The 53,979-nt window shown below is 59.3% G+C and carries 67 protein-coding genes and 1 tRNA gene (2 of these 68 only partly in view); 15 read left to right on the top strand and 53 right to left on the bottom strand.

Annotated elements, in window-relative coordinates; all coding sequences use genetic code 11:
* The 5 genes from ribE to nrdR form a co-directional block, all read right to left on the bottom strand.
* Positions 1–74 carry the 5' portion of a 6,7-dimethyl-8-ribityllumazine synthase gene (ribE, locus tag C6382_RS12445; RefSeq protein WP_107024773.1) on the bottom strand. Its footprint begins 403 nt before the window's first position, so the window shows 74 of its 477 coding nt (coding positions 1–74); its start codon is at positions 72–74; the stop codon falls past the left edge of the window.
* 88 nt (positions 75–162) lie between these two features.
* Positions 163–1,254 carry a bifunctional 3,4-dihydroxy-2-butanone-4-phosphate synthase/GTP cyclohydrolase II gene (gene ribBA / locus C6382_RS12450; protein WP_038606268.1) on the bottom strand — a complete coding sequence of 364 codons (1,092 nt, stop codon included), beginning with the start codon at positions 1,252–1,254 and terminating at the stop codon, positions 163–165.
* Between the two features lie 18 nt (positions 1,255–1,272).
* Positions 1,273–1,938, bottom strand: a complete 666-nt coding sequence (locus tag C6382_RS12455; RefSeq protein WP_107024774.1) for a riboflavin synthase — start codon at positions 1,936–1,938, stop codon at positions 1,273–1,275.
* 42 nt (positions 1,939–1,980) lie between these two features.
* A complete protein-coding gene (ribD, locus tag C6382_RS12460; RefSeq protein ID WP_107024775.1) occupies positions 1,981–3,111 on the bottom strand; it encodes a bifunctional diaminohydroxyphosphoribosylaminopyrimidine deaminase/5-amino-6-(5-phosphoribosylamino)uracil reductase RibD in 1,131 nt (376 codons plus the stop codon).
* Positions 3,112–3,113: 2 nt separating this feature from the next.
* Complete coding sequence (gene nrdR, locus C6382_RS12465; RefSeq protein ID WP_038606259.1) at positions 3,114–3,578, bottom strand: transcriptional regulator NrdR; 465 nt, start codon at positions 3,576–3,578, stop codon at positions 3,114–3,116.
* 107 nt (positions 3,579–3,685) lie between these two features.
* On the opposite strand from nrdR, the gene C6382_RS12470 reads away from it, so the two are divergent.
* Genes C6382_RS12470 through trxA form a run of 3 tightly spaced genes read left to right on the top strand, consistent with a single transcriptional unit; the run spans position 3,686 to position 5,695 of the window.
* The gene (locus C6382_RS12470) at positions 3,686–4,132 is read left to right on the top strand and encodes a YbaY family lipoprotein (protein WP_107024776.1); all 447 of its coding nucleotides are present in this window, start codon (positions 3,686–3,688) and stop codon (positions 4,130–4,132) included.
* The gene (locus tag C6382_RS12475; protein WP_107024777.1) at positions 4,132–4,791 is read left to right on the top strand and encodes a methyltransferase; all 660 of its coding nucleotides are present in this window, start codon (positions 4,132–4,134) and stop codon (positions 4,789–4,791) included. Before C6382_RS12470 ends, C6382_RS12475 begins: the two co-directional genes overlap by 1 nt.
* Before the next feature lie 31 nt (positions 4,792–4,822).
* The gene (gene trxA, locus C6382_RS12480) at positions 4,823–5,695 is read left to right on the top strand and encodes a thioredoxin (RefSeq protein ID WP_107024778.1); all 873 of its coding nucleotides are present in this window, start codon (positions 4,823–4,825) and stop codon (positions 5,693–5,695) included.
* A gap of 82 nt (positions 5,696–5,777) precedes the next feature.
* Here trxA and C6382_RS12485 read toward each other — a convergent pair whose 3' ends face one another.
* Positions 5,778–6,125 (bottom strand): hypothetical protein, encoded by a 348-nt coding sequence (locus C6382_RS12485; RefSeq protein WP_107024779.1) that lies wholly within the window; start codon positions 6,123–6,125, stop codon positions 5,778–5,780.
* Between the two features lie 132 nt (positions 6,126–6,257).
* Between C6382_RS12485 and C6382_RS12490 the strand changes: the two genes are divergently transcribed.
* From C6382_RS12490 to C6382_RS12510, 5 genes are all read left to right on the top strand, one after another.
* Entirely contained in the window at positions 6,258–6,824 is a 567-nt protein-coding gene (locus C6382_RS12490; protein WP_107024780.1) for a DUF2796 domain-containing protein, read from the top strand.
* A gap of 45 nt (positions 6,825–6,869) precedes the next feature.
* The gene (locus tag C6382_RS12495; protein WP_107024781.1) at positions 6,870–7,589 is read left to right on the top strand and encodes an ABC transporter ATP-binding protein; all 720 of its coding nucleotides are present in this window, start codon (positions 6,870–6,872) and stop codon (positions 7,587–7,589) included.
* Positions 7,589–8,854: an ABC transporter permease gene (locus C6382_RS12500; protein WP_107024782.1), complete on the top strand. Its 1,266-nt coding sequence runs from the start codon at positions 7,589–7,591 to the stop codon at positions 8,852–8,854. Before C6382_RS12495 ends, C6382_RS12500 begins: the two co-directional genes overlap by 1 nt.
* A gap of 8 nt (positions 8,855–8,862) precedes the next feature.
* Positions 8,863–9,378: a DUF3299 domain-containing protein gene (locus C6382_RS12505; protein ID WP_107024783.1), complete on the top strand. Its 516-nt coding sequence runs from the start codon at positions 8,863–8,865 to the stop codon at positions 9,376–9,378.
* Positions 9,379–9,486: 108 nt separating this feature from the next.
* Positions 9,487–10,170: an OmpW family protein gene (locus C6382_RS12510; protein ID WP_107024784.1), complete on the top strand. Its 684-nt coding sequence runs from the start codon at positions 9,487–9,489 to the stop codon at positions 10,168–10,170.
* Between the two features lie 91 nt (positions 10,171–10,261).
* On the opposite strand, the gene C6382_RS12515 is transcribed toward C6382_RS12510, so the two are convergent.
* Together C6382_RS12515 and C6382_RS12520 are read right to left on the bottom strand one after the other, a co-directional pair.
* Positions 10,262–11,191, bottom strand: a complete 930-nt coding sequence (locus C6382_RS12515) for an NAD-dependent epimerase/dehydratase family protein (protein WP_107024785.1) — start codon at positions 11,189–11,191, stop codon at positions 10,262–10,264.
* A complete protein-coding gene (locus C6382_RS12520) occupies positions 11,184–12,068 on the bottom strand; it encodes a sugar nucleotide-binding protein (RefSeq protein WP_107024786.1) in 885 nt (294 codons plus the stop codon). The genes C6382_RS12515 and C6382_RS12520 overlap by 8 nt, the downstream gene beginning before the upstream one ends.
* 163 nt (positions 12,069–12,231) lie before the next feature.
* Between C6382_RS12520 and C6382_RS12525 the strand changes: the two genes are divergently transcribed.
* Positions 12,232–13,077: an alpha/beta hydrolase gene (locus C6382_RS12525; protein ID WP_107024787.1), complete on the top strand. Its 846-nt coding sequence runs from the start codon at positions 12,232–12,234 to the stop codon at positions 13,075–13,077.
* Here the strand turns inward: C6382_RS12525 and C6382_RS12530 are convergent, their stop codons facing one another.
* Entirely contained in the window at positions 13,078–13,896 is an 819-nt protein-coding gene (locus C6382_RS12530; RefSeq protein WP_107024788.1) for a helix-turn-helix transcriptional regulator, read from the bottom strand.
* 175 nt (positions 13,897–14,071) lie between these two features.
* On the opposite strand from C6382_RS12530, the gene C6382_RS12535 reads away from it, so the two are divergent.
* Together C6382_RS12535 and C6382_RS12540 are read left to right on the top strand one after the other, a co-directional pair.
* Positions 14,072–15,514, top strand: a complete 1,443-nt coding sequence (locus C6382_RS12535) for a sodium:alanine symporter family protein (RefSeq protein WP_107024789.1) — start codon at positions 14,072–14,074, stop codon at positions 15,512–15,514.
* Position 15,515: 1 nt separating this feature from the next.
* Entirely contained in the window at positions 15,516–16,508 is a 993-nt protein-coding gene (locus tag C6382_RS12540) for an asparaginase (RefSeq protein ID WP_107024790.1), read from the top strand.
* A gap of 4 nt (positions 16,509–16,512) precedes the next feature.
* Here the strand turns inward: C6382_RS12540 and C6382_RS12545 are convergent.
* The 7 genes from C6382_RS12545 to fdnG all read right to left on the bottom strand — a co-directional run bounded on the left by C6382_RS12545 (position 16,513) and on the right by fdnG (position 25,627).
* Positions 16,513–16,608: transfer RNA gene (locus C6382_RS12545), tRNA-Sec, on the bottom strand.
* A gap of 6 nt (positions 16,609–16,614) precedes the next feature.
* Positions 16,615–18,534 (bottom strand): selenocysteine-specific translation elongation factor, encoded by a 1,920-nt coding sequence (selB, locus tag C6382_RS12550; protein ID WP_107024791.1) that lies wholly within the window; start codon positions 18,532–18,534, stop codon positions 16,615–16,617.
* A complete protein-coding gene (gene selA, locus C6382_RS12555) occupies positions 18,531–19,961 on the bottom strand; it encodes an L-seryl-tRNA(Sec) selenium transferase (protein WP_107024792.1) in 1,431 nt (476 codons plus the stop codon). Before selA ends, selB begins: the two co-directional genes overlap by 4 nt.
* 69 nt (positions 19,962–20,030) lie before the next feature.
* Positions 20,031–20,957: a formate dehydrogenase accessory protein FdhE gene (fdhE, locus tag C6382_RS12560; protein WP_107024793.1), complete on the bottom strand. Its 927-nt coding sequence runs from the start codon at positions 20,955–20,957 to the stop codon at positions 20,031–20,033.
* Between the two features lie 4 nt (positions 20,958–20,961).
* Entirely contained in the window at positions 20,962–21,615 is a 654-nt protein-coding gene (locus tag C6382_RS12565) for a formate dehydrogenase subunit gamma (protein WP_107024794.1), read from the bottom strand.
* On the bottom strand, positions 21,612–22,562 hold the full coding sequence (gene fdxH, locus C6382_RS12570; RefSeq protein WP_107024795.1) for a formate dehydrogenase subunit beta: 951 nt from the start codon (positions 22,560–22,562) through the stop codon (positions 21,612–21,614). The genes C6382_RS12565 and fdxH overlap by 4 nt, the downstream gene beginning before the upstream one ends.
* On the bottom strand, positions 22,562–25,627 hold the full coding sequence (gene fdnG / locus C6382_RS12575; RefSeq protein WP_146146910.1) for a formate dehydrogenase-N subunit alpha: 3,066 nt from the start codon (positions 25,625–25,627) through the stop codon (positions 22,562–22,564). Before fdnG ends, fdxH begins: the two co-directional genes overlap by 1 nt.
* Positions 25,628–25,924: 297 nt before the next feature.
* On the opposite strand from fdnG, the gene C6382_RS12585 reads away from it, so the two are divergent.
* Both C6382_RS12585 and C6382_RS12590 read left to right on the top strand, forming a co-directional pair.
* A complete protein-coding gene (locus C6382_RS12585) occupies positions 25,925–26,908 on the top strand; it encodes a hypothetical protein (protein WP_107024798.1) in 984 nt (327 codons plus the stop codon).
* 81 nt (positions 26,909–26,989) lie between these two features.
* A complete protein-coding gene (locus C6382_RS12590) occupies positions 26,990–27,517 on the top strand; it encodes a heme-binding protein (protein ID WP_256589086.1) in 528 nt (175 codons plus the stop codon).
* A gap of 36 nt (positions 27,518–27,553) precedes the next feature.
* Here C6382_RS12590 and C6382_RS12595 read toward each other — a convergent pair whose 3' ends face one another.
* The 3 genes from C6382_RS12595 to C6382_RS12605 are packed head-to-tail and all read right to left on the bottom strand — an operon-like array spanning position 27,554 to position 29,349.
* Positions 27,554–28,306 (bottom strand): SDR family NAD(P)-dependent oxidoreductase, encoded by a 753-nt coding sequence (locus tag C6382_RS12595; protein WP_107024799.1) that lies wholly within the window; start codon positions 28,304–28,306, stop codon positions 27,554–27,556.
* A gap of 23 nt (positions 28,307–28,329) precedes the next feature.
* A complete protein-coding gene (locus C6382_RS12600) occupies positions 28,330–29,115 on the bottom strand; it encodes a TSUP family transporter (protein WP_107024800.1) in 786 nt (261 codons plus the stop codon).
* 27 nt (positions 29,116–29,142) lie between these two features.
* Positions 29,143–29,349 carry a hypothetical protein gene (locus tag C6382_RS12605; RefSeq protein ID WP_107024801.1) on the bottom strand — a complete coding sequence of 69 codons (207 nt, stop codon included), beginning with the start codon at positions 29,347–29,349 and terminating at the stop codon, positions 29,143–29,145.
* Between the two features lie 418 nt (positions 29,350–29,767).
* On the opposite strand from C6382_RS12605, the gene C6382_RS12610 reads away from it, so the two are divergent.
* Entirely contained in the window at positions 29,768–31,150 is a 1,383-nt protein-coding gene (locus C6382_RS12610; protein ID WP_107024802.1) for a PLP-dependent aminotransferase family protein, read from the top strand.
* 85 nt (positions 31,151–31,235) lie between these two features.
* Here C6382_RS12610 and C6382_RS12615 read toward each other — a convergent pair whose 3' ends face one another.
* Both C6382_RS12615 and C6382_RS12620 read right to left on the bottom strand, forming a co-directional pair.
* Positions 31,236–31,751, bottom strand: coding sequence for a single-stranded DNA-binding protein (locus tag C6382_RS12615; protein WP_107024803.1), 516 nt, complete (start codon positions 31,749–31,751; stop codon positions 31,236–31,238).
* A gap of 9 nt (positions 31,752–31,760) precedes the next feature.
* On the bottom strand, positions 31,761–33,155 hold the full coding sequence (locus tag C6382_RS12620; RefSeq protein WP_107024804.1) for an MFS transporter: 1,395 nt from the start codon (positions 33,153–33,155) through the stop codon (positions 31,761–31,763).
* 129 nt (positions 33,156–33,284) lie between these two features.
* On the opposite strand from C6382_RS12620, the gene uvrA reads away from it, so the two are divergent.
* Complete coding sequence (gene uvrA, locus C6382_RS12625; RefSeq protein WP_107024805.1) at positions 33,285–36,119, top strand: excinuclease ABC subunit UvrA; 2,835 nt, start codon at positions 33,285–33,287, stop codon at positions 36,117–36,119.
* Between the two features lie 66 nt (positions 36,120–36,185).
* Here the strand turns inward: uvrA and bfr are convergent, their stop codons facing one another.
* The 32 genes from bfr to fusA form a co-directional block, all read right to left on the bottom strand.
* Positions 36,186–36,650, bottom strand: coding sequence for a bacterioferritin (bfr, locus tag C6382_RS12630; RefSeq protein ID WP_107024806.1), 465 nt, complete (start codon positions 36,648–36,650; stop codon positions 36,186–36,188).
* A 155-nt stretch (positions 36,651–36,805) separates the two neighbouring features.
* Positions 36,806–38,254 (bottom strand): catalase, encoded by a 1,449-nt coding sequence (locus C6382_RS12635; RefSeq protein ID WP_107024807.1) that lies wholly within the window; start codon positions 38,252–38,254, stop codon positions 36,806–36,808.
* A 188-nt stretch (positions 38,255–38,442) separates the two neighbouring features.
* Complete coding sequence (gene rplQ / locus C6382_RS12640; RefSeq protein WP_002555463.1) at positions 38,443–38,829, bottom strand: 50S ribosomal protein L17; 387 nt, start codon at positions 38,827–38,829, stop codon at positions 38,443–38,445.
* A 42-nt stretch (positions 38,830–38,871) separates the two neighbouring features.
* Positions 38,872–39,873: a DNA-directed RNA polymerase subunit alpha gene (gene rpoA, locus C6382_RS12645; RefSeq protein WP_003186012.1), complete on the bottom strand. Its 1,002-nt coding sequence runs from the start codon at positions 39,871–39,873 to the stop codon at positions 38,872–38,874.
* A gap of 22 nt (positions 39,874–39,895) precedes the next feature.
* The gene (rpsD, locus tag C6382_RS12650; protein ID WP_038606186.1) at positions 39,896–40,516 is read right to left on the bottom strand and encodes a 30S ribosomal protein S4; all 621 of its coding nucleotides are present in this window, start codon (positions 40,514–40,516) and stop codon (positions 39,896–39,898) included.
* Positions 40,517–40,531: 15 nt separating this feature from the next.
* Entirely contained in the window at positions 40,532–40,921 is a 390-nt protein-coding gene (rpsK, locus tag C6382_RS12655) for a 30S ribosomal protein S11 (RefSeq protein WP_002555466.1), read from the bottom strand.
* A 30-nt stretch (positions 40,922–40,951) separates the two neighbouring features.
* Positions 40,952–41,308, bottom strand: a complete 357-nt coding sequence (rpsM, locus tag C6382_RS12660) for a 30S ribosomal protein S13 (protein WP_028944477.1) — start codon at positions 41,306–41,308, stop codon at positions 40,952–40,954.
* Positions 41,309–41,439: 131 nt separating this feature from the next.
* Positions 41,440–41,556 (bottom strand): 50S ribosomal protein L36, encoded by a 117-nt coding sequence (gene rpmJ, locus C6382_RS12665; RefSeq protein WP_002555468.1) that lies wholly within the window; start codon positions 41,554–41,556, stop codon positions 41,440–41,442.
* Positions 41,557–41,584: 28 nt separating this feature from the next.
* Complete coding sequence (gene secY, locus C6382_RS12670) at positions 41,585–42,916, bottom strand: preprotein translocase subunit SecY (RefSeq protein WP_010220319.1); 1,332 nt, start codon at positions 42,914–42,916, stop codon at positions 41,585–41,587.
* A complete protein-coding gene (rplO, locus tag C6382_RS12675) occupies positions 42,917–43,351 on the bottom strand; it encodes a 50S ribosomal protein L15 (RefSeq protein ID WP_010220318.1) in 435 nt (144 codons plus the stop codon).
* Positions 43,352–43,354: 3 nt separating this feature from the next.
* A complete protein-coding gene (gene rpmD, locus C6382_RS12680; RefSeq protein WP_010220317.1) occupies positions 43,355–43,531 on the bottom strand; it encodes a 50S ribosomal protein L30 in 177 nt (58 codons plus the stop codon).
* 2 nt (positions 43,532–43,533) lie between these two features.
* The gene (rpsE, locus tag C6382_RS12685) at positions 43,534–44,034 is read right to left on the bottom strand and encodes a 30S ribosomal protein S5 (RefSeq protein WP_010220316.1); all 501 of its coding nucleotides are present in this window, start codon (positions 44,032–44,034) and stop codon (positions 43,534–43,536) included.
* 3 nt (positions 44,035–44,037) lie between these two features.
* On the bottom strand, positions 44,038–44,388 hold the full coding sequence (gene rplR / locus C6382_RS12690) for a 50S ribosomal protein L18 (RefSeq protein ID WP_107024808.1): 351 nt from the start codon (positions 44,386–44,388) through the stop codon (positions 44,038–44,040).
* Between the two features lie 10 nt (positions 44,389–44,398).
* Positions 44,399–44,932 (bottom strand): 50S ribosomal protein L6, encoded by a 534-nt coding sequence (gene rplF / locus C6382_RS12695; protein ID WP_107024809.1) that lies wholly within the window; start codon positions 44,930–44,932, stop codon positions 44,399–44,401.
* A gap of 12 nt (positions 44,933–44,944) precedes the next feature.
* Positions 44,945–45,337, bottom strand: coding sequence for a 30S ribosomal protein S8 (gene rpsH, locus C6382_RS12700; RefSeq protein WP_010220313.1), 393 nt, complete (start codon positions 45,335–45,337; stop codon positions 44,945–44,947).
* A 208-nt stretch (positions 45,338–45,545) separates the two neighbouring features.
* Positions 45,546–45,851: a 30S ribosomal protein S14 gene (gene rpsN, locus C6382_RS12705; protein WP_107024810.1), complete on the bottom strand. Its 306-nt coding sequence runs from the start codon at positions 45,849–45,851 to the stop codon at positions 45,546–45,548.
* A 13-nt stretch (positions 45,852–45,864) separates the two neighbouring features.
* Positions 45,865–46,404: a 50S ribosomal protein L5 gene (gene rplE / locus C6382_RS12710; RefSeq protein WP_028944480.1), complete on the bottom strand. Its 540-nt coding sequence runs from the start codon at positions 46,402–46,404 to the stop codon at positions 45,865–45,867.
* A gap of 20 nt (positions 46,405–46,424) precedes the next feature.
* Positions 46,425–46,739, bottom strand: a complete 315-nt coding sequence (rplX, locus tag C6382_RS12715; RefSeq protein WP_009397501.1) for a 50S ribosomal protein L24 — start codon at positions 46,737–46,739, stop codon at positions 46,425–46,427.
* Between the two features lie 11 nt (positions 46,740–46,750).
* On the bottom strand, positions 46,751–47,119 hold the full coding sequence (gene rplN / locus C6382_RS12720; protein WP_002555479.1) for a 50S ribosomal protein L14: 369 nt from the start codon (positions 47,117–47,119) through the stop codon (positions 46,751–46,753).
* 23 nt (positions 47,120–47,142) lie between these two features.
* Positions 47,143–47,409, bottom strand: coding sequence for a 30S ribosomal protein S17 (gene rpsQ, locus C6382_RS12725; protein WP_028944481.1), 267 nt, complete (start codon positions 47,407–47,409; stop codon positions 47,143–47,145).
* Positions 47,410–47,411: 2 nt separating this feature from the next.
* The gene (rpmC, locus tag C6382_RS12730; RefSeq protein ID WP_002555481.1) at positions 47,412–47,603 is read right to left on the bottom strand and encodes a 50S ribosomal protein L29; all 192 of its coding nucleotides are present in this window, start codon (positions 47,601–47,603) and stop codon (positions 47,412–47,414) included.
* Positions 47,603–48,016, bottom strand: coding sequence for a 50S ribosomal protein L16 (gene rplP, locus C6382_RS12735; protein ID WP_003255479.1), 414 nt, complete (start codon positions 48,014–48,016; stop codon positions 47,603–47,605). Before rplP ends, rpmC begins: the two co-directional genes overlap by 1 nt.
* A 12-nt stretch (positions 48,017–48,028) precedes the next feature.
* Entirely contained in the window at positions 48,029–48,715 is a 687-nt protein-coding gene (gene rpsC, locus C6382_RS12740) for a 30S ribosomal protein S3 (RefSeq protein ID WP_010220308.1), read from the bottom strand.
* Between the two features lie 13 nt (positions 48,716–48,728).
* Positions 48,729–49,061, bottom strand: a complete 333-nt coding sequence (gene rplV / locus C6382_RS12745) for a 50S ribosomal protein L22 (protein ID WP_003103908.1) — start codon at positions 49,059–49,061, stop codon at positions 48,729–48,731.
* Positions 49,062–49,072: 11 nt separating this feature from the next.
* Positions 49,073–49,348, bottom strand: a complete 276-nt coding sequence (gene rpsS, locus C6382_RS12750) for a 30S ribosomal protein S19 (protein WP_002555486.1) — start codon at positions 49,346–49,348, stop codon at positions 49,073–49,075.
* Positions 49,349–49,364: 16 nt separating this feature from the next.
* Positions 49,365–50,189 carry a 50S ribosomal protein L2 gene (rplB, locus tag C6382_RS12755; protein WP_107024811.1) on the bottom strand — a complete coding sequence of 275 codons (825 nt, stop codon included), beginning with the start codon at positions 50,187–50,189 and terminating at the stop codon, positions 49,365–49,367.
* A gap of 14 nt (positions 50,190–50,203) precedes the next feature.
* Positions 50,204–50,503, bottom strand: coding sequence for a 50S ribosomal protein L23 (gene rplW, locus C6382_RS12760; protein ID WP_010220306.1), 300 nt, complete (start codon positions 50,501–50,503; stop codon positions 50,204–50,206).
* Positions 50,500–51,102, bottom strand: coding sequence for a 50S ribosomal protein L4 (gene rplD / locus C6382_RS12765; RefSeq protein ID WP_010220305.1), 603 nt, complete (start codon positions 51,100–51,102; stop codon positions 50,500–50,502). Before rplD ends, rplW begins: the two co-directional genes overlap by 4 nt.
* A 12-nt stretch (positions 51,103–51,114) precedes the next feature.
* Positions 51,115–51,750, bottom strand: a complete 636-nt coding sequence (rplC, locus tag C6382_RS12770) for a 50S ribosomal protein L3 (RefSeq protein ID WP_028944484.1) — start codon at positions 51,748–51,750, stop codon at positions 51,115–51,117.
* Between the two features lie 80 nt (positions 51,751–51,830).
* Positions 51,831–52,142: a 30S ribosomal protein S10 gene (rpsJ, locus tag C6382_RS12775; RefSeq protein ID WP_003186070.1), complete on the bottom strand. Its 312-nt coding sequence runs from the start codon at positions 52,140–52,142 to the stop codon at positions 51,831–51,833.
* 143 nt (positions 52,143–52,285) lie between these two features.
* Positions 52,286–53,479 (bottom strand): elongation factor Tu, encoded by a 1,194-nt coding sequence (gene tuf / locus C6382_RS12780; protein WP_010220303.1) that lies wholly within the window; start codon positions 53,477–53,479, stop codon positions 52,286–52,288.
* A 30-nt stretch (positions 53,480–53,509) separates the two neighbouring features.
* Positions 53,510–53,979 carry the 3' end of an elongation factor G gene (fusA, locus tag C6382_RS12785; RefSeq protein ID WP_107024812.1) on the bottom strand. The gene runs 1,678 nt beyond the window's last position, so only the last 470 of its 2,148 coding nucleotides appear in the window; the start codon falls outside the window, past its right edge; the stop codon is at positions 53,510–53,512.

The raw sequence follows: 53,979 nt of genomic DNA on the forward strand, positions 1-53,979 counted from the left end.
TTAAAGCGGCCAACCACCAAAGCATAGCGACCTTTGGGGGCAATGAAGGTACCTTCGATGGTCTTCAGGGTCATTGCACAGTTCTCATCTTAAAGAGCCAGGCCGCAAAGGGCGGCCTGTGAGGGTTTGGGACACGAATGGCAGCGCGACAAACCGCCTGCTTTATTCGGAGGGCACGTATTCTACAACTTCCAGATCGAATCCGGATATCGCATTGAACTTCATTGGCGAACTCATCAGGCGCATTTTGCGTACGCCCAGGTCGCGCAGGATCTGCGAACCGGCACCGACGGTGCTGTAAGTGGTCGGGGTTTTCGCCGGCGCGGCGTCGGCGCTTTCGCGGATGTGCGCCAGCAGCACGTCGCCTTCCAGCGGGTGCCCAAGCAGCAGCACGACACCGCTGCCGGCCTCGGCAACCGCGCTCATGGCGGCGCGCAGGCTCCAGCGCCCCGGTTGCTTGACCATCAGCAGGTCGCGCAGCGGGTCCATGTTGTGCACGCGCACCAGGGTCGGTTCTTCAGCACAGATGTTGCCCAGGGTCAGGGCCATGTGCACGTCACCTTCAACCGAATCGCGGTAGGTCACCAGGTTGAAACTGCCCAGTTCGCTGTCCAGCGGCTGCTCGGAAATCCGCTGAATGGTACGTTCGTGGATCATCCGGTAGTGGATCAGGTCGGCGATGGTGCCGATCTTGATGCCATGCTCGGCGGCAAATACTTCCAGTTCCGGGCGACGCGACATGGTGCCGTCGTCGTTCATCACTTCGCAGATCACCCCGCTCGGCTCGAACCCGGCCATGCGCGCTAGGTCGCAGGCAGCTTCGGTATGGCCGGCACGGGCCAGAGTGCCACCAGGCTGCGCCATCAACGGGAAGATGTGGCCGGGGCTGACGATATCTTCAGCCTTGGCATCACGGGCCGCAGCCGCTTGCACGGTGCGCGCGCGGTCAGCGGCGGAGATACCGGTGGTCACGCCTTCGGCGGCTTCGATCGATACGGTGAACTTGGTACCGAAACCCGAACCGTTGCGCGGTGCCATCAGTGGCAGCTTGAGCGTTTCGCAGCGCTCGCGCGACATCGGCATGCAGATCAGGCCACGGGCGTGCTTGGCCATGAAGTTGATGTGTTCGGCCTTGCAGCACTCGGCGGCCATGATCAGGTCGCCTTCGTTCTCGCGGTCTTCGTCATCCATGAGGATGACCATTTTGCCCTGGCGGATGTCTTCAACCAGTTCTTCGATGCTGTTGAGCGCCACGCGGCACCCCCTTTCAGATCAGGATTTCAGGTAGCCGTTGGCGGCCAGGAAACTTTCGGTAATGCCGCTGCCGGCGCTCGGCTCGGCGGCTTTGTCACCCAGCAGCAGACGCTCCAGGTAACGGGCCAGCAGGTCGACCTCAAGGTTGACCCGACGACCGGGACGGTAGTCGGCCATGATGGTTTCGGCCAGGGTATGCGGGACGATGGTCAACTCGAACTCGGCGCCATCGACGACGTTCACCGTCAGGCTGGTGCCATCGACGGTGATCGAGCCCTTGTGGGCAATGTACTTGGCCAGCTCCTTGGGTGCACGAATGCGGAACTGGATGGCACGGGCGTTATCGCTGCGCGACACCACTTCGCCGACACCGTCGACGTGACCGCTGACCAGGTGACCGCCGAGGCGGGTGGTCGGCGTCAGGGCCTTTTCCAGGTTGACCCGGCTGCCGCTCTTGAGGTCGTCAAAGGCGGTGCAGTCCAGCGTTTCACGGCTGACGTCAGCCCAGAAGCCATCGCCAGGCAGCTCGACCGCGGTCAGGCACACACCATTGACGGCGATGCTGTCGCCCAGTTTGACGTCGCCCAGGTCGAGCTTGCCGGTTTCGACATAAACCCGCACATCGCCACCTTTGGGCGTCAGCGAGCGGATACTGCCGATGGATTCGATGATGCCAGTGAACATGAGTCCTCCTCGAGAACAAGGCTGCGCGTGGCTAGCCTGGAATTATACGCCGGGTGCCGGCACAGGGATGGCAGTGACTCGCCAGTCATCGCCTACCGCGCGCATTTCAGTGATTTTCAGTTGCACCGCCTCATTCATGTGATTCAGCGGCCAGTCCAGCAACGGACGGGCGCTGGAACCCAGGAACTTGCCGGCAACAAAGATCTGGTACTCATCGATCAGGCCAAGCTGGGCAAAGGCGCCGACCAGGCCGGCACCGGCCTCAAGCAGCACTTCGCTGGCACCACGCTGCGCCAGTTCGCGCATCAGCGCAGACAGGTCGACCCGGCCGCCCTCGCCCGGCAGTCTCAGCAACTCATGACCAGCTTCGGCATAACGCGGGTCGTCGCTGGCGGCAGTGACCACCAGCGCCGGGCCGGCCTGGAAGAACGGCGCATCCAGCGGCAGGCGCAAGCGGCCATCGACCAACACCCGCAAAGGTGGGCGCGCCAGGGCCAGGGCTGTGGTTTGCGGATCGAGGCCCAGCTCGTCAGCGCGCACCGTCATCCGTGCCTTGTCGGCCAGGACGCTCTCGGCGCTGGTCAGCACCACGCTGGAACGCGCACGCAGGCGCTGTACCGCAGAACGTGCGGCCGGCCCGGTGATCCACTGGCTTTCACCATTGGCCATGGCCGTGCGGCCGTCCAGGCTCATCGCCAGCTTGGCCCGTACCAATGGCAGGCCGGCTTCCATGCGCTTGAGGAAGCCCGGGTTGAGCGCGCGCGCCTCGGCTTCGAGCACGCCGCTGGTGACTTCGATGCCGACTTCGGCCAAACGCTTGAGGCCTTGACCTGCGACTTGCGGATTGGGGTCCTGCATGGCGGCGACCACCCGCGCCACGCCAGCCTTGACCAGCGCCTCGGCACACGGCGGCGTGCGCCCGTGGTGGCTGCACGGTTCAAGGGTGACGTAGGCGCAGGCGCCACGAGCCAGCTCGCCGGCCTGACGCAGCGCGTGCACTTCGGCATGCGGCTCACCGGCACGCACATGCCAGCCTTCGCCGACAACCTGGCCGTCGCGAACAATCACACAGCCGACGCGCGGATTCGGATGGGTCGAATACAGACCCTTGCGGGCCAGTTCCAGGGCCCGGGCCATGTAGTGGGCGTCAAGTACCGCGCGTTCGTTGGACATGCTCACTCTTTAGCCGGCTCACGGGCCAGGCGGTCAATTTCTTCGCGAAACTCGTTGAGGTCCTGGAAACGCCGGTAGACCGAAGCGAAACGGATATAGGCGACTTCATCGAGCTTCTGCAGCTCGTTCATCACCAGCTCACCGACCACCAGCGATTTGACCTCACGTTCGCCGGTCGCCCGCAGCTTGTGCTTGATGTGTGCCAGCGCCGCTTCCAGCCGCTCGACGCTGACCGGGCGTTTTTCCAGGGCGCGCTGCATGCCAGCGCGCAGTTTTTCTTCGTCGAAGGGTTGGCGACTGCCGTCCTGTTTGATCAGGCGCGGCAAAACCAGCTCGGCGGTTTCGAAGGTGGTGAAACGCTCACCGCAGGCAACGCATTCGCGCCGGCGGCGCACTTGCTCGCCCTCGGCAACCAGTCGCGAGTCGATGACCTTGGTGTCGTTGGCACCGCAGAAGGGACAGTGCATGGTGGCAGGCAACAAAAAAAGGGAGGGCCATGGTAGCGCATCCCACTGGCAAGACAAGCCAAAGGGGTTACCATCCACTGAGGAAATATGCCGCGAAGGAATTCCCCATGCCATTTCGAACGCTCGTTGTGCTCAGTTTTGCCGCCTTGCTGGCCGCCTGCAGCAGCGATCAACCGCAGCCTGCGCCGGCGCCAAAAGCACCGATAGCGAGTAAAACGGCGAAAACCCTCGGACCGTTGCCGGCCTATCAGCGTGAATTGAGCGGGACCTTGCTCAACATTCCGGCCGGAGCCGAAGTCGAACTGGCCCTGTTGGTCATCGATGAGCGCGGCCGTCCGAAAAATCTGCTGGCCAGCAGCACCCTCAGCAGCAACGGCCTGGACTTGCCGTACCAACTGCGCTTCAACCCCGAAGCCTTCCCTGCCAGCGCGCGGGTCGAGTTGCGTGGTCGCGCGAGCAAATCCGGGCAGCTGATCCTGCACCTGCCGCCTGTACGGATTTTCCAGGCGCAAACCCAGGCCACCGGCCCGTTGCGTTTCGAAAAAGCACCATGATGGCACCTGCGCCTTTGCAACAAGCCTTGGGCGAGCTGCTCGGCGATGCCCGACTGGTGATCAGCGACCTGCCCGAGTGCGCACTCAAGCTGTGGCTGATCGATGCCCAGAACATGGACCGCGAATTCAGCCCGGAAGAAACCCGGCGCATCCTCCACGAGCCGCCGTACTGGAGTTTCTGCTGGGCCAGCGGCCTGGCCATGGCTCGTTACCTGGATCAGCACCGCCACTGGGTAGAAGGCAAGCGCGTGCTGGACTTTGGCGCTGGCTCCGGGATCGCCGGGATCGCTGCCGCCCGCGCGGGTGCCCTTGAAGTAGTGGCTTGTGACCTTGATCCATTGGCCCTGCAAGCCTGCCAGGCCAATGCCGCGCTCAATGGCGTGGAACTGGGCTACTCCGAGGACTTTTTCCGGGAAGCCGACCGCTTCGACCTGATTCTGGTGGCCGACGTGCTCTACGACCGGGCCAACCTGCCATTGCTCGACGCGTTTCTCAGCCGCGCTCAGCAGGCCCTGGTGGCTGACTCGCGTGTGCGCGACTTCAGTCATCCGCTGTACCAGCCGCTGGGCGCGCTGGAGGCCCTGACCCTCCCGGATCTGGCCGAGCCCCACGAATTCCGCCGGGTCAGCCTGTACCACGCCAGCCGCCAGCCTTTATAGTGATGCCATTCACGGATTTTCGAGAGTCGCGATGAGCCAAGACACACCCTATGTTTTCGACACCAGCGCTGCTGATTTCGATCAGCTGGTAATCGCCAACTCCCACCACAAACCGGTACTGGTGGACTTCTGGGCCGAGTGGTGCGCGCCGTGCAAGGCGATGATGCCGTTGCTCGCGCAAATCACCGAGAGTTACCAGGGCGAGCTGTTGCTGGCCAAGGTCAACTGCGATATCGAACAGGACATCGTCGCCCGCTTCGGCATTCGCAGCCTGCCTACCGTGGTGCTATTCAAAGATGGCCAGCCGGTAGACGGCTTTGCCGGTGCCCAGCCGGAATCGGCGATCCGTGCCTTGCTTGAACCCCACGTAAAAATGCCACCGCCGGCGGCCGCAAACCCGCTGGAACTGGCCCAGACGCTGTTTGCCGAAGGTCGTTTCAGCGAAGCCGAAGCCACCCTCAAGGCCCTGCTGACTGAAGACAACAGCAATGCTGCGGCGTTGATCCTGTATGCCCGCTGCCTGGCTGAGCGCGGTGAATTGGCTGAAGCCCAGACTGTGCTTGATGCGGTCAAGAGCGATGAGCACAAAGCCGCCCTGGCTGGCGCCAAGGCTCAGCTGACCTTCCTGCGCCAGGCCGCGAGCCTGCCGGAAGTCGCCGACCTCAAGGCGCGTCTGGCGCAGAACAGCGAGGACGATGAAGCGGCTTATCAGCTGTGCATCCAGCAGCTCTCGCGCCAGCAGTACGAAGCAGCGCTGGAGGGCATGCTCAAGCTGTTCATGCGTAATCGCGGTTATGAAGGCGGTTTGCCACACAAGACCTTGCTGCAGGTGTTCGATCTGCTGGGCAACGACCATCCGCTGGTAGGGACTTACCGGCGCAAGCTGTTTGCTGCTTTGTACTGATTAGAACTTTTCGCGGGGCAAGCCCGCTCCCACAGGGGTGGACTTACCGCCCTGTGGGAGCGGGCTTGCCCCGCGATAGCATTCACCCAAGCCAATGATAAACCGGCGCATCCGCCCCGCTTTCGACCTTCACCTCGGCACTGTGGCGCAAGCGCACCAGCAGGCGCTTACCCGCAGCGGTACTGCCCGCCAGCCCTTCCAGATGCTCAAGCAACTCCGGCCCATTGAGCTGCCCAGCGTTGCGCAGCACCTCACGCGCCGCCTGCCAGAGAGCGTCATCCGGCCGGGCATTGGCCACCGATGCCACTGCAGCAGCCGTCGCAACCGGCACTACAGTCGCTAAATGCCCCCCCAGATGCGCCCATTCCCCTGGATCCAGTTCCAGGGTCAAATCCACCGGCCAGTCGCCGATATGTCCACGAATACGCACGGTCGCTTCCTCTACTCAGTGACGGGCTCCATGCTCCCACGCCGACGATCCTTCGCCAAGCGCACTGGCACCGGCAGAACAAGTTGTTATAACATAACCAAACAAACCCTGTGCCCTCGTGGAGTTCTGCCCATGCGTCGCCTGTTCCTTGCCTTGCCGTTCGCCTTGCTGCCCCTGGCCGTTGCTCACGCCCATGAGGACCACGACCACGATCATGACCACGCTCATGGCAGCCTCGCCGCCCATGAACACGGTGCTGCCCGTCTCAACGTGGTGCTTGATGGCAAGGCGCTGGAACTGGAACTGCAAAGCCCGGCGATGAACCTGGTCGGTTTCGAACACGAGGCCAGCAGTGATGCCGACAAAGCCAAGGTCGCCACCGTGCGCGCCCAGCTGGAAAAGCCACGGGCGCTGTTCACCCTGGCCAAGGCTGCCGACTGCAGCGAAAGTGCCCAGGAACTTGAGAGCCCATTGTTCGGCGACAACCCGGCAGCTCAAGAGGCTGACAAGCATGATCACAGTGAAATTCACGCTCACTATAAATTTGATTGCGCCAAGCCCGAGCAGCTCACTGGCCTGGATCTGAGCCCACTGTTCAAGGCCTTCCCCGCCACGCAGAAAATTCAGCTACAACTGATCGGACCTAACGGCCAACAGGGTGTCGAAGCCACTGCGGCTAACGCCTCAATCCCATTCTGAAAGCCCTTTGCAGCGAAACGCCCAGGGTAACCTGGGCGTTCATTTATGAGCCAGGCACTGATTGAACTGACCGACCTGGGCTTTGCCTGGCCGGGCCAAGCCCCTTTGCTGGATATCCCCGCCTTGCGTCTTGAGGCCGGCGAATCGCTGTTTCTCAAAGGCCCCAGCGGCAGTGGCAAAACCACCCTGCTCGGCCTGCTCGGCGGTGTGCAGATGCCCGACCGCGGCAGCATCCGCCTGCTCGGCCAGGACTTGAGCGAGCTGAAACAAGGAGCCCGTGATCGTTTCCGGGTGGATCACACCGGCTACATTTTCCAGCAGTTCAACCTGCTACCGTTCCTTTCGGTACGAGAAAACGTCGAACTACCCTGCCGCTTCTCGCGCAGCCGCGCGCAACGCGCTGCCGAACGCCACGGCAGTATCGATCAGGCAGCCGCCAGCCTGCTCGCCCACCTCGGCCTGAAAGATCCGGCCTTGCTCGCCCGCCGCGCCGACAGCCTGTCGATTGGTCAGCAACAGCGGGTCGCTGCCGCTCGCGCCCTGATTGGCCAGCCGGAACTGGTGATCGCCGACGAACCGACCTCAGCCCTCGACGCCGACACCCGTGAAGCGTTCATTCGTCTGTTGTTCGCCGAATGCCGCGACGCCGGTTCCAGCCTGCTGTTCGTCAGCCATGACCAGAGCCTGGCAACGTTGTTCGACCACCAGTTGTCACTGCCCGAGCTCAACCGCGCGGCCCTGCCAGCCAACGCTCAGGAGGCCTGATGTACCTGCTCCGTCTAGCCCTGGCGAGCCTCGCCAACCGTCGTTTCACCGCCTTTCTGACCGCCTTTGCCATCGCCTTGTCGGTGTGTTTGCTGCTGGCCGTTGAGCGGGTGCGCACTGAAGCCCGCGCCAGTTTTGCCAGCACCATCAGCGGTACCGACCTGATCGTCGGCGCTCGTTCCGGTTCGGTGAACCTGCTGCTGTATTCGGTGTTCCGCATCGGCAATGCCACCAACAACATCCGCTGGGACAGTTACGCGCATTACGCCAGTGACAAGCGAGTGAAATGGGCGATTCCGATTTCACTCGGTGACTCCCATCGCGGCTACCGGGTCATGGGTACTACCGGCAGTTACTTCGAGCATTATCAGTACGGCCGTAAGCAAAACCTGCAATTAGCCCAGGGCCGGGCGTTCGCCACCGATCCGTTCGAAGTGGTGCTGGGGGCCGAAGTTGCCCAGGCCCTGCATTACAAGCTCGGTGACAAGCTGGTGCTGGCCCACGGCGTGGCCGCCATCAGCCTGGTCAAGCATGACGACAAACCCTTCACGGTGGTCGGCGTGCTGCAGCGTACCGGCACTCCGGTGGATCGCACCTTGCACATCAGCCTGGGCGGTATGCAAGCGATGCACATCGACTGGCACAACGGCGTCCCGGCTCGTGGTGCCGGGCGGGTCAGCGCCGAGCAGGCGCGCGACATGGACCTTGCGCCCACGGCCATCACCGCCTTCATGCTGGGCCTGAATAACAAGATCGCCACCTTCAGCCTGCAGCGCGAGATCAACGAGTATAGCAATGAACCGCTACTGGCGATCCTGCCAGGCGTCGCTCTACAAGAACTCTGGAGCCTGATGGGCACTGCCGAGCAGGCGTTGTTCGTGGTCTCTCTGTTCGTCGTACTGACCGGGCTGATCGGCATGCTCACGGCGATCCTCACCAGCCTCAACGAACGCCGTCGGGAGATGGCCATCCTGCGCTCGGTCGGTGCCCGCCCGTGGCACATTGCCGGGCTGCTGATACTCGAAGCATTGGCCTTGGCGGTAACCGGCATCGTCGCCGGTCTTGGCTTGTTGTACTTGGGCATTGCCCTGGCCCAAGGTTATGTTCAAGCCAACTACGGGCTGTTCCTGCCGCTGGCCTGGCCGAGCCCCCACGAATGGAGCCTGTTGGCGATCATTCTGGGGGCTGCGTTGCTGATGGGCAGCGTGCCAGCCTGGCGCGCCTATCGGCAGTCCTTGACCGATGGCCTGTCCATCCACCTGTGAGAATTCTGATGCCACGCGTTTTGCTGTCGATACTGCTGTTGGTGACCACGCCATTGTGGGCGCAGGAGCCGCGCACCCTGGAATGGCCACAACTGATTCCCCCAGACGCACCGGTGATCCGCCCACAGTTGGCGCCGATGCATGATCTCTCGCAGTTAAGCGATGCTCTGGCTGCCGAATCTGCCCCGGCTGCCCACCAGCAAGCGCCGAACGCCCCGGTGGTCAAGGCCCTGGATGGCCAGCAGGTCAAGTTGCCGGGCTACATTGTGCCGCTGGAAGTCAGTGAAGAAGGTCGCACCACCGAGTTTCTCCTGGTGCCCTACTACGGCGCCTGCATCCATGTACCGCCGCCACCGTCGAACCAGATTGTGCATATCGTCAGTGAGATGGGTGTCAGGATCGAAGACCTCTACCAACCCTATTGGATCGAAGGCCGGATGCAGGTGAAAAACACCAGCAGCGAACTGGCCGACGCCGGCTACCAGATGGAAGCAGAGAAAATCTACGCCTATGAACTAGAATGAATCGCCTCTGTTCAGCTTTGACGCTTTCATTGAGCTGGGTCAAATCGCCAAACTGGTGGCTCTTTACCATTGGACGCACTTAATTCTAAACGTCCTTTGGGAGCTTCCATGAACAAGTCCTTGCTCAGCGCCTCGCTCATTGCCCTGGCGCTCGCAGCCCCTGTTGCCCACGCCCACAAAGCTGGCGACTTCATCGTGCGCGCTGGCGCGATTACTACTGCTCCCAACGAAGACAGCGGTGAGATCAAGCTCGACGGCTCCAAAGCGTCCGGCACCAAGGCGACCCTGGACAGCGACACCCAGCTGGGCCTGACTTTTGCCTACATGCTGACCGACCATGTTGGCCTGGAATTGCTGGCCGCCACACCGTTCCAGCACACCGTCGGTGTCAAAGGTCTGGGCCCGGGCCTGGACGGCAAGCTGGCCGACATCAAGCAACTGCCGCCAACCCTGTCGCTGCAGTACTACCCGATGGCGCCAAGCTCGAAGTTTCAACCGTATGCCGGTATTGGTCTGAACTACACCATGTTCTTTGACGAAGACCTGAGCAGCAACCGCAAGGCCCAAGGCTTCAGCGACCTGAAGCTGAAGGATTCGGTCGGTCTGGCAGGACAGCTGGGCATGGACTACATGATCGACGAACACTTCCTGGTCAACGCCTCGATCTGGTACATCGACATCGACACCAAGGCCACCATGGACGGCCCGAGCGCCTTGGGCGTTGGCAAGACCAAGGTCGACGTCGATGTCGATCCATGGGTCTACATGGTGGCTGTGGGTTACAAGTTCTGAGTTAGCGTTTAACGCACATCGCGGGGCAAGCCCGCTCCTACAGGTATCTCATTCCTGTGGGAGCGGGCTTGCCCCGCGATGCTTTCAGCCCTCAGCGCCCCAACAGCCGCGCCAACCCCTCGGCCATCGGCGTCGGCGCAGGGAAGTCAAAGCGCGCCAGCAAACGCTGATTGTTCGCCCGCGAATGACGGATATCACCGGAACGCGCCGGGCCATGGCTGATTGCCGGTAAGTCACCGACCACCGATTTCAACGCGACCAGCAACTGGTTCAGTGACGTGGCCTGATTCAAGCCGATGTTCACCGCGCCCTCCTCGACCTGTTCCTGCTCCAAAGCCTGGACCATCACCTGAACCAGATCGCCAACATAGAGAAAGTCTCGGGTCTGCTCGCCGTCGCCGAACAGAGTGATCGGCTGCCCCTTCAAGGCACGCTCGCAGAAAATGCTGATCACTCCCGAATAAGGCGAGGAAGGATCCTGGCGTGGTCCGAAAATGTTGAAGAAACGGAACACCACCGGCTCCAGGCCATGCTGGCGACGATAGAAATCCAGGTATTGCTCACTGGCCAGCTTGTCCACAGCATAGGGCGTGAGAGGCGCCTTGGGAGCATCTTCCTCGATCGCCAGGCCTTCGCCATTGTTGCCATAAACAGCCGCACTGGAAGCATACAACACACGCTTGATGCCATTGACGCGCATGGCCTCGCAAACATTCAAGGTGCCGATGAAGTTGCTCTGGTGAGTTTTCACCGGGTCGTCCACCGAGGCCTGCACCGAGGCCACAGCGGCCAGGTGCACAACAGCCTGGCACCCCGCTGCTGCTCGCTTGACCAGCTCGCCGTCGGCCACATCGCCTTCGATCAGCTCAAGCCTGGGGTTGTCCATTTTCAGGTTGCCGAGCTTGCCGGTGGACAGATCATCGAGGATCCGTACCGCGTAGCCTTTTGCCAGCAGCGCATCGCTCAGGTGAGAACCGATGAAGCCGGCGCCACCGGTGATCAGAATTGGGGCATCAGCCATGACGATAGAATCGATCCAGTAGAGGTGGCAAACCCGAGCGCCAGGCACGGGGTTTGATACCGAATGTGTGCAAGATTTTCTTGCAGGCCAGCACTGCATGTTGCGGTTCTTCGCTGGCATCCGGACGTGCGGCATGGGCCTGCGCGGTCGGTGCGGTGACAGCCAGTGGGTGCAACTGCGCCGCTTCGGTGAGGATAGCCTGACCGAGCGCCAGCGGCGTGGTGGCTTCGTTACCGGCGTAGTGGTACGTCCCCCACAGCGGTGCTGCGCAATCGAGCTGTTTGAGCACCGAGAGAATCACCCGTGCAGCATCGTCCACCGGGGTTGGATTGCCCCGGCGATCATCGGCCAGGAGCAACTCCTGCGGCTGTTCGGCCCGGGTCAGAAAGCGCCCGAGCACGCCATCGATGCTCTCGTCGAGCAACCAGCCAAAGCGCAGCAACACATGCTGCGGACAGGTCGCCCGTACGCTTTGCTCAATCCGCCACAGTGCCTGACCACGCACGCCCAGCGGCACCGGCTCATCCTTCTCGCTGTAGGCGGTGGCGCGCGAGCCATCGAACACCCGGTAACTCGAAGGCTGGACCAGAATGATGTTGTGGTGTTGGCACAGCTCAGCCAGGCGCTCCACCGAGCGCTCCTGCTGGGCCAGGCGCTTTTCGCTGACAGACTCGGCCTGGAACCAGTCAAAGTAGTAGGCCAGATTCACCAACGCGTCGGGGCGGGTGTCGTCCAGCAACTGGGTCAGGCTGGCCGGGTCCCAGCCTTGCTCTGGCGGACGCGGTGCCAAAAAGCCGATATCTTCCTCGGCCCCGAGACGAATCAGCGCTTGCCCAAGGGCATTTCCACCACCCAACAGCATCAGGCGCATTCGCATAGAGTCAGCAGATCCGATCAGATTGATTGAGGAAAGAGCACATTTTGCGTTTTCCGGCAGGGGAAGTCCAACGCTGGCCTAGCTGACGCCTTATCTACGCAAATCGGCAAACGGCCTATAATGCGCCCGACACGAGCATCCTCGGCTTCTCAAGGCGACGTCCATGGAACTTGAAGCGGCTTCAGCACAACGTTCAACCTGGCAATACGATGAGCCCAGCCCTGGTGCTGAGCGGTTCATCACCGAAACCTTCGACAGCTATCAACAACAGGCCCGGCTACTGATCCCCGACCAAGAGCGTGCAGCGCCGCTGTTCGTTGTCGGTGGCGCACGCTCGGACTTCACTCGCCTCAATCCCCTGCTCTACCGGCTACAGGCATTAGGCATCGGCTCGCTGAGCGCCAACCTGTCCGGGCACAGTCTTGCCAGCGAGCCGGGGGCGTTTGAGCCTTCATTGCGCACCAACCGTGAAGAAGCGCTGCGCTTTCACCAGCATATCGCAGCGCGTTGCCAGACCGTGATCGGTCATAGCCTGGGGGCTTCCATCGCTTTGAAGCTGGCGGCACAGCAACCGGCTGTGGATAAGTTGATCTTGATCTGCCCCGCTGTCTACCCCGACAGCGCCCATGACGCCCCCTTCGGTCCCGCCTTCACAGCGGCAATCAGCAAACCCTATGGCTTTCTGGACTGCGACAGTTTCGAGTTCCTGCGCCGGTTCCACGGCCGGGTATTGCTGGTGATGGGTGAATTCGACGGGCTCAACTCCCAGACTCATGGCCAGGGTGCCGGTACATCAGCCGGCACCTTGTGGCTGGCAGGTGCCCAGCGCTACAGCCCGATCCCGGAAGAAGTCACCCGCTCGCTGCTCAAATCTGTGCCGCCTCCGCATCTGCAGTATCTGCTGCTCTCAAACTGCGATCACGGCATCGCGGCACACTTGCGGGCAGCGCCGCTGGTGGCGGATCAGGTGGCGCAGACGGTAGCGGAGTTCATCTTCGACGGCAGTTGATCATTCGAGCTCGAACAGCCCGTCGCTGATCGGCCCGACGTTCAGGCGCTCGCGCACATCGTCATCGATACGCGGATCGTCCGGGCGATATAGCTTCACCTGGCGGTAGGCGCTGATGCGGTTGATCTCGGTTCCCAGGTACTCCCAGACCACCCGGGTGCAGGCCGGTGTGCGCCGGTCACCGCTGGATACCCCGGTTTTCAGGCCATTCAAGCGGGTGATGCGGCTCTTGAAGCTGGGGATCAGGATGGTCTGGCTCATCTCGTTCACCGTCAGCGACTCGTAGTCGATGAGAAACAGGCGATCCTGCAACTGGAACGCCGCCCCCAGGTAACGACAGCGTACCCAGTCTTCGGCCTGCACATCGGTACTGCTGGAGCGCTCCTGACGCTCCTGGCGCTCGAACAGGAAGGTGCCGCGTTCCTCACGCAGGTGCACTAGCGACAGCAGGATCGAGCCCGGCACCGACATGCAGTTGGAGTATTCGAAGTAGTAACCGCAGTAACGCGACAGGTTGCCGCTCTGCTCACGCAATGGCCGCAGCAGTTCGCTCAGCGGATCTTGTTGCGGGGCGCTGACACTGGCCGGGTTGCGCGCGCCGATCAATCGGGCGAACTGTTCCGGTGGCAAACCCAGCTCGTAATCCTCAACACCGAAGAAATCGCCGATGCGCTTGAGGTTGAAGGCCGTCGGCTGGCTTTGCCCGCTCAGGTACTTGTTGAACTGTGCGCGGTTGATCGACAGCTGCCGGCAAACCTCTGAGATAGAGCGGTAGTGACTGCAGGCGAGTTTGAGGTTGGTAGCGAGATTTTCGCTCATGCGCGTCGTTCCAGGTGATGCGATAGGCGCCATTATAGCATCAAGTCGCATCAACTCAGAGCAACCCGCGAAATTGTAACCATATTTATCTTGACCAACCATGCGCCCCTGGAAAAGGCGCATCGACGCCAGTCCAGTTGTCTTTCATGCAAAAAATAAGAATCGAGGTCACTCCATGCTCGAAGCACTCAACGATTTCCTTTCGGGGAAACTCCTCATCGTGCTGATCGTCGGACTCGGTGGCTATTTCACCATCCGCTCGCGTTTTGTCCAGTTCCGCCATTTCGGTCACATGTTCGGCGTTTTCAAGGAATCCCTGCGTGGCCAGGCTGGCCAGCTGAGCTCGTTCCAGGCCCTCATGCTGAGCCTCGCCGGCCGCGTCGGCGCCGGTAACATTGCCGGTGTCGGTATCGCGGTAACCCTGGGTGGCCCAGGTGCGGTGTTCTGGATGTGGGTCACTGCCCTGCTGGGTATGTCCAGCAGCTTTTTCGAATGCACCCTGGCCCAAGTCTACAAGCGTAGCGACGGCGACGGCCTGTACCGTGGCGGTCCGGCCTACTACATCCAGCACGGCCTGCAACTCAAGACCATGGCCGTGGTGTTCTCCCTGCTGCTGCTGGTGACCTACGGTTTTGCCTTCAACGGCCTGCAGTCCTACACCGTGACCCACTCGCTGCAGAACGCCTTCGGCTTCGCGCCCGAGCACTCCGGTATCGCCCTGGCCGTACTGCTGGCTATCGTCTTCATCGGCGGCATCAAGCGTATCGCTGCAGTTTCCGACCTGTTGGTACCGGTCAAGACCCTGGCCTACATCGGCGTGACCCTGTACGTAATCGGCAGCCAGATCGAGCACGTCCCGGCCATGCTGGAAACCATCTTCAAGAGCGCCTTCGGTCTCGATCCGGCTTTCGCTGGCCTGCTCGGCAGCGCCATTGTCATGGGCGTGAAACGTGGCGTGTTCGCCAACGAAGCGGGCCTGGGCAGCGCACCGAACGTTGCTGCCGTAGCCGCGGTGAAACACCCGGGCGCGCAAGGTGTGGTCCAGGCCTTCAGCGTCTTCCTCGACACCTTCGTAATCTGCACCTGTACCGCGCTGCTGATCCTGTTGTCCGGTTTCTACACCCCGGGTTTCGAAGGTGACGGCATTGTCCTGACCCAGAACTCCCTGGCGGCGGTAGTCGGTGACTGGGGCCGTCTGTTCGTCAGCGTGGCGCTGTCGCTGTTCGTCTTCACCTGCATCCTCTACAACTACTACCTGGGTGAAACCAGCCTGCAGTTCCTGACCCGCAACCGCCTGGTGCTGCTGGGCTACCGCGCGCTGGTGCTGGCACTGATCGTCTGGGGTTCGGTGCAGAACCTGTCCACCGTGTTCGCCTTTGCCGACATCACCATGACCTGCCTGGCCTTCGTCAACCTGATCGCCCTGGCCCTGCTGTTCAAGATCGGCCTGCGGGTAATGCGCGACTACGATGAGCAACGCAAAGCGGGTATCAAGCAGCCAGTGTTTGACGCACGCAAGTTCAGCGACCTGGATCTGGATCTGCAAGCCTGGCCGGTCAATCCGCTGACTGAGTCCAAGCCTGCAGCCAGCGCTGCTGTCGCGCAGCCGCAGAACTGACATGCGCGCCGTCAACAACCTGCTGGTCCTTTACACCGGCGGCACCATCGGCATGCTCGAAACACCGCAAGGCCTGGCGCCAGGCGGTGGTTTCGAGGCGCGCATGCGCGACTACCTGGCGGCTCACCCCGAATCGCCAGGCATCCGCTGGACCTTGCGTGAACTGTCGCCGTTGCTCGACAGCGCCAACATGCAGCAGGGCAACTGGCTGGCAATGTGCGATGCGATTGTCGAAGCCGTGAAGAAGGATGGCCACGACGCCATCCTGGTACTGCACGGCACCGACACCCTGGCCTACAGCGCGGCGGCCCTGTCGTTTCTGTTGCTCGGGCTGGGAGTACCGGTGGTGCTGACCGGCTCGATGCTGCCGGCGGGCGCCTCGGACAGCGATGCCTGGCGTAATCTGTGCGGTGCCTTGAGCCTGTTCGAGACCGGTGTCGAGGATGGCGTGCATCTGTATTTCGCAGGTCAGCTGTTGCATGGCGCGCGCGCCAGCAAGCTGCGCAGCGAAGCCTTTGATGCCTTTGCCGCGCTTTCGCGTCATCGCGAAGGACCGCGAGCCGAACAGATTCCAGCAGAACTCACTTATCGCCAGCCTCGTGTCGCGGTGAACCTGGCGGTACTACCGGTCTTTCCGGGGCTGCAGGCGGCTCATGTGCGAGCGTTGATCGACAGCGGTGTCAAAGGCCTGGTGCTGGAATGCTACGGCAGCGGCACCGGCCCTTCCGATGACCAGACCTTGCTCGAAGTCCTGACCGATGCGCGCCAGCACGGCGTGCTGATGGTCGCTATCAGCCAATGCCCGCAAGGCAGTGTGCAGTTCGATACCTACGCAGCGGGCAGCCGGCTACGTGATGCAGGTTTGATCTCGGCAGGCGGCATGACCCGCGAAGCGGCGCTGGGCAAACTGTTCGCGCTGTTGGGTGCCGGGCTGGATGTGGAAACGGCGCAGCACTGGTTCGCCCTGGACCTGTGCGGGGAACGGGCGCAATAGCAAATGGCGGAAGGCAGCGGGAGTCGAACCTGCCCGGGAACGGCTGCCGTCCCCAACCGGGTTTGAAGCCCGGCCGCGCCACCGGGCGCGATTGCCTTCCTTGAACTCAAAGCCCTGGCGATTGTGCCAGGGCGTTGTCGGCACGCACCTGACGCCGGTCACCGATACGCCGGGTCAGGCCGATACGATCAAAATATTCCAGCACTTGAATGCTGCGCTTGCGGCCGATACCCAGCACATCACGAAAGGCAGCCACCTGCACCACCGGATCGTCACTGGCCAGCTGCAAGAGCATAGCTGCCATTTGTCGGATTGTGACGTCAGGATAGAACAGATCGCGCACCACCTGGTGCACCTGGCCCAGACGCGCCAGCTTGCGCAACAACAATCGCACCTGCGCCTCCTCTTGCGCCAGCGACCTGGCCAGATCACGGACCCAGGGCGGATCGAATTGCCCTTGTTCAAGCAGCGGCTGCAACTGCAGCCATAGCGCCTCATCCACCTCGCTCAGGCGTACCTGATGTTCGGGCAAATGCAGCCAGGGGCCGTTGCCAACAATGGCGCCACTGGCGAGCAGTTCATCAAGCAGGCTGATAAAGGCCGGACGTTCCAGCGGCAAGGCGGCAAAGCGGCGCAACCGATCCCGGTCGGGGCCGAGCTGATCGGGCTCCTGCTCATGAAAGTGCGCCAACTGCTCTAACACGGTCTGTTTCAGCGCCTGCCATCGCGCCGCGGTGAACAGCAACGGGCCCTGACGTGTGGCGATGACCTGAACATCTGCCGGCAGTTTCCAACTGCTACGCAAACGGTTGAACTGACGCTCCAGGCGCTGCGGCTCCAGACCGACCTCATCATTGGCCAGCAACGCGGGCAAAGCCTGCTCCAGGCTGTCGACACTTGCCAGTGCCTGCAGCTGCGCTAGCCGCGCCTCGCTGCGACGTTGTCGCGCCGGGGCATAAGGGTCGAGCACCCGGCCACCGCCCAGGGTGCGTTGCGCGCGGTGGTCACGCAGCACCAAGCGGTCGCCGTGTACCGCCTGCAGTGGCGCGTTGAGCTGTAACTGGGCAAACATGTGCGCACCGGGCCGCAGTTGTTCACCCTGCAATAACGCCACCCGTGCGCTGACGTCCTGGGTGCCCAGGTGCACGTGCACCGGGCTGAAGTGGGCAAAGCTACGGATTTCACTGGCAAGTAATTGCAGCTTGATATCCACCCGCTGCGTCGGTCCGTACAGCCATTCAGCGAGCAACCAGTCGCCACGGCGAATCTGCGCCAGTTCCAGGCGCTCGGCACTGATGTTCAACGCCACCCGCTGACCCGCCCATGCCTCGGCTACCGCCTGATTCTGGGCATGCAGCCCGCGTACCCGCACCGGCTTTCCAGCCTTGCCCAGGAGCAAGGTGTCACCCAACTGCACTTGACCAGCGAGCGCGGTGCCGGTGACCACAATACCGGCCCCCGCCGCCGCAAATGCACGGTCGATGGCCAAGCGAAAGCCGCCCCGGCGACTGCGTTCACGGATCTCTCCCTGCGCAGCGATCAAGGCCTGACGCAGGGCTGCGACGCCCTCACCGGTGACGCTCGACAGCGGAAATTGCGCAGCGCCAGCATAGGGGCCGGCTTCCAGCAAGGTACTGGCTTGCGCCTGAACCTCGCGAACCCGCCCCGGCTCGGCGCGGTCACACTTGCTGATGGCTACCAGCAGCCGGGGAATCCCCAGCAACTGCACGATGGCCAGGTGTTCTCGGGTCTGCGGCATCACCCCGTCATCAGCGGCCACCACCAGCACCACCAGATCAACACCCTGAGCACCCGCCAGCATGTTGTGGATAAACCGCTCGTGGCCCGGCACGTCGATGAAGCCGGTCAACGGCGCCCCCGCGTCCAGACTCGCATAGCGATAACCGAGGTCGATGGTCATGCCCCGTTCGCGTTCCTCCCGGCGCTGATCTCCCGTCTGGCCAGTCAGGGCTTCCAGCAGGGAGGTCTTGCCATGGTCAATGTGCCCTGCCGTGCCGACAATCACCTCAAGGCCTCTAGCCACTGCAAATGCGGCAATTGCGCCAGCCATCCAGCCTCGTCGTCCAGTTGCCGCAGGTCCAGCCACAGCGCGTCATCATCAACGCGCCCAAGCACCGGAATCGGCAATGTGCGCAGGGCCTCCTCCAGGCCACGCAGGCTGCGACCACGCAAGCGTCTGGACAGCTGCGGGCGCAGGCACAAGGCCGCGCTAGGCAAGCGGGCCACCGGCTGACTGCCGCTGCCAATCATGCTCAGCGCCGGCACGGCAGCGACGTGCCAATCCGCCCCCAACATCTCTGCCAGCAGCGGTGCCAAGCGCTCGGCCTGGGTCAGAATGTCGGCCTGCGGGCGGGTCAACAGGCGCAGGCTCGGCAGCCGCTCAGCCAGCAGGTCAGGGTTACGGTACAGACCCAGCACGGCCTCCAGGGCGGCGAGGGTCAGCTTGTCGACTCTGAGGGCGCGCTTGAGCGGGTTCTTCTTGATCTTCGCGATCAACGCCTTGCGCCCGACGATGATCCCGGCCTGGGGGCCGCCGAGCAGCTTGTCGCCACTGAAAGTGACGATGTCTGCACCGTCGGCCAGTGCCTGGCGTACCGTCGGTTCAGCCGGCAAGCCCCAACGGGTGAGGTCCAGTAAACTGCCGCTGCCCAGGTCTTCGAGCAGCGGCAAGTGGTGCTGGTGGGCCAGTTGCGCCAGCTCTGCGGTTGCGACCTGGGTAGTGAAACCCTGGATGCTGTAGTTGCTGCAGTGCACTCGCATCAACAGACCGCTGCGCGGGCCGATGGCCGCCTCATAGTCGCGGGTGTGGGTACGATTGGTGGTGCCCACCTCATGCAGCTTGACCCCGGCCCGGGCCATGATGTCCGGAATGCGAAAAGCGCCGCCGATCTCGATCAGTTCGCCACGGGAGATAATGCCTTCCTTGCGCGCACCCAAACTGTTGAGCGCGAGCAGCACCGCCGCCGCGTTGTTATTGACCACCGTGACCGCCTCGGCACCGGTCAGCTCACGGATCAGCCCTTCAATCAGGTCATCGCGGTCACCGCGCTTGCCGCTGGCCAGGTCGTATTCGAGGTTCAGTGGGTAGCGTGCCGCCATTTGCACCGCGTCGATAGCCTCCTCAGGCAGCAGCGCGCGGCCAAGGTTGGTGTGCAGCACGGTGCCGGTGAGGTTGAACACCCGTCGTACCTGGCTGCGATGCTGGGCTGCAAGCCGTTCACCGGCGCGCCCGGCGAGTACTGCCGGGGCCAGCTCTGCGGCGTCTAGCTGGCCGAGCCTGGCCGGCTCGCGCAGATCGTCGAGCAGCTGGCGCAGGCTGGCCAATACCGCGTCACGGCCGTAGCGCTCGATCAGCGGCTGGCAGGCGGGGTGACGCAAAAGGGTGTCGATGGAGGGCAGGCGTGTCGGCAGTTTGGCGAGGTTGGAGGGCATTAACGAGGTTACCTTCAACAGGGTGGCCCGCGATGGCAGCGGCACAAAACCTGAGTGTAGACGCTGTACTCACTCCCCTCCCGGCGCCAGCATCAGATTCGGCGCCAGCCGCTGATAGCCCTCCTGATCCAGGCGCAGGTCCAGTGCCAGGCTTGCCAGATCCGCAGACAGCGCCTCGGCATCAGCATCGCACTCCAGATAAATCTGCTTCAGGTAGACTTTGCAACCTGGACAACATTCAGCCCGTAGCGGCGCTTTGCCGGCGGCATGGCGATCATCCTCAAGGTTGAAGTAAGTCAGCCCCTTACTCTGTTCACAGTAGATACATTTGACCCGCACCACATGCCACTCACAGGCACACAGCGAGCACACCAGATAACGCAGACCGTTGTACTTGCCACGATGACGGATCACCCCGGCCATGGCCGGCGATCCACAGGCCGGACACTGACAGAGGCTGTCGCCCGCCTTGGGTTCGGTGTTCGGTAGGTTCAGTAACCAATGGCTCCAGGCCGCCTGCAAGGCAGCCCCGAGAAACGGTACCAGGGCTGCAGGCACCGCGCTGAACTGCCCGGTCAGCAAGGCGATGCCCCAGAGCTTACGCTGTTCGGCACTGGCATCACGCAAGGTGCTCACTGCTACACCCAGCTCGGCGCTGGCAGGTGCGTGATAACGCTGTAACAAAGCATCCAGATAAGCCAGCCAATGCCCTTCTCGCACCAGGCTGTCAGCGGCCAGTGGCGGCAAGCCGTGCTCCAGGCACAGGCGCTGACGTTCAGTCTCGGCAGGTGCTGCCACAGGGGGTTGATCAAGCAGGCTTTGCTGAATACGACACAAGCTGGCAATCAAGCGCAGGTAATCACCCAGCGCATTGCCTTCGGCAAGGCTGTCCAGCCGCGCCGCGCGCAAGGCAAACAGGTTGGCGGGTGGCAGATAGAGAAACGGCGGCGTGCTGGCCGCCGCTTCGATCTGCCCAGGTTCAAGAATGGTGCTCAAGTGGTCATCCTTTTTTACTGATCTGCGAGTCCGGCGGATCCTCGCGGGTCACTTCCCGATACCATAGTTCATGGTGCTTTTTCGCCCAGGCGCGACTGACCCGACCATGCAGCATCGCACTGGCCGAGCCCTTGATCCAGATTCCGGCATAGATGTGCACAATGACGCTCAGCACCAGCACGAAAGCTGCTAATGCGTGCAGCAGCGTTGCCAGGCGAATCGAGCCGATACCGAAGTACTGGCTGAACCAGGCCCGCCAGATCACCACGCCACTGAACAGCAGGACCAGCATGCACAGTAGCAAGGTCCAGAACAGCAGCTTCTGCCCGGGGTTGTACTTACCGATGGATGGCACGCCCTGCTCTTCGTTACGCATTACCCGGTCGATACGTCGCAGCCACAAGCGATCGTTGCCGCTGATGAAGTTGGCGCGCCAGAAGCGCACCACCAGACCGAGGAAGAACACGAACATCGCCAGGCCCAGAAACGGATGCAAGATCCGTGTCCAGGGCCCGCCCCCGAACAGGTGACTGAGCCAGAACAGCGCCGGGTGGAACAGCGCCAGCCCAGACAAACCGGCAAGGATGAACAGAATGGCAACCAACCAATGGTTGCTCCGTTCGTTGGCGTTGTAGCGCAGGATAGGTTTGTCGTTCATGGCCGCTCCTCCCCTTGCCCACCCGGTGTGTGCGGGTCATACACATGCACGGCGGGATCGACCACATGCACGCTGGTATCCGGTGCACTCGGGTGCTCGTCCTCCTCGACCCGGCTCGGACCGATGCGCACATAGTGGAAGAACCCCGCCAGCACCGCCGCGCCCATGGCCAGCAGCGCCAGCGGTTTGCTCACCCCTTTCCACAACCCTACCAACGGGCTGATTACCGGCTGGTCCGGCAGGCCCGCGTACAGCTTGGGTTGATCGGCATGGTGCAATACATACATCACATGGGTACCGCCGACACCATCCGGGTCATACAAGCCGGCGTTGTCGAAACCCCGCGACTTGAGGTCGACGATGCGTTCGGCGGCGTGCTCTTTCATGTCCTCCTTGGTGCCGAACACAATCGCCCCGGTCGGGCAGGTCTTCACGCAAGCGGGCTCAAGCCCCACCGCGACACGGTCGGAACACAGGGTGCACTTGTAGGCTTTGTGATCCTTCTGCGAAATACGCGGAATGTTGAACGGGCAGCCGGTAATGCAGTAACCGCAGCCGATGCAGTGGTCCTGATTGAAGTCGACGATGCCGTTGGCATGCTGGATGATCGCGCCCGGGCTCGGGCAGGCCTTCAGGCAGCCAGGATCGGCGCAGTGCATGCAGCCATCCTTGCGGATCAGCCACTCCAGGTTGCCTTCGGTGTTTTCGTGCTCGGTAAAACGCATCAAGGTCCAGGTTTCTGCGCTCAGGTCCTGTGGGTTGTCGTAGGTGCCATAGCTATGGCCAACCTCGTCACGCAGCTCGTTCCACTCTGAACAAGCGACCTGACACGCTTTGCAGCCGATGCACTTGGTGGTGTCGATCAGCTTGGCCACCTGCTCCTGCTGGCGGATCGACGGCGGCGCAGTGGTGGTGGCCGAACGGGCGATGATGTCTTGGCTAGCCATCAGATTTTCTCCACGTTGACCAGGAACGACTTCGATTCCGGCGTTTGCGTATTGCCGTCACCGAGGAACGGCACCAGGGTGTTGGTCAGGTAGCCGTGCCGGGTCACCCCGGTAAAGCCCCAGTGCAACGGAATGCCGATCTGGTGCACGGTCTGGTTGTTGACCTGCAGCGGACGAATCCGCTTGGTCACCACTGCCACCGCCTCGATATGCCCGCGCTTGCAGGTGACACGCACCCGGTCGCCCGCCGCAATGCCTTTCTCCTTGGCCAGCACCTCGCCGATTTCGACGAACTGCTCCGGCTGCGTCACCGCGTTGATCGGACAATGCTTGGTCCAGAAGTGGAAGTGCTCGGTCAGCCGATAGGTTGTGGCGGCGTAGGGGAATTCCTTGGCTTGCCCCAGGGTGTCCCATACCGAATCGAACACCCTTCCTGCCGGGTTGCTGGTGGCCTTCTTGTTGTTCGGGTGCAACGGGTTGACCCCGATAGGTGTTTCGAACGGTTCGTAATGCTCCGGGAACGGCCCTTCGGCCATCTTGTCCAAGGCAAAGAAACGCGCCACGCCCTCAGGGTTCATGATGAACGGATTCATCCCAGCTTCCGGTGCGGAATCGGCTTTGAAGTCCGGCACATCGGTGCCGCCCCAGGCCTTGCCGTTCCACCACAGCAAACGCTTGTGCGGCGACCAGGGTTTGCCCTGCACGTCAGCCGAGGCCCGGTTGTAGAGAATCCGCCGGTTCGCAGGCCATGCCCAGGCCCAGCCGAGGTTTTGCTTCATGCCGAACGGATCGGCGTTGTCACGCCGAGCCATCTGGTTACCCTGCTCGGTCCAGCTGCCACAGAAGATCCAGCAACCGGAGGCGGTACTGCCATCGTCCTTGAGCTGGGCGAAGCCGGCCAACTGCTGTCCGGCCTTGATGGTCGCACCGCTGGCATCGGTGACATCGGCCACCGCGTAACCGCTGAACTCCTTGGCGATCTCTTCCGGTGTCGGTTCGTGGGGCACCTTGTACGGCCAGTTGAGCTTGAGGATCGACTCAGCCCAGGCGCCACCTTCACGCTGGTAACGCTCACGCAGGCGCAGGAACAACGCGCTCATGATCCACACGTCAGTCCGCGCCTGGCCAGGACCGTCAGCGCCCTTCCAGTGCCATTGCAGCCAGCGGCTGCTGTTGACCAGCGAACCGTCTTCCTCGGCAAAGCAGGTAGTGGGCAGACGAATGACTTCGGTTTGCACATTCGCCGTATCGACATCGTTGTACGGCCCGGCATTGCGCCAGAACTCCGAGGTCTCGGTGGCCAGCGGGTCCATCACCACCAGCCATTTGAGCTTGCTCAGCGCGGCAGTGACACGGTTCTTGTCGGGCAAGGCGGCAATCGGGTTGAAGCCCTGGCAGAAGTAACCGTTGACCTGCTCCTTGGCCATCATGTCGAACATCTTCAACACGTCGTAGCCCGGGATATCCAGCTTCGGCAGATAATCAAAGCCCCAATGGTTCTCGGCGGTGGCGTTGGCGCCATACCAGGCCTTCATCAGGCTGACATGGAACTTGCCGTAGTTCTGCCAGTAGGACAACTGCCCCGGCCGCAGCGGCTTGGGTGCTCGTTTGGCGATGTAGGTGTCATAGTCCTGCTCGGCGTCCGACGGCAGGGTCAGGTAGCCCGGCAGCAGGTTCGACAACAGCCCCAGGTCCGTCAGCCCCTGGATATTGGAGTGACCGCGCAGGGCGTTGACCCCGCCACCGGGCATACCGACGTTACCCAGCAGCAACTGGACCATGGCCGCACTGCGGATGATCTGCGAGCCGATCGAATGCTGGGTCCAGCCCAGGGCGTAGAGGATCGTCATGGTTTTGCCCGGTTGCGAGCAAGTGGCGATCTCTTCCCAGACCTTGCGCATGCTGTCCACTGGCATACCGCAAATCTGGCTGGCCAGCTCCGGCGTGTAGCGGCTGTAATGCTGTTTCATCAGCTGATAAACACAACGCGGATCCTGCAGGGTCGGGTCGACCTTGGCAAAGCCGTCTTCACCGAGTTCGTAACCCCAGCCAGACTTGTCTGTATAACTACGTTTGTCTGCGTCGTAGCCGCTGAACAAGCCGTCTTCGAAGCCATAACCTGCTTTGACGAGGAACGACACGTCGGTGTAGTTGCGCACGTACTCGTGCTGAATCTGATCAGTGCTGATCAGGTAATTGATCAGCCCCCCCATGAAGGCGATATCTGTGCCGGTACGAATCGGCGCGTAATAATCGGCCACCGAAGCAGTTCGGGTAAAACGCGGGTCGACCACGATCAGCCTGGCCTGGTTGTGCGCCTTGGCCTCGGTAACCCATTTGAAGCCGCACGGATGGGCTTCTGCAGCGTTGCCACCCATCACCAGGATCAGATTCGCGTTGGCGATATCGGTCCAGTGATTGGTCATGGCTCCACGGCCGTACGTCGGGGCAAGACTTGCCACCGTCGGGCCATGTCAGACACGTGCCTGGTTATCGAACCCCAGCATGCCCAGACTGCGAATGACTTTGTGGGTCATGTAGCCGGCTTCGTTCGACGAAGCCGATGCGGCTAGAAAGCCTACGCTCAGCCAACGATTGACCGTCTGACCCTGGGTGTTCTTCTCAATGAAGTTGGCGTCGCGATCGGTCTTCATCAGATCGGCAATACGATCCAGCGCCTCATCCCAGGACATCCGGGTCCACTCTTTGCTGCCTGGTTTGCGCACCTGTGGGTACTGCAGCCGGTTGGGGCTGTGGATAAAGTCGAGCAGACCGGCGCCTTTCGGGCACAGGGTGCCGCGGTTCACCGGATGGTCGGCGTCGCCTTCGATATGGATGATGTTTTGCGCAACGTTCTTGGCCGCATCACCCTGGCTGTACATGATCAAGCCGCAGCCGACAGAGCAATAAGGACAGGTGTTACGGGCTTCTTTGGTATGCGCCAGCTTGAAGTGACGCACCTGCTCGGCGAAGGCCGGTGTCGGGGCCATGCCCAACGCAGCCAGGCTCGAACCTCCAAGGCCGATAGCGGCGACCTTGAAGAACTGCCGACGGTTGAGATCCATCGTGCACTCCTGATCAGGTGGTGGACGCGCGGGACGTTGCCGGCGCCTCTTGAACGATCACGGTGGCGTCTTTTACAGCAGATGCCAGTTGATACTGTAGTCAAGAATCCTGATGTCGGGGTGAAGATAGAAAATCGTCGTGCACGGGATATCCGCAGAAATTCCAACCCACCTCCAATATTCCGTTTCAGCTTCGTTGTTATTCCAAACAAACATTAAAACCTGACATTTTTGCCAGTCACCGTTTATTTTCGCCTACGACATACTCCAACTGTCACCAAGACAAGGAGATAAACAATGTCATTTGACCTACTAGGCCCTGACCCCGCTGACGGCTACCCTCACACACCGCCCACTCTCGCCATGGCTGCGGGCGATGAAAAACAGCAAGCCCATCAGTACGCAGTCAATATCGACATTGCTATGCGTCAGCACTATGCGGCTAACTTGAAGGCGTTGAGCAAAACGCTGTATCCGCTGTTGTACGCAGAAGCGACATTCAGTGGTGGGCGCTACACATTTTCCGTTGATGAGCACACAACGTATGTGTGCCAGGAATCAAACCCCGTCTATACACAACTCAAAGCCATTGCGCATATACCTCTCGGCATCTATTCGATTATTTTTCCCTATGCCAAACATTCTACCAACGGGCAGTGGCTGGAACCTTTGCGCGTATTCTCTGGCCAGGTAGCCAGTGTGCTCGAACGCGTGGAGCATCTTGATATCCCCGAAGCGATACGCAATGCCAGTGAACGTATCTTGAGCGAGGCCATTGCGTTCATGGCCAGATTATTAGAAGAAAAGAGATTTACCATAGAACAATACGAAGCGTTCTGCCACAGCCTGGGTGACGCCATACTGACCAATCAGAATTTTGCGGCAAAAGACCAAGTCGAGGTGATGCGAGGTTATTTGCTTCATTGGCGAGGTCTGGTTGGCCAGGAAACCTGGGACAAAATGTACGTTGTGTGCCAATGCCTTTGGCCAGTTTCCCAAGAAAGCGCACATGAGCAAATTATAAAATCGACAATGGCCCCTGAGTACCACGACACTCACATGATTGTGTCCGAAGCGGTACCGACCTTGGACGCAGCCAAGCTGCTGCTGGCACGCATACTCGCTGATCGCGTGCTGGCAGCCAACGTTTTTGACAAATCCGCTCACCCGGAGTTTGCCCAGAATATTTACTCGCTATCGACTGAACGGGATCTTTTGGCAAGATCGGTTGGCGCTGAATTAATTCGGACTTTGTCGCGATGCCCGCATGGGCATTCCTGACACGATATTGAGACGAGGACTACACCTTCTCGTTACAGCTCCTGCTAGGTTGGCTTGACTATTCAAGGACCACACTTGGCAATGAAACCAACATGTAACCTCGCAGCTCCCATCGGATGGATAAGCCTGCTATTGCTGATCGGGCCTGCGCTCGCCAATCCAGAGCTCAGTCATGAGGTAGCCGTGAAGCACGAGCAAAGTACCAGCTATTCGATTACATCGCAGATGGCGCAGACTATGGCGGATGTTGCTGTGCGTGCTGCCCGGGAGAAAGGCTTCACTATTGTTGTCAGCATTGTCGACAACCATGGCAACCTCAAGCTTTTCCATCGCATGGACAATACCAGCAGCGGCAGCATTCAAGTATCCCAACTCAAAGCGTCAACCTCCGCTCAGTTTCCAGTCTCGACAAAAGCCCTGGCAGAAAGAAGCGCAGGATTGGCGGGAAATCCTTATGGATCGATCCCGGGCTTTCTACTGCTGGAGGGTGGGTTGCCAATCATCAACAAAAACGGCATGCATATCGGCGGCATCGGTATCAGTGGCGCGACTCCGGAACTGGATGGGCAGTTTGCTCAAGCGGCAATAGACGCGCTTGCTGAAAAGTAAGCCGCTATTGCCACCGTTACTCCCCTGCTCGCCCCGTTACAAGCTGCGTACAACATTGAGGGCTGCGCTGCTCTGAGCTACCGGCATGATCTCGATCGAGTTGATGTTCAGATGCTCCGACTGCTGGGCAATCCAGGACACGGTATTGGCAATGTCCTCGGGGCGAATAGCCTCGACATCCTTATACAGCGCTTCGACCGCCTGCATGTCGCCGTTGAGCCGTACCACCGAGAAGTCCGTCCCCGAACACAGTCCCGGCTCGATGTTGCTTACCCGCACCCGGGTGCCGGCCAGGTCGGCGCGCAGATTCAAGCTGAACTGTTTGACGAAAGCCTTGCTGGCACCATACACATTGCCGCCCGGATACGGATAGGTGCCGGCAATCGAGCCGATATTGATGATCAAGCCACTATTGGCCGCCACCATTGCGGGCAGGATGCGTTGGGTGACCAGGGCAAGACCGGTGATGTTGGTGGCGATCATTCGCTCCCAGTTCTGCGGGTCGCAGTACTGCGCGCGCTCAATGCCCAACGCCAGCCCGGCGTTGTTGACCAGTACATCGATCGGCAAGGAGACCTCAAATATCTGCTTGAACGCCTTGTCCAGCGACGCCTTGTCGGTGACATCCAGCGTCAGCGGGATGAAGTGCTCGCCAAGCTCCTGCTTCAGAAGCATGAGCTTGTCCATACGGCGCGCGCCACCGATAACCCGATAGCCGTCGGCGATCAGTCGGCGACAGATGGCTTTGCCAAAGCCGGCCGATGCGCCGGTCACAAATGCGGTTTTCATGCGGTTTACCCTTTGTCGGTAGATCAGGCCAGGTATTTCACGCCAAGGCTGGCGAACAGGCAGAGCATCGATAGCACCAGGACCTTGCGCACGACATCGCTGCCCTTGCGAATGGCCAGGCTACTGCCCAGGTGGTTGCCAAGGACGTTGCAAGCCACCAACGGCAAGGCCAGCAGGTAGATCACTTTGCCGGCCATGACGAACGCCACCAGCGCGCCGATGTTCGAGGCAAAGTTGAACGTCTTGGAGTTGGCTGAACTGGAGACCAGGTCCATTCTCAGCAGGTAGTGAAAGGCGATGATGAACATGCTGCCCGTGCCAGGCCCAAAGAAGCCGTCATAGAAGCCGATGATCAGGCAGGTCAGCGGTACCACGGTAAAAAGCATGGCATCGGACAGAACATGTTCCTGCACGGGCCGGTCCTTGGGCGTGAGGAAAATCAGAATACCGAAGGGAATCAGGGCCAGAATGATCTTGCCGACAGTTTCCTGCGCGATCGACACAATCAGGTGCGCGCCAAGATAGGCACCCAGCAACGAAAACGGCACGCCGACCAACGCCACCTTCCAGACCATCTTGCTGTTGAGCAGAAAATTCCTGATCGCCGCAAGGGTACCCAAGGTGCTGACCAGCTTTTCCTGCCCCAACGCCACTTGCGGTGGCAGGCCCACCAGCAGAAAGCCCGGCACCAGAAACAATCCACCGCCACCGGCGATGCTGTCGACAAAACCGGCGATGAAGGCAATGGCGCCCAGCAACATAATCGCCAATACCCAATGTTCAGCCCAATAGGCCCCTAGCAACTCCATAGCGCTACCCAGTAAAGGTGAAAAGGTTCAGGAAAGGGCTTCATACAGGTGGTCCGCGTGCGCGAAGCGCACCCGGTTCAGGCTGTTGAGCTGGAAATAAAAATCCTTGGTGGCTTCGACGTCCAACGGTGTCTGGCTCAACACCGTTTGCCATGCACTGGAAATGCCCCATGGCAAGCGGATCTCCAACGTTGCGACGGCCTCGACCGCCTGCTTTTGCTGTGTGCTTTCCATTTCAGCTCAACTCCATAGTTCGATGCGCGTCGTGCCTGACCTGCGGGCGGCACGCCCTGTTGTCTTTGTGACCCGGCTCACACGAAGCCCGTGTGCACCAGGTGAATGCCGTTAATGCATCGATCAACAACCCGTATTACATCGACTCAATCATTGTAATTGCACAAATTGAGTCGATTCAATTTATTTCTACCCACGATGCCTCTCCGCTCCCACGCATAAACCATAACCATTTGATTTAACGTATTTTTTCTAAAATAAAAATTACTGCATAATCATCCTCACAGTAGAAACCGGATAATCTTGCAACAATTCAATCGATTCAATGCAGTCAGAAAGACTCGATTTCCTTGCAATTACGCTTATCAAGGCTTTCATGCTAGGCTTGCGCGCTCATGTAGATTCTGGTGTTCTTCCTATGTGGGTTCCTCAATACAGCGGCCATGCGCAGCCGGTTTACCTCATGATTGCCGATGCCCTGGAGCAGGACATCATTGCCGGACGCCTGAACCCTGACGATCGGCTACCCACGCTCAAGGATCTGGCTGAAGCCTTGAAAGTCACCCCCGGCACCGTTGGCCGCGCCTATGACGAGGCGGCCAAACGCGGGCTGGTGATTGGTGAAGTCGGACGCGGGACTTTTGTCCTGCCCGCCAAAGCCAGGGCTGGTTCACCCGTACCGGACACGCGCACAATCGCCGAAAGCGCAGAGATCGACTTGTCGATCATCAAGCCCAATGACGCCGGTATTGAGGGATGGCTACGGGACTCGATTACCGAACTCGCGCAGTCGGCGGACCTGAGCCACGTTCTGGACTACACCTCCGATGGCGGACATGCCGTGCACAAGCAAGCCGGTGCCCGCTGGGTACAACGCAGCCTGCCCGAGGCGCGATGGCAGCAGATCGTCCTCACTTCCGGCGCGCAGCATGGTTTGCTGGTGGCGATCAGCAGCCTGTCGAGAACCCGCGACGTGATTCTCTGCGAAGAGCATTGCTACCCCGGAATCATCTCCCTGGCCCACAGCCTGGATCGGCGTCTGAAGGGTGTACAGATTGATGAATTCGGGCTGCTGCCCGAAGCCTTCCGCGCCGCCTGCATCGAGCACCGTCCCGCGTTGCTGGTCTGCGTGACCACTCACCAGAACCCGACCAATTCGATCATGCCGCCGGAGCGCCGTGAGGCGATTGCACAGATAGCCCGCGAATACGATGTGTTCATCATTGACGATGACATCTATGGTTTCCTGGAGTCCCAACCGGCGCATAAACCGATTTCGGCCTATGCACCCGAGCGCTCCATTTATCTGACCAGCCTGTCGAAAAGCATTCTGCCGGCACTGCGCATCGGCTACCTGTATGCGCCCCCTGAAACCCTCTCGCGCCTGTCGTCGATGGTGCGCAGCAGTGTGTGGATGCCTTCGCCGCTGATGGCGCAGCTGGCCAGCAACCTGATCAACAACGGCATGGGTGAGCAGTTAATCAAGGTGCAGCAGCAAGAGGCGGCGGCGCGGCAGCAGATGGCCAGGGAGATTCTTGGCAGCTATCAGATTCGCAGCCAGCCCAACAGCTTTCACATCTGGCTGGAATTGCCAGAGCCCTGGAACTGCGATGAGTTCGCCAACCTGGCCCGGGCGCAGGGTGTAACGGTGGTTAGCGGCAGCCAGTTCCTGGCTCAGCGCACCACCGCCTCCTGCGGTGTACGCATTGCCTTGATGTCCCCGAGCCGCGCCGAACTGAACTTTGCCCTGACCAAGCTGGCCAGCTTGCTGGCCTCCCCCGAGCCGCGCCTGTTCTATTAATGTCACACCGGGCACAACAGCCACAAAAAAGCCGCAGCCAGGTCACGGGCTGCGGCTTTTGTTTGTGTCTTGACGCGCTCAGGAATCAGAACGGAATATCGTCATCAAAGCTGTCAAAATCCGGAGCCGGCTGCGGTGCGGCCTGCTGAGGCGCCGGGCGCTGTTGTGGCGCGGACTGCTGCGGACGAGGAGCCTGCTGGCGTGGCGCCTGGTTGTAGTTGTTGCCACCCTGCTGCTGAGAACCGTCCTGGTTCTGTGGACGGCCACCGAGCAGCTGCATGGTGCCCTGCATGTCGACGATGATTTCCGTGGTGTAACGCTTGATGCCGTCTTTTTCCCACTCGCGGGTCTGCAGTTTGCCTTCGATGTAAACCTGCGAACCTTTGCGCAGGTACTCGCCGGCGATCTCGGCAACCTTGCCGAACATCGAAACGCGGTGCCACTCGGTGCGCTCGACCTTCTGGCCAGTCTGCTTGTCGGTCCACTGCTCGCTGGTAGCCAGGCTCAGGTTGGTCACGGCGTTACCGTTGGGCAGGTAGCGGACTTCGGGATCCTGACCGCAAGTACCGACCAGAATGACTTTGTTAACCCCACGGGCCATAACGTTCTCCTAGGCTTCGCACGCTGCGGAGGCCGGGTTTACCAGGCGCTCCAGGGTCGTGCGATCCAAAATTTGTGTATCAAGTTTGATATAGATGGCGGACTCATCGGCCACCACCACTGCGTCGGTCACACCCGGTACGGCCAACAGCCGTTCGGTCAGTCCCGCTTCGCGGACCGCCTCGGCCGACAACGGCATGCGCAGGCTGGTCACGTACGGCGGCTCACGCATGCTCAGGGCAACGATCCACCACACTGCACACAGGGCTGCACAGCCCAGGAACACCGTGCTCAGGCCTCCGTGCTGGAACAACCAGCCACCGAGAATTCCTCCCAGCGCGGCACCAAGGAACTGGCTGGTGGAATACACCCCCATGGCCGTGCCCTTGCCGCCGGCGGGCGACACCTTGCTCACCAGCGAAGGCAAGGATGCCTCCAGCAGGTTGAAGGCAGTAAAGAATATCACGGTGCCTATCACCAGTTCGTGCAAGTTATCTGCCGACAGCCAGAAATACAGCTCCGTCAGCGCCAACACACTGACCGCACCCAGCAGGACTCGTTTCATCTTGCGCTTTTTTTCGCCGTAGATGATGAACGGGATCATTGCAAAAAATGAGACCAGCAAGGCAGTCAGGTACACCCACCAATGCTCTTCCTTGGGCAGGCCACCACGCTCGACCAAGGCCAGGGGCAAGGCAACGAAGCTGGCCATCAGGATTGCATGCAGGACGAAGATGCCGACATCCAGACGCAGCAGGTCGGGATGACGCAAGGTCGGCCCCAGGGCTTGCTTGGCGACGCCAGACTCGCGGTGTTGCAAGGCACCGTGGGACGCTGGCACGACGAAGGCGATCAGGCCGATGCCGACCACCGCCATGGCGGCCGTGACCAGGAACAGGCCCGACAAGCCGAAAGCACGGGTCAGCAAGGGGCCCGCCACCATAGCCACGGCAAACGACAGGCCGATACTCATGCCGATCATGGCCATGGCTTTGGTCCGGTGTTGCTCGCGGGTCAGGTCCGAAAGCAGCGCCATCACTGCCGCCGAAATCGCCCCGGCACCTTGCAGGATACGCCCGGCAATCACCCCCCAGATCGAGTCGGCCTGGGCCGCCAGTACGCTGCCGAGGGCAAAGATCACCAGGCCCAGGTAAATCACCGGACGACGACCAATGCGATCGGAAATGACCCCGAACGGAATCTGCAGGAATGCCTGGGTCAGACCATAGGCACCAATGGCCAGGCCAATCAGCGCCGGGGTGGCGCCTGCCAGGTCCATGCCATAGGTCGCAAGCACCGGCAGGACCATGAACATGCCCAGCATACGGAAGGCGAACACCAGGGCCAGGCCGCCTGCGGCGCGGGTTTCGCTGCCGCTCATGCGTTCGCTGTGGGGATCGTGCATGGATAAACCTCGTGTGAACCGGCGGCGATTCTACCAGTCCGATCGCGTCACGGCATATACGCGACGCTTTGCCGCGTAATGGCAGGGCGCCGTATACTCAACCGTTTATGCCCGCCAAGCGAGGCCGCAGTGGACAAGATCCTGATTCGTGGGGCACGGACCCACAACCTGAAGAACATCGACCTGACCCTGCCCCGGGACAAGCTGATCGTTATCACCGGCCTGTCCGGTTCCGGCAAGTCATCGCTGGCGTTCGATACCCTGTACGCCGAAGGCCAGCGCCGCTACGTCGAATCGCTGTCGGCGTACGCTCGGCAGTTCCTGTCGATGATGGAAAAACCTGACGTCGACACCATCGAAGGGCTGTCACCCGCGATTTCCATCGAACAGAAATCGACCTCGCACAACCCGCGCTCGACTGTCGGCACCATCACCGAAATCTACGACTACCTGCGCCTGCTCTACGCCCGCGTAGGGACGCCACGCTGCCCGGACCACGACATCCCGCTGGAAGCGCAGACCGTCAGCCAAATGGTTGATCTTGTACTGACCCAACCCGAGGGCAGCAAGTTGATGCTGCTGGCCCCGGTGATTCGCGAACGCAAGGGCGAGCACCTGGCGGTGTTCGACGAACTGCGTGCCCAGGGCTTCGTCCGTGCCCGGGTCAACGGCAAGCTGTTCGAACTCGATGAACTGCCCAAGCTGGATAAACAGAAAAAGCACACTATCGAAGTGGTGGTCGACCGCTTCAAAGTCCGCGAAGACCTTCAGCAGCGCCTGGCTGAATCGTTCGAAACCGCACTGAAGCTGGCGGACGGCATTGCCTTGGTGGGCTCGATGGACGACGAAGCATTCGAGGAGATGATCTTCTCGGCGCGCTTCGCCTGCCCGATCTGCGGCCATGCCATCAGCGAGCTGGAACCCAAGCTGTTCTCCTTCAACAACCCGGCTGGCGCCTGCCCGACCTGTGACGGGCTGGGGGTCAAACAGTTCTTCGACACCAAACGCCTGGTCAATAGTGAACTGACCCTGGCTGAAGGCGCGATTCGCGGCTGGGACCGTCGCAACGTTTATTACTTCCAGATGCTCGGTTCACTGGCCGCCCACTATGACTTCAGCCTCGAAGTACCGTTCGGCGAGCTGCCGGCCGAACAGCAAAAAGTCATCCTGCATGGCAGTGGCAAACAGAACGTCGACTTCAAGTACCTCAACGACCGCGGCGACATCGTCAAGCGCTCGCACCCGTTCGAAGGCATCGTGCCGAACCTGGAGCGACGCTACCGCGAAACCGAGTCGGCGACCGTGCGCGAAGAGCTGGCCAAGTTCCTCAGCACCCAGCCCTGCCCGGATTGCCGCGGCACGCGCTTGCGCCGCGAGGCGCGGCATGTCTGGGTCGGCGAAAAGACCCTGCCAGCTGTAACTAACCTGCCAATTGGCGATGCCAGCACTTACTTCGGCGGCCTCAAGCTGACCGGTCGTCGCGGCGAAATTGCCGACAAGATTCTCAAGGAGATCTGTGAGCGCCTGCAGTTTCTGGTCAATGTCGGCCTCGACTACCTGACCCTCGACCGTAGCGCCGATACCCTGTCCGGCGGTGAGGCCCAGCGTATTCGCCTGGCCAGCCAGATCGGCGCCGGCCTGGTCGGGGTGATGTACATCCTCGATGAGCCGTCCATCGGCCTGCACCAGCGCGACAACGACCGCCTGCTGGCAACGCTCAACCACCTGCGCGATATCGGCAACACGGTGATCGTCGTCGAACACGACGAAGATGCCATCCGCTTGGCCGACTATGTCGTGGATATTGGCCCGGGTGCCGGTGTGCATGGTGGGCAGATCGTCGCCGAAGGCACACCGGCCGATGTCATGGCTCACCCTGACTCACTGACCGGCAAGTACCTGTCCGGGCGGGTGAAAATTGCTGTACCGGGCAAACGCACCCCACGCAACAAGAAGCTCTCGCTCAAGCTCAAGGGCGCACGTGGCAACAATCTGCAGAACGTCGACCTGGAAATCCCGATCGGCCTGCTGACCTGTGTGACCGGGGTATCCGGCTCGGGCAAGTCGACACTGATCAACAACACGCTGTTCCCCCTCAGTGCTACCGCCCTCAATGGCGCCAGCACTTTGGAAGCCGCTGCGCACGACAGCTGTGACGGCCTGCAGCATCTGGACAAAGTGGTCGACATCGACCAGAGCCCGATCGGCCGCACGCCACGCTCGAACCCGGCGACCTACACCGGCCTGTTCACACCAATCCGTGAGCTGTTCTCCGGCGTGCCGGAGTCTCGTTCTCGCGGCTATGGCCCGGGGCGCTTCTCCTTCAACGTCAAAGGCGGACGCTGCGAGGCCTGTCAGGGCGACGGCCTGATCAAGGTCGAGATGCACTTCCTGCCGGACATCTACGTGCCTTGCGACGTGTGCAAGAGCAAGCGTTACAACCGCGAAACCCTGGAGATCAAGTACAAGGGCAAGAACATCCACGAGGTCCTGGAAATGACCATCGAGGAAGCCCGCGAGTTCTTCGACGCAGTCCCGGCCCTGGCGCGCAAGCTGCAGACGCTGATGGATGTCGGCCTGTCCTACATCAAACTCGGACAGTCGGCGACCACCCTCTCCGGCGGCGAGGCGCAGCGGGTCAAGTTGTCGCGCGAGCTGTCCAAGCGTGATACTGGCAAGACCCTGTACATCCTCGACGAGCCGACAACCGGCCTGCACTTTGCGGATATCCAGCAGTTGCTCGATGTACTGCACCGTCTGCGCGACCACGGCAACACGGTGGTGGTGATCGAGCACAACCTGGACGTAATCAAGACTGCCGACTGGATTGTCGACCTCGGGCCTGAGGGCGGCTCCAAGGGTGGGCAGATCATTGGTTGCGGCACGCCAGAAGAAGTTGCCGAGATGAAGCAGTCGTATACCGGTTACTACCTCAAACCGCTATTGGAGCGTGACCGAGCCTGAAGTCAGCCAGGGCCATCAGAAAGCAGAAGCCCCGCACTGGCGGGGCTTCTTTTTGTTTCGGGAAAATTACATCTGCGACTGCAGGTAGTTCTCCAGGCCGATGGACTTGATCAGGCCTTGCTGCTTTTCCAGCCAGTAGGTGTGATCTTCTTCAGTATCGGCCAACTGCAGGCGCAGGATGTCGCGACTGATGTAGTCCTTGTGTAGTTCGCACAATTCGATGCCTTTGCACAGCGCGGCGCGCACCTTGTACTCCAGTCGCAGGTCAGCAGCGATCATTTCCGGCACAGTTGCGCCAACGTCCAGATCATCTGCGCGCATGCGTGGAGTGCCTTCGAGCATGAGGATACGACGCATCAGGGCATCAGCGTGCTGGGTCTCTTCTTCCATCTCGTGGTTGATACGCTCGTAGAGCTTGCTCAAGCCCCAGTCTTCGTACATCCGCGAGTGGATGAAATATTGATCACGTGCCGCCAGTTCGCCCGTCAGCAACGTGTTGAGATAATCGATTACGTCCGGGTGACCTTGCATCGCCCTGCCTCTCCCTGTGTGAAAGTTATAGTGTGAACCAGGAGGCCCGGAAGGTCACTTGGAATCGGGCACAAATGTGCAAAAAAGCGGGTAAACGGTAGTGATATTCATTGAAAAACCGCCCAAATGAGGGCGGTTCTTCTTATCACTTCGACTTAGGCGAGATTGATGCCCAAAGCCTTGGCAATCCCCTCCCCATAGGCCGGATCGGCCTTGAAGAAGTGCTGCAACTGACGCTGAACGACATCTTCGGATACACCGGCCATGGCCCCGGCAATGTTGCCGATCAGCAGGGCTTGCTGTTCGGCGTTCATCAAGCGGAACAGTGCACCGGCATGACTGTAGTAGTCAGTATCTTCGCGGTGATCGTAGCGACCAGCCACACCATTCAGGGTCAAGGCCGGCTCAGCGTATTGCGGCGCCTGTTTAGGCGCATTGGCGTAGCTGTTCGGCTCGTAGTTCGGTGCCGCACCACCATTGCTGCCAACCGCCATGGCGCCATCACGCTGGTAGCTGTTCACCGTGCTGCGTGGGGCGTTGACCGGCAACTGTTGATGGTTGGTACCGACGCGGTAGCGATGGGCGTCTGCATAGGCGAATACGCGCCCCTGAAGCATGCGGTCAGGTGATAGCCCTACGCCTGGAACCATGTTGCTCGGCCCAAAAGCGGCTTGCTCGACTTCAGCGAAGTAGTTGAGAGGATTACGGTTCAGCTCCAGCTCGCCGATTTCGATCAGCGGATAATCTTTCTGCGACCAGGTCTTGGTCACGTCGAAGGGGTTTTCGTCGCGACTATCAGCCTCTTCTTCGCTCATCACCTGGATGCATACCGCCCATTTCGGGAAGTCGCCGCGCTCGATGGCCTCGAACAGGTCGCGCTGCGCGTAGTCAGGGTCAGTGCCGGCCAGGCGAGCGGCATCGGCCGGCGCCAGGTTCTTGATACCCTGCCTGGTCTTGAAGTGCCACTTGACCCAGGTGCGTTGACCTTCGGCATTGATCAGGCTGTACGTGTGGCTGCCAAAACCGTGCATGTGACGGTAACCGTCAGGAATGCCGCGGTCAGAAAAGAGGATCGTGACCTGGTGCAGCGCTTCAGGCGAATGCGACCAGAAGTCCCACATCATTTGCGCGCTCTTCAGGTTGCTTTGCGGCAGACGCTTCTGAGTGTGGATAAAGTCTGGGAATTTGAGCGGATCACGAATGAAGAACACCGGGGTGTTGTTGCCGACGATGTCCCAGTTACCTTCTTCGGTGTAGAACTTCAGGGCGAAACCCCGCGGATCACGCTCGGTATCCGCCGAACCACGCTCGCCACCCACAGTGGAGAAACGCAGGAAGGTCTCGGTCTGCTTGCCGACATCGCTGAACAGCTTGGCACAGCTATACTGGGTGATATCGCGGGTCACGGTGAAGGTACCGTAGGCCCCCGAGCCCTTGGCGTGCACACGGCGCTCAGGGATGTTCTCGCGGTTGAAATGCGCGAGCTTCTCGATCAGATGAAAGTCATCCAGCAACAACGGGCCACGCGGGCCTGCCGAACGCGAATTCTGGTTATCAGCGACCGGTGCACCGCTGGCGGTGGTCAGTATCTTGGTCTGGCTCATGCGCTATCTCCCTATCGGTTTTGAACTGCATCGGTCTCAAACTGCCGGCTAATCGGCTTGGAATGAGTATCGAGCAGAACCATGACAGCAACAAATTCATTAACTGACTAAGATCAATAGATTATTACAATGCATGTAGACACAAAAAACCGGGCACTAGGCCCGGTTCCTTGTTTCAGACTGTCGCCTTACTCAGCAGCTTCTACCGAGCCACCGACAGGACGATCAACCAGCTCGACGTACGCCATTGGTGCGTTATCGCCAGCGCGGAAGCCGCACTTGAGGATACGCAGGTAGCCGCCCTGACGGGTGGCATAGCGCTTGCCCAGATCGTTGAACAGCTTACCGACGATTTCTTTCGAACGGGTACGGTCGAAAGCCAGACGACGGTTAGCTACGCTGTCTTCCTTGGCCAGGGTGATCAGCGGCTCGGCAACGCGGCGCAGTTCCTTGGCTTTTGGCAGGGTAGTTTTGATCAGCTCGTGCTCGAACAGCGACACCGCCATGTTCTGGAACATAGCCTTGCGGTGAGAGCTGGTACGGCTCAGGTGACGTCCACTTTTACGATGACGCATGATTCATTCCTTACCAAACACTACGTTCGGTGATTACGACGATCAGGCAGTCGCCTTGTCGTCTTTCTTAAGACTTGCAGGCGGCCAGTTGTCGAGGCGCATGCCGAGGGACAGACCACGGGAGGCCAGAACGTCCTTGATTTCAGTCAGGGACTTCTTGCCCAGGTTCGGAGTCTTCAACAGTTCTACTTCGGTGCGCTGAATCAGATCGCCGATGTAGTAAATGTTCTCCGCCTTAAGGCAGTTGGCCGAACGCACGGTCAATTCCAGATCGTCAACCGGACGAAGCAGGATCGGATCGATCTCGTCTTCCTGTTCGACTACCACAGGTTCGCTGTCACCTTTGAGGTCGACGAACGCAGCCAGCTGCTGTTGCAGGATGGTTGCAGCACGACGGATAGCCTCTTCAGGATCCAGGGTACCGTTGGTTTCCAGATCAATTACCAGCTTGTCCAGGTTGGTACGCTGCTCGACACGGGCGTTTTCCACCACGTAGGCGATACGGCGAACCGGGCTGAACGAAGAGTCAAGCTGCAAGCGACCAATGCTGCGGCTTTCGTCTTCATCGCTCTGACGCGAATCGGCCGGCTCATAACCACGACCACGAGCTACGGTGAGCTTCATGTTCAGGGCGCCGTTAGACGCCAGGTTAGCGATTACGTGATCGGGGTTAACGATCTCGACATCATGATCCAGCTGAATATCGGCAGCGGTAACCACCCCCGAACCCTTTTTCGACAAGGTCAGCGTAACTTCGTCACGACCGTGCAGTTTGATAGCCAGGCCTTTCAGGTTCAACAGGATTTCAATGACGTCTTCCTGTACACCTTCGATTGCCGAGTACTCGTGGAGTACACCGTCAATCTCGGCCTCGACTACTGCACAGCCAGGCATAGAGGACAACAGGATGCGGCGCAGCGCGTTGCCCAGGGTATGGCCAAAGCCACGCTCGAGAGGCTCGAGCGTGATTTTAGCGCGGGTTGGACTGACGACCTGCACATCGATGTGGCGGGGCGTCAGGAACTCATTTACCGAAATCTGCATGGATGCACCTATTTTCTAGCCCTTACTTGGAGTAGAGCTCGACAATCAGGCTTTCGTTGATGTCGGCGGACAGGTCGCTGCGAGCAGGAACGTTCTTGAAAACGCCCGACTTCTTGGCAGCATCCACATCTACCCACTCAACGCGGCCACGCTGGGCGCACAGTTCAAGGGCTTGAACAATGCGCAGCTGGTTCTGCGACTTCTCGCGAACCGCGACCACGTCACCCGGACGAACTTGGTAGGACGGAATGTTTACAGTCTTGCCGTTAATGCTGATCGCTTTGTGCGAAACCAGCTGACGGGATTCGGCACGAGTAGCGCCAAAGCCCATACGATAAACGACGTTATCCAGACGGCATTCGAGCAGCTGCAGCAGGTTCTCGCCGGTTGCACCCTTCTTGGAGGCTGCTTCCTTGTAGTAACCGCTGAACTGACGCTCGAGAACGCCATAGATGCGACGTACTTTTTGTTTCTCGCGCAGCTGGGTGCCGTAGTCGGACTGACGGCCACGGCGCTGGCCGTGGATACCTGGGGCTGCTTCGATGTTGCACTTCGATTCCAGAGCGCGAACGCCGCTCTTCAGGAACAGATCGGTGCCTTCACGACGAGACAGTTTGCATTTTGGACCAATGTAACGTGCCATTTATCTGTCTCCTGATTACACGCGGCGCTTCTTCGGCGGACGGCACCCGTTATGCGGGATTGGCGTCACGTCGGTGATGCTGGCGATCTTATAGCCACAACCGTTCAAAGCACGAACAGCGGACTCACGACCTGGACCTGGACCCTTGACGTTAACGTCGAGGTTCTTCAGACCATATTCCAGCGCAGCTTGACCAGCACGCTCAGCAGCTACTTGAGCAGCGAACGGGGTGGACTTGCGGGAACCGCGGAAACCCGAACCGCCGGAGGTAGCCCAGGACAGAGCGTTACCTTGACGATCGGTGATGGTCACGATGGTGTTGTTGAAAGACGCGTGGATGTGGGCGATGCCATCAACCACTGTCTTTTTGACTTTTTTACGAGGACGAGCAGCAGGTTTTGCCATTTCTAAATTCCTGTCGATTCGCTGGTGCGATTACTTGCGGATCGGCTTACGCGGGCCCTTACGGGTACGCGCGTTGGTCTTGGTACGCTGACCGCGTACTGGCAGACCCCGACGATGACGCAGGCCGCGGTAGCAACCCAGGTCCATCAACCGCTTGATTTTCATGTTGATGTCACGACGCAGATCACCTTCGGTGATGTACTTCGCAACTTCAGTACGCAGCGATTCAACCTGCTCGTCGCTCAGATCCTTGATCTTAGCGGCTGGGTTGACCCCAGTCTCTACACAGATTTTCTGTGCAGTAGTGCGACCAACACCATAGATGTAGGTCAGCGAGATAACAGTGTGCTTGTTATCTGGAATGTTGACGCCTGCAATACGGGCCATTCAGTGGGACTCCAATTGACAGCTACCTACGCCCCGGAAGCCAAGAAATAGGGCGCGAGATAATATCGCTGTAGAAACAAATAATCAACCCAGCAGCGCACTAGCTGCTGGGTTTGTAGCGCAAATCACACTCAGCCTTGGCGCTGCTTGTGACGTGGTTCCGCACTGCAAATTACTCGAACAACACCTTCGCGGCGAATAATCTTGCAGTTACGGCACAGCTTTTTCACCGATGCACGAACTTTCATCACCAACTCCTCGAACCTTAAGGGTCTCTCAGCGCAGCAAACCGCTGCCACCGTAGCCTTTCAGGTTGGCTTTCTTCATCAGGGATTCGTACTGGTGCGAAACGAGGTGCGATTGTACTTGGGACATGAAGTCCATCACAACCACTACCACAATCAGCAACGAGGTCCCGCCAAGGTAGAACGGAACGTTTGCAGCAACCACCAGGAACTGGGGAAGCAGACAGACGGCCGTCATATAAAGAGCACCGAACATGGTCAAGCGGGTCAGAACGCCATCAATGTAGCGCGCCGACTGCTCACCTGGACGGATGCCCGGAATAAAGGCACCGGACTTCTTCAGGTTCTCCGCTACGTCTTTCGGATTGAACATCAACGCCGTATAGAAGAAGCAGAAGAAAATAATCCCTGCACTAAACAGCAGAATATTCAACGGCTGACCAGGAGCGATCGACTGCGAGATGTCCTGCAACCAGCCCATACCTTCGGACTGACCGAACCAGGCACCCAGCGAAGCCGGGAACAGCAAGATGCTGCTCGCGAAAATGGCAGGAATAACACCCGCCATGTTCACTTTCAGCGGCAAGTGGCTGGTCTGCGCAGCGAAGACCTTGCGGCCCTGCTGACGCTTGGCGTAGTGAACGGCGATACGACGCTGACCACGCTCAATGAACACCACAAAACCGATAATCGCTACTGCCAGCAAACCGATAGCGACCAGAGCGAAAATATTGATATCGCCTGTACGTGCAGACTCGAAAGACTGCCCGATTGCTCTCGGAAGACCGGCGACGATACCTGCGAAGATCAACATCGAGATACCGTTGCCTACACCGCGCTCCGTGATCTGCTCACCCAGCCACATCATGAACATTGCACCAGCCACAAACGTGGACACTGCAACGAAATGGAAGCCAAAGTCAGCAGAAAACGCCACGCCCTGACCGGCCAGACCAATGGACATGCCAATGGCCTGGACCAGCGCCAGGATTACGGTGCCGTAGCGGGTGTACTGGCTGATCTTGCGACGGCCAGCTTCACCTTCCTTCTTCAACTGCTCCAGCTGCGGGCTGACGGCGGTCATCAGCTGCATGATGATCGATGCCGAAATGTACGGCATGATCCCCAGTGCAAAGATGCTCATCCGCTCCAGCGCGCCGCCGGAAAACATGTTGAACAAGCTAAGAATGGTCCCCTCATTCTGTCGAAACAGTTCCGCCAGCCGGTCCGGGTTGATACCTGGAACTGGGATGTGTGCGCCTATCCGATAGACGATGATCGCCAGGAACAGAAAACGCAGACGAGCCCAAAGTTCAGACATCCCGCCTTTGCCGAGCGAAGAGAGAGCACCTTGCTTAGCCATTTATTCCTCGAACTTGCCGCCAGCTGCTTCGATAGCCGCACGCGCACCTTTGGTGGCTGCGATACCCTTGATGGTGACTGCGCGAGTAACTTCGCCCGACAGCATGATTTTCACACGCTGTACGTTCTGGTTAATCACGTTGGCATCCTTCAGGGATTGCACGGTGACAACGTCGCCTTCCACTTTGGCCAGCTCGGACAGACGCACTTCTGCGCGATCCATGGCTTTCAGGGAAACGAAGCCGAATTTCGGCAGACGACGGTGCAGCGGCTGTTGACCGCCTTCAAAGCCTGGAGCAATGGTGCCACCGGAGCGGGAGGTTTGACCTTTGTGACCACGGCCACCAGTCTTACCCAAACCACTACCGATACCACGACCCGGACGATGCTTCTCGCGACGGGAACCCGGCGCTGGACTCAGATCATTGAGTTTCATCGATTAACCCTCGACGCGCAGCATGTAGTAAGCCTTGTTGATCATCCCGCGGTTCTCGGGAGTATCCAGGACTTCTACAGTGTGACCGATGCGGCGCAGACCCAGACCCTTAACACACAGTTTGTGGTTAGGGAGACGGCCGGCGGTGCTTTTGATCAGCGTTACTTTAACGGTAGCCATGATCAACGGATCTCCTCAACGCTCTTGCCGCGCTTGGCAGCAATGGACTCAGGAGATTGCATAGCCTTCAGACCCTTGAAAGTGGCGTGAACCACGTTTACAGGGTTGGTCGAGCCATAGCACTTGGCCAGGACGTTCTGAACGCCAGCAACTTCCAGGACGGCACGCATTGCGCCACCGGCGATGATACCGGTACCTTCAGAGGCAGGCTGCATGTACACCTTCGACGCGCCATGGGCGGACTTGGTGGCGTACTGCAGGGTGGTGCCGTTCAGGTCAACCTGAATCATGTTGCGGCGAGCAGCTTCCATAGCCTTCTGGATCGCAGCAGGTACTTCGCGCGATTTACCACGGCCGAAACCAACACGACCCTTGCCATCACCTACCACGGTCAACGCGGTGAAAGTGAAGATACGGCCGCCTTTTACGGTTTTGGCAACGCGGTTAACTTGAACCAGCTTCTCGATGTAGCCTTCGTCGCGCTTTTGATCGTTATTTGCCATAACTTAGAACTCCAGCCCGCCTTCACGAGCACCATCAGCCAGCGCCTTGACGCGGCCGTGGTACTTGAAGCCGGAACGGTCAAAGGCAACTTGAGATACACCGGCGGCTTTCGCGCGCTCAGCTACCAGCTTGCCAACCTTAGTGGCCGCGTCGATGTTGCCGGTGGCGCCATCACGCAGTTCTTTGTCCAAAGTCGAGGCGCTGGCCAGGACTTTGCTGCCGTCGGCCGAAAGGACCTGGGCATAGATGTGCTGCGAGGAGCGGAACACGCAGAGACGCACGACTTCGAGTTCGTGCATTTTCAGGCGTGCTTTGCGAGCGCGACGCAGTCGAGTAACTTTTTTGTCGGTCATTTGCTAGGCCCTACTTCTTCTTGGCTTCTTTACGACGGACGACTTCGTCCGCGTAACGCACACCCTTGCCTTTGTACGGCTCTGGTGGACGGAAGTCGCGGATTTCAGCGGCCACCTGACCTACCAGCTGCTTATCGATACCCTTGATCAGGATATCGGTCTGGCTTGGGGTCTCAGCGGTGATACCGGCCGGCAGTTCGTAATCCACTGGATGCGAGAAGCCCAGCGCCAGGTTCAGCACGGTGCCTTTGGCTTGTGCTTTGTAACCAACACCGACCAGCTGGAGCTTGCGCTCGAAGCCTTGGCTTACGCCTTGGACCATGTTGTTAACCAGGGCACGGGTAGTACCGGCCATAGCGCGAGTTTGTTGATCGCCATTGCGAGCAGCGAAACGCAGCTCACCAGCTTCTTCAACTACTTCTACGGACGAGTGAACGTTCAGTTCGAGAGTGCCCTTGGCACCCTTCACCGAAAGCTGTTGGCCGACGAATTTGATTTCGACGCCAGCTGGCAGCTTAACGGGGTTCTTAGCGACGCGAGACATGCTTATCCCCCCTTAGAACACTGTGCAGAGAACTTCGCCGCCGACACCGGCAGCGCGCGCAGCACGATCAGTCATCACACCTTTGTTGGTGGAGACGATAGACACGCCCAGACCGCCACGTACTTTCGGCAGTTCTTCGACGGACTTGTACTGACGCAGGCCTGGACGACTTACGCGCTTGACTTCCTCGATGACCGGACGGCCTTCGAAGTATTTCAGCTCGATGGAAAGCGATGGTTTTACTTCGCTGCTGACCTGATAGCCAGCGATGTAACCTTCGTCTTTCAGAACTTTGGCTACCGCAACCTTCAGAGTCGACGAAGGCATGCTTACGACGGACTTTTCAGCCATCTGGGCATTACGGATGCGAGTTAGCATGTCCGCTAACGGGTCCTGCATACTCATGGGCTAGACGCTCCTGATACAAGAAAAATTAGCCTCTCGGCTACTACAGTCGCCTGAGCGCGCCAGTTGAAAAACCCGGGCTCAGGAGAGCCGGTCATTCTAGACAGTTCCCAGAAACGAAACAAGCCCCAGAAGGGGCTTGTTTCGTTGCAAAGTCACCAGTGGTCGGAAGATTGCTCCTCCGCCACCTGGACGCTGCCGGTACGTCTTACCAGCTGGCTTTAACCAGACCTGGAACGTCACCGCGCATTGCTGCTTCACGCAGCTTGTTACGGCCGAGGCCGAACTTACGGTAAACGCCGTGTGGACGACCGGTGATGCGGCAGCGGTTACGCAGGCGCGCAGCGCTGGCGTCACGTGGCTGCTTCTGCAGAGCTACGACAGCGGCAAAACGCTCTTCTGGAGTTGCTTCCAGATTGACGATGATCGCTTTCAGCTCGGCACGCTTCTTGGCGTACTTGGCAACAGTGAGCTGACGCTTCAGCTCACGGTTTTTCATGCTCTTCTTGGCCATTTTCCTACTCCAATCAGTTGCGGAACGGGAATTTGAAAGCACGCAGCAGAGCGCGGCCTTCGTCATCGTTCTTGGCAGTGGTGGTCAGGGTAATGTCCAGACCGCGCAGAGCATCGATCTTGTCGTAGTCGATTTCCGGGAAGATGATCTGCTCTTTCACGCCCATGCTGTAGTTACCACGACCATCGAAGGACTTGGCATTCAGGCCGCGGAAGTCGCGAACCCGAGGCAGGGAGATCGCCAGCAGGCGGTCCAGGAATTCGTACATACGATCACGGCGCAGAGTAACTTTAACGCCGATCGGCCAGCCCTCACGGACTTTGAAGCCCGCGATGGATTTCCGAGCGAAAGTCACAACGGCTTTCTGACCGGTGATCTTCTCCAGGTCAGCAACAGCGTGTTCGATGACTTTTTTGTCGCCGACAGCTTCGCCCAGACCCATGTTCAGGGTGATCTTGGTAACGCGCGGAACTTCCATCACGTTCGCCAGCTTAAGTTCTTCCTTAAGCTTCGGAGCAATTTCCTTCCGGTAAATCTCTTTCAGTCGTGCCATGGTCTTCTACCTAGCAGTGTTCAAGCATCAACCGCTTTTTGGGTCGACTTGAAGACACGAATTTTCTTGCCGTCTTCTACTTTGAAACCAACGCGGTCAGCCTTGTTGGTTTCGCCGTTGAAAATGGCGACGTTGGAAGCGTGCAGTGGCGCTTCTTTCTCGACGATACCGCCTTGTACGCCCGACATCGGGTTAGGCTTGGTATGACGCTTCACCAGGTTGATCCCACCAACGACCAGACGGTCGTCAGCGAGAACCTTGAGCACCTTACCGCGCTTACCTTTGTCTTTGCCGGCGATCACGATGATCTCGTCGTCACGACGAATCTTTTGCATGTCGGATCTCCTTACAGCACTTCTGGGGCGAGCGAGACGATCTTCATGAACTTCTCAGTACGAAGTTCACGGGTCACTGGCCCAAAGATACGGGTGCCGATCGGCTCTTGCTTGTTGTTCAGCAGAACAGCAGCATTGCCATCAAAGCGGATGATGGAGCCGTCAGCACGACGGACACCGTGGCGAGTGCGGACTACAACAGCAGTCATCACTTGGCCTTTCTTCACTTTACCGCGCGGAATTGCTTCCTTGACGGTTACCTTGATGATGTCACCGATGCCGGCGTAACGGCGGTGCGAACCGCCGAGAACCTTGATGCACATGACGCGACGAGCGCCGCTGTTATCGGCCACATCGAGCATGGATTGAGTCTGAATCATAAAATTTCTCCGACCCTTAGCCCTTAGACTTCAACAGCGCGTTCGAGAACTTCAACCAGTGCCCAAGCTTTGGTCTTGGCCAGCGGACGAGTCTCACGGATGGAGACTTTGTCGCCGATATGGCACTGATTGGTTTCGTCGTGCGCGTGCAGCTTAGTCGAACGCTTAACGTATTTACCGTAGATCGGGTGCTTTACGCGACGCTCGATCAGTACGGTGATGGTTTTGTCCATCTTGTCGCTGACGACACGGCCAGTCAGCGTACGGACGGTTTTTTCAGCTTCAGCCATGATCACTTACCTGCCTGCTGGTTGAGCACAGTTTTCACGCGAGCGATGTCACGCTTAACTTGCGAGAGCAGGTGCGACTGCCCCAACTGGCCAGTTGCTTTCTGCATACGCAGATTGAACTGGTCGCGCAGCAAGCCGAGCAGTTGCTCGTTCAGCTGCTGTGCTGATTTTTCACGAAGTTCATTCGCTTTCATCACATCACCGTCCGCTTAACAAAGGAGGTGGCGAGAGGCAGCTTTGCAGCCGCCAAGGCGAAAGCCTCACGCGCCAGCTCTTCAGAAACACCCTCGATCTCGTACAGGACTTTGCCTGGCTGGATCTGGGCAACCCAGTACTCCACGGAACCTTTACCTTTACCCATCCGCACTTCGAGAGGCTTCTTGGAGATCGGCTTGTCCGGGAACACACGGATCCAGATTTTGCCGCCACGTTTTACGTGACGGGTCAGAGCACGACGTGCCGACTCAATCTGGCGGGCGGTGAGACGACCGCGAGCAACAGCTTTCAGAGCAAACTCGCCGAAGCTGACTTTGCTACCGCGCAGCGCCAGACCACGGTTGTGGCCAGTCATCTGCTTGCGGAATTTTGTACGCTTTGGTTGCAACATTTGGCGTACCCCTTACTTAGCAGCTTTTTTACGAGGCGCTGGTGCTTGTGGTTTCAGTTCTTCTTGGCGACCACCAATAACTTCGCCTTTGAAAATCCAAACCTTCACACCGATCACACCGTAAGTGGTGTGAGCTTCGTAAGTGGCATAGTCGATATCAGCACGCAGGGTGTGCAGCGGCACACGACCTTCGCGATACCATTCAGTACGTGCGATTTCAGCACCACCGAGACGACCGCTCACCTGGATCTTGATGCCTTTGGCACCAATGCGCATGGCGTTCTGTACGGCGCGCTTCATGGCGCGACGGAACATCACACGACGCTCCAGCTGCTGAGCTACGCTCTGAGCAACCAGCATACCGTCGAGTTCCGGCTTGCGGATCTCTTCGATATTGATGTGCACAGGCACACCCATTTGCTTGGTCAGGTCCTGACGCAGTTTTTCAACATCTTCACCTTTCTTCCCGATAACAATACCTGGACGAGCGGTGTGGATGGTGATGCGTGCAGTTTGAGCCGGACGATGGATATCGATACGGCTAACGGACGCGCTTTTTAGTTTGTCTTGGAGGTACTCACGCACATTCAGATCTGCGAGCAAATAGTCCGCATAAGTCCGACCGTCTGCGTACCAGACGGAGGTGTGCTCCTTGACGATTCCCAGGCGAATGCCAGTGGGATGTACTTTCTGACCCATCTGATCGACTCCGTTACTTGTCCGCAACCTTGACAGTGATATGGCAAGACCGCTTGACGATGCGATCAGCGCGGCCTTTGGCACGCGGCATGATGCGCTTCAGCGAACGCCCTTCGTTGACGAAAACGGTGGAGACCTTCAGGTCATCAACGTCTGCGCCTTCGTTATGCTCGGCGTTGGCTACGGCCGACTCGAGGACTTTCTTCATGATTTCAGCGGCTTTTTTGCTGCTGAAAGCCAACAGGTTGAGCGCTTCGCCCACCTTCTTCCCGCGGATCTGGTCGGCGACCAAGCGGGCTTTCTGGGCGGAGATTCGAGCGCCCGACAACTTAGCGGCTACTTCCATTTCCTTACCCCTTAACGCTTGGCTTTCTTGTCAGCCACGTGCCCACGATAAGTGCGGGTACCGGCAAACTCGCCCAGTTTATGGCCGACCATGTCTTCGTTCACGAGAACTGGGACGTGTTGGCGACCGTTGTGTACCGCGATGGTCAGACCGACCATTTGTGGCAGGATCATCGAACGGCGCGACCAGGTCTTAACTGGTTTGCGATCGTTCTTTTCCGCCGCCACTTCGATCTTCTTCAGTAGGTGAAGATCGATAAAAGGACCTTTTTTCAGAGAACGTGGCACTGTCGTATCCCTCTATTTACTTGCGACGACGGACGATCATGTTGTCGGTACGCTTATTACCACGAGTCTTCGCGCCCTTAGTCGGGAAGCCCCATGGCGATACCGGATGACGACCACCGGAGGTACGACCTTCACCACCACCATGTGGGTGGTCAACCGGGTTCATGGCAACACCACGAACGGTTGGGCGAACGCCACGCCAGCGTTTGGCACCGGCTTTACCCAGCGAACGCAGGCTGTGCTCGGAGTTCGAGACTTCACCCAGGGTCGCACGGCATTCAGCCAGGACTTTACGCATCTCACCAGAGCGCAGACGAACGGTCACGTAGACACCTTCGCGAGCGATCAGCTGAGCCGAAGCACCAGCGGAACGAGCGATCTGTGCACCTTTGCCCGGCTTCAGTTCGATGCCGTGAATGGTGCTACCCACTGGGATGTTGCGCAGTTGCAGGGAGTTGCCTGGCTTGATTGGAGCCAGAGCGCCTGCGATCAGCTGGTCGCCAGCAGCAACGCCTTTAGGGGCGATGATGTAGCGGCGCTCGCCGTCTGCGTAGCACAGCAGTGCGATGTGAGCAGTACGGTTTGGATCGTATTCGATACGCTCGACAGTGGCGACGATGCCATCTTTGTCGTTGCGACGGAAATCGACCATACGGTAATGCTGCTTATGACCACCACCTACGTGACGAGTAGTGATGCGGCCATTGTTGTTACGACCACCAGACTTCGACTTCTTCTCGAGCAGCGGTGCGTGAGGAGCGCCTTTATGCAGCTCCTTGTTGACCACCTTGACCACGAAACGGCGGCCAGGGGAAGTCGGTTTGCATTTAACGATTGCCATGATGCACCCCTTCCTTACTCAGCACTGCTGCTGAAATCGAGATCTTGGCCTGGCTGAAGGGAGACGATCGCCTTCTTCCAGTCATTACGCTTGCCCAGACCACGTGCGGTACGCTTGGTTTTACCCAGAACGTTAACAGTCGACACGTTTTCGACTTTTACGCCGAACAGGCCTTCGACAGCTTTCTTGATTTCCAGCTTGGTTGCGTCAGTAGCAACCTTGAATACGAACTGGCCTTTTTTCTCAGCCAGAACGGTAGCCTTCTCGGAAACATGCGGGCCAAGGAGGACTTTAAATACGCGTTCCTGGTTCATCCCAGCAGCTCCTCGAATTTCTTCACGGCCGACACAGTGATCAACACTTTGTCGTATGCGATCAGACTGACCGGATCGGAACCCTGTACGTCACGTACATCGACGTGCGGCAGGTTACGAGCAGCCAGGTACAGATTCTGATCAACAGCGTCAGAAACGATCAGTACGTCGCTCAGACCCATGCCATTCAGCTTGTTCAGCAGGTCTTTGGTTTTCGGTGCTTCAACAGCGAAGTCCTGAACCACGACCAGACGGTCGGTACGCACCAGCTCAGCGAGGATGGAACGCATTGCTGCGCGGTACATCTTCTTGTTGAGCTTCTGCGAGTGATCCTGAGGACGAGCTGCGAAAGTGGTACCGCCGCCACGCCAGATTGGGCTACGGATAGTACCGGCACGAGCACGGCCAGTACCTTTCTGACGCCATGGGCGCTTACCGCCACCAGCAACGTCGGAACGGGTTTTCTGCTGCTTGGTGCCCTGACGGCCGCCGGCCATGTAGGCCACGACTGCTTGGTGAACCAGCGTCTCGTTGAATTCGCCACCGAAAGTCAGTTCGGAAACTTCGATCGCTTGAGCGTCATTTACATTTAGTTGCATGTCAGCTTCCCCTTAACCGCGAGCCTTGGCAGCCGGACGCACAACCAGATCACCGCCAGTAGCGCCAGGAACGGCACCCTTGACCAGCAACAGATTGCGTTCAGCGTCGACGCGCACTACTTCCAGGGACTGAACGGTCACGCGCTCGGCGCCCATATGACCGGACATTTTCTTGCCCTTGAATACACGACCAGGAGTCTGGCACTGGCCGATAGAGCCCGGGACGCGGTGGGAAACGGAGTTACCGTGGGTGTTATCTTGACCGCGGAAGTTCCAGCGCTTGATGGTACCGGCAAAGCCTTTACCTTTCGACTGACCGGTAACATCTACCATTTGGCCAGCAGCGAAGATTTCTGCATTGATCAAGTCGCCAGCCTGGTAGTCGCCTTCTTCAAGACGGAACTCCCAGACACCGCGACCAGCGGCAACGTTCGCTTTAGCGAAGTGACCTGCTTGAGCAGCAGTCACGCGCGAAGCACGACGCTCACCTACAGTGACTTGCACTGCACGGTAGCCATCGGTTTCTTCGGTTTTGAACTGGGTGACGCGATTCGGCTCGATCTCAATGACCGTGACCGGAATGGAGACACCTTCTTCGGTGAAAATACGGGTCATACCGCATTTACGACCGACTACACCAATAGTCATGTTGTAAACCTCATGAGTGTACGGGGCTTTCACCCGCTATGGCCGCCCATTTCAGAGCGTTACACGACTAAGACCGTGTCTTAGCCGAGGCTGATCTGCACTTCCACACCGGCCGCAAGATCAAGCTTCATAAGTGCATCAACGGTTTTATCCGTTGGCTGGACGATGTCCAGAACGCGCTTATGAGTACGGATCTCGTACTGGTCACGCGCGTCTTTGTTGACGTGCGGGGAGACCAGAACGGTGAACCGCTCTTTACGGGTAGGCAGTGGAATTGGACCACGCACTTGAGCACCAGTACGTTTCGCGGTTTCCACGATTTCCTGGGTGGATTGGTCGATCAGGCGATGGTCAAAAGCCTTCAACCTGATACGGATTTGCTGATTTTGCATTGGATTTCAGACTCCAGGCTGCTATTCCCACCGGGCGCACTACGCCCGTTAAAAGGAGGCGTGATTCTATAGACGCCCCTATTGGGTGTCAACCCAATAAAAAAAGCCCCCGCTGAGCGGGGGCTTTTTCAACCTATCGAGAATTACTCGATGATTTTGGCTACGACGCCAGCGCCGACGGTACGACCGCCTTCACGGATAGCGAAACGCAGACCATCTTCCATTGCGATGGTTTTGATCAGAGTGACAGTCATCTGGATGTTGTCACCTGGCATTACCATTTCAACGCCTTCTGGCAGCTCGCAGTTACCAGTCACGTCAGTAGTACGGAAGTAGAACTGTGGACGGTAGCCTTTGAAGAACGGAGTATGACGGCCGCCTTCTTCCTTGCTCAGAACGTAAACTTCTGCAGTGAACTTGGTGTGCGGCTTGACCGAACCTGGCTTGACCAGAACCTGACCACGCTCAACGTCGTCACGCTTGGTGCCACGCAGCAGCACGCCGCAGTTCTCGCCAGCACGACCTTCGTCCAGCAGCTTGCGGAACATCTCAACACCGGTGCAGGTGGTGGTGGTGGTGTCACGCAGACCAACGATTTCCAGGGCGTCTTGAACGCGGACGATACCACGCTCGATACGACCGGTAACAACGGTACCACGACCCGAGATCGAGAATACGTCTTCGATTGGCATCAGGAACGGCTTGTCGATAGCGCGCTCAGGCTCTGGGATGTAGCTGTCCAGAGTCTCAACCAGCTTCTTGACAGCGGTGGTGCCCATTTCGTTGTCGTCTTTGCCTTCCAGCGCCATACGAGCCGAACCGATGATGATCGGGGTGTCGTCGCCTGGGAAGTCGTAGGTGGACAGCAGGTCGCGAACTTCCATTTCGACCAGTTCCAGCAGCTCAGCGTCGTCTACCAGGTCAGCCTTGTTCAGGAAGACCACGATGTACGGAACGCCAACCTGACGGGACAGCAGGATGTGCTCACGGGTTTGTGGCATCGGACCATCGGCGGCCGAGCAAACCAGGATCGCGCCGTCCATCTGGGCAGCACCGGTGATCATGTTCTTCACGTAGTCAGCGTGACCTGGGCAGTCAACGTGAGCGTAGTGACGAATGTTCGAGTTGTACTCGACGTGCGCGGTGTTGATGGTGATACCGCGAGCTTTCTCTTCTGGAGCCGAGTCGATCTTGTCGAACTCAACAACGGCCGAACCGAAAACTTCGGAGCAGACGCGGGTCAGAGCAGCAGTCAGAGTGGTTTTACCGTGGTCAACGTGACCGATGGTGCCAACGTTGACGTGCGGAAGGGAACGATCAAATTTTTCTTTAGCCACGACAGTGAACCTCTTGCCTAAAGGGCTGGATTAGCCTTGTTTTTTAACGAGTGCTTCGACGATATTCGACGGAGCTTCGGCGTATTTGGAGAATTCCATGGAGTAGCTCGCGCGACCCTGAGACATGGAACGAACGTCGGTCGCATAACCGAACATCTCTCCGAGCGGAACTTCAGCACGGACAACCTTGCCGGACACCGAATCTTCCATACCCTGGATCAGACCACGACGACGGTTCAGGTCACCCATCACGTCACCCATGTAGTCCTCAGGGGTCACAACTTCTACCTTCATGATCGGCTCAAGCACCTTACCGCCGCCTTTGGCAGCGAGTTGCTTGGTCGCCATGGAAGCGGCCACCTTGAACGCCATCTCGTTCGAGTCGACGTCGTGGTAGGAACCATCAAACACGGTTGCCTTCAGGCCGATCAGCGGATAGCCGGCAACGATGCCGTTCTTCATCTGCTCTTCGATACCTTTCTGGATCGCCGGGATGTATT

Source organism: Pseudomonas sp. BBP2017 (assembly GCF_003024385.1).
Taxonomy (GTDB): domain Bacteria; phylum Pseudomonadota; class Gammaproteobacteria; order Pseudomonadales; family Pseudomonadaceae; genus Aquipseudomonas.

What these genes read in the sequence shown, in the direction of transcription:
- C6382_RS12525 (WP_107024787.1), top strand. Translation starts at nt 12,232, where the DNA reads ATGGAACTTGAAGCGGCTTCAGCACAACGTTCAACCTGGCAATACGAT.
- rpsJ (WP_003186070.1), bottom strand. Translation starts at nt 52,142, where the DNA reads ATGCAAAATCAGCAAATCCGTATCAGGTTGAAGGCTTTTGACCATCGC.
- rplR (WP_107024808.1), bottom strand. Translation starts at nt 44,388, where the DNA reads ATGACCGACAAAAAAGTTACTCGACTGCGTCGCGCTCGCAAAGCACGC.
- C6382_RS12600 (WP_107024800.1), bottom strand. Translation starts at nt 29,115, where the DNA reads ATGGAGTTGCTAGGGGCCTATTGGGCTGAACATTGGGTATTGGCGATT.
- C6382_RS12590 (WP_256589086.1), top strand. Translation starts at nt 26,990, where the DNA reads ATGAAACCAACATGTAACCTCGCAGCTCCCATCGGATGGATAAGCCTG.
- rpoA (WP_003186012.1), bottom strand. Translation starts at nt 39,873, where the DNA reads ATGCAGATTTCGGTAAATGAGTTCCTGACGCCCCGCCACATCGATGTG.
- rpsE (WP_010220316.1), bottom strand. Translation starts at nt 44,034, where the DNA reads ATGGCAAATAACGATCAAAAGCGCGACGAAGGCTACATCGAGAAGCTG.
- C6382_RS12495 (WP_107024781.1), top strand. Translation starts at nt 6,870, where the DNA reads ATGAGCCAGGCACTGATTGAACTGACCGACCTGGGCTTTGCCTGGCCG.
- C6382_RS12620 (WP_107024804.1), bottom strand. Translation starts at nt 33,155, where the DNA reads ATGCACGATCCCCACAGCGAACGCATGAGCGGCAGCGAAACCCGCGCC.
- rpmD (WP_010220317.1), bottom strand. Translation starts at nt 43,531, where the DNA reads ATGGCTACCGTTAAAGTAACGCTGATCAAAAGCACCGCCGGCCGTCTC.
- rplX (WP_009397501.1), bottom strand. Translation starts at nt 46,739, where the DNA reads ATGCAAAAGATTCGTCGTGACGACGAGATCATCGTGATCGCCGGCAAA.
- rplW (WP_010220306.1), bottom strand. Translation starts at nt 50,503, where the DNA reads ATGAACCAGGAACGCGTATTTAAAGTCCTCCTTGGCCCGCATGTTTCC.
- rplC (WP_028944484.1), bottom strand. Translation starts at nt 51,750, where the DNA reads ATGACTATTGGTGTAGTCGGTCGTAAATGCGGTATGACCCGTATTTTC.
- rpsD (WP_038606186.1), bottom strand. Translation starts at nt 40,516, where the DNA reads ATGGCACGTTACATTGGTCCAAAATGCAAACTGTCTCGTCGTGAAGGC.
- rplF (WP_107024809.1), bottom strand. Translation starts at nt 44,932, where the DNA reads ATGTCTCGCGTCGCTAAGAACCCCGTTAAGCTGCCAGCTGGCGTCGAA.
- C6382_RS12605 (WP_107024801.1), bottom strand. Translation starts at nt 29,349, where the DNA reads ATGGAAAGCACACAGCAAAAGCAGGCGGTCGAGGCCGTCGCAACGTTG.
- C6382_RS12455 (WP_107024774.1), bottom strand. Translation starts at nt 1,938, where the DNA reads ATGTTCACTGGCATCATCGAATCCATCGGCAGTATCCGCTCGCTGACG.
- rpsN (WP_107024810.1), bottom strand. Translation starts at nt 45,851, where the DNA reads ATGGCCAAGAAGAGCATGAAAAACCGTGAGCTGAAGCGTCAGCTCACT.
- C6382_RS12520 (WP_107024786.1), bottom strand. Translation starts at nt 12,068, where the DNA reads ATGCGAATGCGCCTGATGCTGTTGGGTGGTGGAAATGCCCTTGGGCAA.
- rplP (WP_003255479.1), bottom strand. Translation starts at nt 48,016, where the DNA reads ATGTTGCAACCAAAGCGTACAAAATTCCGCAAGCAGATGACTGGCCAC.
- C6382_RS12595 (WP_107024799.1), bottom strand. Translation starts at nt 28,306, where the DNA reads ATGAAAACCGCATTTGTGACCGGCGCATCGGCCGGCTTTGGCAAAGCC.
- C6382_RS12540 (WP_107024790.1), top strand. Translation starts at nt 15,516, where the DNA reads ATGCGCGCCGTCAACAACCTGCTGGTCCTTTACACCGGCGGCACCATC.
- rplN (WP_002555479.1), bottom strand. Translation starts at nt 47,119, where the DNA reads ATGATTCAGACTCAATCCATGCTCGATGTGGCCGATAACAGCGGCGCT.
- rplE (WP_028944480.1), bottom strand. Translation starts at nt 46,404, where the DNA reads ATGGCACGACTGAAAGAGATTTACCGGAAGGAAATTGCTCCGAAGCTT.
- C6382_RS12635 (WP_107024807.1), bottom strand. Translation starts at nt 38,254, where the DNA reads ATGAGCCAGACCAAGATACTGACCACCGCCAGCGGTGCACCGGTCGCT.
- C6382_RS12500 (WP_107024782.1), top strand. Translation starts at nt 7,589, where the DNA reads ATGTACCTGCTCCGTCTAGCCCTGGCGAGCCTCGCCAACCGTCGTTTC.
- selA (WP_107024792.1), bottom strand. Translation starts at nt 19,961, where the DNA reads ATGCCCTCCAACCTCGCCAAACTGCCGACACGCCTGCCCTCCATCGAC.
- C6382_RS12585 (WP_107024798.1), top strand. Translation starts at nt 25,925, where the DNA reads ATGTCATTTGACCTACTAGGCCCTGACCCCGCTGACGGCTACCCTCAC.
- rplB (WP_107024811.1), bottom strand. Translation starts at nt 50,189, where the DNA reads ATGGCAATCGTTAAATGCAAACCGACTTCCCCTGGCCGCCGTTTCGTG.
- C6382_RS12565 (WP_107024794.1), bottom strand. Translation starts at nt 21,615, where the DNA reads ATGAACGACAAACCTATCCTGCGCTACAACGCCAACGAACGGAGCAAC.
- rpmC (WP_002555481.1), bottom strand. Translation starts at nt 47,603, where the DNA reads ATGAAAGCGAATGAACTTCGTGAAAAATCAGCACAGCAGCTGAACGAG.
- C6382_RS12475 (WP_107024777.1), top strand. Translation starts at nt 4,132, where the DNA reads ATGGCACCTGCGCCTTTGCAACAAGCCTTGGGCGAGCTGCTCGGCGAT.
- secY (WP_010220319.1), bottom strand. Translation starts at nt 42,916, where the DNA reads ATGGCTAAGCAAGGTGCTCTCTCTTCGCTCGGCAAAGGCGGGATGTCT.
- rpsK (WP_002555466.1), bottom strand. Translation starts at nt 40,921, where the DNA reads ATGGCAAAACCTGCTGCTCGTCCTCGTAAAAAAGTCAAAAAGACAGTG.
- C6382_RS12505 (WP_107024783.1), top strand. Translation starts at nt 8,863, where the DNA reads ATGCCACGCGTTTTGCTGTCGATACTGCTGTTGGTGACCACGCCATTG.
- rpsH (WP_010220313.1), bottom strand. Translation starts at nt 45,337, where the DNA reads ATGAGTATGCAGGACCCGTTAGCGGACATGCTAACTCGCATCCGTAAT.
- rplD (WP_010220305.1), bottom strand. Translation starts at nt 51,102, where the DNA reads ATGCAACTAAATGTAAATGACGCTCAAGCGATCGAAGTTTCCGAACTG.
- C6382_RS12610 (WP_107024802.1), top strand. Translation starts at nt 29,768, where the DNA reads ATGTGGGTTCCTCAATACAGCGGCCATGCGCAGCCGGTTTACCTCATG.
- C6382_RS12510 (WP_107024784.1), top strand. Translation starts at nt 9,487, where the DNA reads ATGAACAAGTCCTTGCTCAGCGCCTCGCTCATTGCCCTGGCGCTCGCA.
- trxA (WP_107024778.1), top strand. Translation starts at nt 4,823, where the DNA reads ATGAGCCAAGACACACCCTATGTTTTCGACACCAGCGCTGCTGATTTC.
- rpmJ (WP_002555468.1), bottom strand. Translation starts at nt 41,556, where the DNA reads ATGAAAGTTCGTGCATCGGTGAAAAAGCTGTGCCGTAACTGCAAGATT.
- C6382_RS12470 (WP_107024776.1), top strand. Translation starts at nt 3,686, where the DNA reads ATGCCATTTCGAACGCTCGTTGTGCTCAGTTTTGCCGCCTTGCTGGCC.
- rplV (WP_003103908.1), bottom strand. Translation starts at nt 49,061, where the DNA reads ATGGAAGTAGCCGCTAAGTTGTCGGGCGCTCGAATCTCCGCCCAGAAA.
- C6382_RS12615 (WP_107024803.1), bottom strand. Translation starts at nt 31,751, where the DNA reads ATGGCCCGTGGGGTTAACAAAGTCATTCTGGTCGGTACTTGCGGTCAG.
- rpsQ (WP_028944481.1), bottom strand. Translation starts at nt 47,409, where the DNA reads ATGGCTGAAGCTGAAAAAACCGTCCGTACGCTGACTGGCCGTGTCGTC.
- C6382_RS12535 (WP_107024789.1), top strand. Translation starts at nt 14,072, where the DNA reads ATGCTCGAAGCACTCAACGATTTCCTTTCGGGGAAACTCCTCATCGTG.
- rplO (WP_010220318.1), bottom strand. Translation starts at nt 43,351, where the DNA reads ATGAAACTCAATGATCTGAGTCCAGCGCCGGGTTCCCGTCGCGAGAAG.
- nrdR (WP_038606259.1), bottom strand. Translation starts at nt 3,578, where the DNA reads ATGCACTGTCCCTTCTGCGGTGCCAACGACACCAAGGTCATCGACTCG.
- C6382_RS12490 (WP_107024780.1), top strand. Translation starts at nt 6,258, where the DNA reads ATGCGTCGCCTGTTCCTTGCCTTGCCGTTCGCCTTGCTGCCCCTGGCC.
- C6382_RS12515 (WP_107024785.1), bottom strand. Translation starts at nt 11,191, where the DNA reads ATGGCTGATGCCCCAATTCTGATCACCGGTGGCGCCGGCTTCATCGGT.
- rpsC (WP_010220308.1), bottom strand. Translation starts at nt 48,715, where the DNA reads ATGGGTCAGAAAGTACATCCCACTGGCATTCGCCTGGGAATCGTCAAG.
- fdxH (WP_107024795.1), bottom strand. Translation starts at nt 22,562, where the DNA reads ATGGCTAGCCAAGACATCATCGCCCGTTCGGCCACCACCACTGCGCCG.
- rpsM (WP_028944477.1), bottom strand. Translation starts at nt 41,308, where the DNA reads ATGGCCCGTATTGCAGGCGTCAACATTCCAGATAACAAGCACACTGTT.
- ribD (WP_107024775.1), bottom strand. Translation starts at nt 3,111, where the DNA reads ATGTCCAACGAACGCGCGGTACTTGACGCCCACTACATGGCCCGGGCC.
- bfr (WP_107024806.1), bottom strand. Translation starts at nt 36,650, where the DNA reads ATGCAAGGTCACCCGGACGTAATCGATTATCTCAACACGTTGCTGACG.
- C6382_RS12530 (WP_107024788.1), bottom strand. Translation starts at nt 13,896, where the DNA reads ATGAGCGAAAATCTCGCTACCAACCTCAAACTCGCCTGCAGTCACTAC.
- rplQ (WP_002555463.1), bottom strand. Translation starts at nt 38,829, where the DNA reads ATGCGTCATCGTAAAAGTGGACGTCACCTGAGCCGTACCAGCTCTCAC.